The 57,671-nt window shown below is 36.3% G+C and carries 58 protein-coding genes, 3 tRNA genes and 2 pseudogenes; 28 read left to right on the forward strand and 35 right to left on the reverse strand.

The genetic code is table 11. The annotated features are described in order from the left end of the window. Nucleotides 1–356: transposase (locus WBW42_RS04530; protein WP_498478424.1), on the forward strand; the 356-nt coding region annotated here is incomplete at its 5' end. 262 nt (nt 357–618) lie between these two features. On the opposite strand, the pseudogene WBW42_RS04535 reads toward WBW42_RS04530, so the two are convergent. After that, nucleotides 619–837 (reverse strand): annotated as a pseudogene (locus tag WBW42_RS04535) (DUF6500 family protein). Between the two features lie 27 nt (nt 838–864). Continuing rightward, nucleotides 865–1,200: a winged helix-turn-helix transcriptional regulator gene (locus tag WBW42_RS04540; RefSeq protein WP_032057199.1), complete on the reverse strand. Its 336-nt coding sequence runs from the start codon at nt 1,198–1,200 to the stop codon at nt 865–867. 116 nt (nt 1,201–1,316) lie between these two features. Between WBW42_RS04540 and WBW42_RS04545 the strand changes: the two genes are divergently transcribed. After that, nucleotides 1,317–1,874 carry an NAD(P)H-dependent oxidoreductase gene (locus WBW42_RS04545; RefSeq protein ID WP_032057200.1) on the forward strand — a complete coding sequence of 186 codons (558 nt, stop codon included), beginning with the start codon at nt 1,317–1,319 and terminating at the stop codon, nt 1,872–1,874. A gap of 150 nt (nt 1,875–2,024) precedes the next feature. Then, nucleotides 2,025–2,366, forward strand: coding sequence for a DHCW motif cupin fold protein (locus tag WBW42_RS04550; RefSeq protein WP_001017481.1), 342 nt, complete (start codon nt 2,025–2,027; stop codon nt 2,364–2,366). A gap of 380 nt (nt 2,367–2,746) precedes the next feature. On the opposite strand, the gene WBW42_RS04555 is transcribed toward WBW42_RS04550, so the two are convergent. From WBW42_RS04555 to WBW42_RS04575, 5 genes are all read right to left on the reverse strand, one after another. After that, complete coding sequence (locus WBW42_RS04555) at nt 2,747–7,012, reverse strand: AMP-binding protein (protein ID WP_032057202.1); 4,266 nt, start codon at nt 7,010–7,012, stop codon at nt 2,747–2,749. An 86-nt stretch (nt 7,013–7,098) separates the two neighbouring features. Next, the gene (locus tag WBW42_RS04560; protein WP_017481767.1) at nt 7,099–7,635 is read right to left on the reverse strand and encodes a YbhB/YbcL family Raf kinase inhibitor-like protein; all 537 of its coding nucleotides are present in this window, start codon (nt 7,633–7,635) and stop codon (nt 7,099–7,101) included. Between the two features lie 106 nt (nt 7,636–7,741). Next, nucleotides 7,742–8,479 (reverse strand): 4'-phosphopantetheinyl transferase family protein, encoded by a 738-nt coding sequence (locus WBW42_RS04565; RefSeq protein ID WP_228130718.1) that lies wholly within the window; start codon nt 8,477–8,479, stop codon nt 7,742–7,744. Nucleotides 8,480–8,534: 55 nt separating this feature from the next. After that, nucleotides 8,535–9,197 (reverse strand): isoprenoid biosynthesis glyoxalase ElbB, encoded by a 663-nt coding sequence (gene elbB / locus WBW42_RS04570; RefSeq protein WP_017481765.1) that lies wholly within the window; start codon nt 9,195–9,197, stop codon nt 8,535–8,537. A 91-nt stretch (nt 9,198–9,288) separates the two neighbouring features. Continuing rightward, nucleotides 9,289–10,101, reverse strand: coding sequence for a helix-turn-helix transcriptional regulator (locus WBW42_RS04575; protein ID WP_032057204.1), 813 nt, complete (start codon nt 10,099–10,101; stop codon nt 9,289–9,291). A gap of 638 nt (nt 10,102–10,739) precedes the next feature. Between WBW42_RS04575 and WBW42_RS04580 the strand changes: the two genes are divergently transcribed. The 3 genes from WBW42_RS04580 (at nt 10,740) to WBW42_RS04590 (ending at nt 13,829) form a co-directional block, all read left to right on the forward strand. After that, a complete protein-coding gene (locus WBW42_RS04580) occupies nt 10,740–12,209 on the forward strand; it encodes a hypothetical protein (protein ID WP_498478429.1) in 1,470 nt (489 codons plus the stop codon). A 375-nt stretch (nt 12,210–12,584) separates the two neighbouring features. After that, complete coding sequence (locus WBW42_RS04585) at nt 12,585–13,457, forward strand: YagK/YfjJ domain-containing protein (protein WP_498478431.1); 873 nt, start codon at nt 12,585–12,587, stop codon at nt 13,455–13,457. A 99-nt stretch (nt 13,458–13,556) separates the two neighbouring features. After that, a complete protein-coding gene (locus WBW42_RS04590; RefSeq protein ID WP_498478433.1) occupies nt 13,557–13,829 on the forward strand; it encodes a hypothetical protein in 273 nt (90 codons plus the stop codon). A 96-nt stretch (nt 13,830–13,925) separates the two neighbouring features. Here WBW42_RS04590 and WBW42_RS04595 read toward each other — a convergent pair whose 3' ends face one another. After that, nucleotides 13,926–14,660, reverse strand: a complete 735-nt coding sequence (locus tag WBW42_RS04595) for a hypothetical protein (protein WP_498478435.1) — start codon at nt 14,658–14,660, stop codon at nt 13,926–13,928. Between the two features lie 70 nt (nt 14,661–14,730). Then, a complete protein-coding gene (locus WBW42_RS04600; protein ID WP_498478437.1) occupies nt 14,731–15,375 on the reverse strand; it encodes a DUF805 domain-containing protein in 645 nt (214 codons plus the stop codon). Nucleotides 15,376–16,297: 922 nt separating this feature from the next. Here WBW42_RS04600 and WBW42_RS04605 point away from each other — a divergent pair. The 3 genes from WBW42_RS04605 (at nt 16,298) to WBW42_RS04615 (ending at nt 19,244) form a co-directional block, all read left to right on the forward strand. Further along, entirely contained in the window at nt 16,298–17,638 is a 1,341-nt protein-coding gene (locus WBW42_RS04605) for a hypothetical protein (protein WP_498478439.1), read from the forward strand. A 242-nt stretch (nt 17,639–17,880) separates the two neighbouring features. Continuing rightward, complete coding sequence (locus WBW42_RS04610; protein WP_498478441.1) at nt 17,881–18,918, forward strand: DUF932 domain-containing protein; 1,038 nt, start codon at nt 17,881–17,883, stop codon at nt 18,916–18,918. A 92-nt stretch (nt 18,919–19,010) separates the two neighbouring features. Then, nucleotides 19,011–19,244, forward strand: a complete 234-nt coding sequence (locus WBW42_RS04615; protein ID WP_498478443.1) for a helix-turn-helix transcriptional regulator — start codon at nt 19,011–19,013, stop codon at nt 19,242–19,244. Between the two features lie 228 nt (nt 19,245–19,472). Here the strand turns inward: WBW42_RS04615 and acpS are convergent, their stop codons facing one another. The 6 genes from acpS to WBW42_RS04645 all read right to left on the reverse strand — a co-directional run bounded on the left by acpS (nt 19,473) and on the right by WBW42_RS04645 (nt 23,380). Then, complete coding sequence (gene acpS, locus WBW42_RS04620) at nt 19,473–19,862, reverse strand: holo-ACP synthase (protein ID WP_032000881.1); 390 nt, start codon at nt 19,860–19,862, stop codon at nt 19,473–19,475. Between the two features lie 29 nt (nt 19,863–19,891). After that, nucleotides 19,892–20,929, reverse strand: a complete 1,038-nt coding sequence (locus WBW42_RS04625) for a nucleotide kinase domain-containing protein (RefSeq protein WP_209796560.1) — start codon at nt 20,927–20,929, stop codon at nt 19,892–19,894. Between the two features lie 123 nt (nt 20,930–21,052). Then, the gene (locus WBW42_RS04630; protein ID WP_209796550.1) at nt 21,053–21,838 is read right to left on the reverse strand and encodes a thymidylate synthase family protein; all 786 of its coding nucleotides are present in this window, start codon (nt 21,836–21,838) and stop codon (nt 21,053–21,055) included. After that, nucleotides 21,831–22,667, reverse strand: coding sequence for an ImmA/IrrE family metallo-endopeptidase (locus tag WBW42_RS04635; RefSeq protein ID WP_498478446.1), 837 nt, complete (start codon nt 22,665–22,667; stop codon nt 21,831–21,833). Before WBW42_RS04635 ends, WBW42_RS04630 begins: the two co-directional genes overlap by 8 nt. A gap of 51 nt (nt 22,668–22,718) precedes the next feature. Then, complete coding sequence (locus tag WBW42_RS04640) at nt 22,719–23,069, reverse strand: helix-turn-helix domain-containing protein (protein ID WP_032001047.1); 351 nt, start codon at nt 23,067–23,069, stop codon at nt 22,719–22,721. Next, nucleotides 23,066–23,380 carry a hypothetical protein gene (locus WBW42_RS04645; protein ID WP_209796546.1) on the reverse strand — a complete coding sequence of 105 codons (315 nt, stop codon included), beginning with the start codon at nt 23,378–23,380 and terminating at the stop codon, nt 23,066–23,068. The genes WBW42_RS04640 and WBW42_RS04645 overlap by 4 nt, the downstream gene beginning before the upstream one ends. A gap of 194 nt (nt 23,381–23,574) precedes the next feature. On the opposite strand from WBW42_RS04645, the gene WBW42_RS04650 reads away from it, so the two are divergent. Both WBW42_RS04650 and WBW42_RS04655 read left to right on the forward strand, forming a co-directional pair. Then, nucleotides 23,575–24,894: a hypothetical protein gene (locus WBW42_RS04650; protein ID WP_465086456.1), complete on the forward strand. Its 1,320-nt coding sequence runs from the start codon at nt 23,575–23,577 to the stop codon at nt 24,892–24,894. Beyond that, nucleotides 24,894–25,604, forward strand: coding sequence for a dCTP deaminase domain-containing protein (locus WBW42_RS04655; protein ID WP_050675323.1), 711 nt, complete (start codon nt 24,894–24,896; stop codon nt 25,602–25,604). The genes WBW42_RS04650 and WBW42_RS04655 overlap by 1 nt, the downstream gene beginning before the upstream one ends. A 9-nt stretch (nt 25,605–25,613) precedes the next feature. Here the strand turns inward: WBW42_RS04655 and WBW42_RS04660 are convergent, their stop codons facing one another. After that, a complete protein-coding gene (locus tag WBW42_RS04660; protein WP_498478450.1) occupies nt 25,614–26,231 on the reverse strand; it encodes an Nmad2 family putative nucleotide modification protein in 618 nt (205 codons plus the stop codon). Nucleotides 26,232–26,234: 3 nt separating this feature from the next. Beyond that, nucleotides 26,235–26,687 carry a TIR domain-containing protein gene (locus tag WBW42_RS04665; protein ID WP_032000905.1) on the reverse strand — a complete coding sequence of 151 codons (453 nt, stop codon included), beginning with the start codon at nt 26,685–26,687 and terminating at the stop codon, nt 26,235–26,237. Between the two features lie 168 nt (nt 26,688–26,855). Here WBW42_RS04665 and WBW42_RS04670 point away from each other — a divergent pair, with 168 nt between their 5' ends. Beyond that, nucleotides 26,856–27,473 carry a TIR domain-containing protein gene (locus WBW42_RS04670; protein ID WP_498478452.1) on the forward strand — a complete coding sequence of 206 codons (618 nt, stop codon included), beginning with the start codon at nt 26,856–26,858 and terminating at the stop codon, nt 27,471–27,473. Nucleotides 27,474–27,508: 35 nt separating this feature from the next. Continuing rightward, nucleotides 27,509–29,536 carry a TIR domain-containing protein gene (locus tag WBW42_RS04675; protein ID WP_498478454.1) on the forward strand — a complete coding sequence of 676 codons (2,028 nt, stop codon included), beginning with the start codon at nt 27,509–27,511 and terminating at the stop codon, nt 29,534–29,536. A gap of 34 nt (nt 29,537–29,570) precedes the next feature. On the opposite strand, the gene WBW42_RS04680 is transcribed toward WBW42_RS04675, so the two are convergent. Continuing rightward, on the reverse strand, nt 29,571–30,746 hold the full coding sequence (locus WBW42_RS04680; protein WP_498478532.1) for a tyrosine-type recombinase/integrase: 1,176 nt from the start codon (nt 30,744–30,746) through the stop codon (nt 29,571–29,573). A gap of 183 nt (nt 30,747–30,929) precedes the next feature. Beyond that, nucleotides 30,930–31,019: transfer RNA gene (locus tag WBW42_RS04685), tRNA-Ser, on the reverse strand. A 118-nt stretch (nt 31,020–31,137) separates the two neighbouring features. On the opposite strand from WBW42_RS04685, the gene WBW42_RS04690 reads away from it, so the two are divergent. Then, nucleotides 31,138–33,015, forward strand: coding sequence for a potassium transporter Kup (locus tag WBW42_RS04690; RefSeq protein ID WP_002117080.1), 1,878 nt, complete (start codon nt 31,138–31,140; stop codon nt 33,013–33,015). 55 nt (nt 33,016–33,070) lie between these two features. Here WBW42_RS04690 and WBW42_RS04695 read toward each other — a convergent pair whose 3' ends face one another. Beyond that, the gene (locus tag WBW42_RS04695; protein WP_032057205.1) at nt 33,071–33,514 is read right to left on the reverse strand and encodes a hypothetical protein; all 444 of its coding nucleotides are present in this window, start codon (nt 33,512–33,514) and stop codon (nt 33,071–33,073) included. A 255-nt stretch (nt 33,515–33,769) separates the two neighbouring features. On the opposite strand from WBW42_RS04695, the gene WBW42_RS04700 reads away from it, so the two are divergent. The 3 genes from WBW42_RS04700 to WBW42_RS04710 all read left to right on the forward strand — a co-directional run bounded on the left by WBW42_RS04700 (nt 33,770) and on the right by WBW42_RS04710 (nt 35,834). Then, on the forward strand, nt 33,770–34,849 hold the full coding sequence (locus WBW42_RS04700) for a DNA/RNA non-specific endonuclease (protein WP_032057206.1): 1,080 nt from the start codon (nt 33,770–33,772) through the stop codon (nt 34,847–34,849). A gap of 97 nt (nt 34,850–34,946) precedes the next feature. Further along, the gene (locus WBW42_RS04705) at nt 34,947–35,546 is read left to right on the forward strand and encodes a LysE family translocator (RefSeq protein ID WP_032057207.1); all 600 of its coding nucleotides are present in this window, start codon (nt 34,947–34,949) and stop codon (nt 35,544–35,546) included. Nucleotides 35,547–35,591: 45 nt separating this feature from the next. Next, entirely contained in the window at nt 35,592–35,834 is a 243-nt protein-coding gene (locus WBW42_RS04710) for a hypothetical protein (RefSeq protein ID WP_032057209.1), read from the forward strand. A gap of 10 nt (nt 35,835–35,844) precedes the next feature. On the opposite strand, the pseudogene WBW42_RS04715 reads toward WBW42_RS04710, so the two are convergent. The 3 genes and pseudogenes from WBW42_RS04715 to WBW42_RS04725 form a co-directional block, all read right to left on the reverse strand. Next, nucleotides 35,845–36,010, reverse strand: a pseudogene (locus WBW42_RS04715) (hypothetical protein). Nucleotides 36,011–36,051: 41 nt separating this feature from the next. Further along, nucleotides 36,052–36,741 (reverse strand): aquaporin Z, encoded by a 690-nt coding sequence (gene aqpZ, locus WBW42_RS04720; RefSeq protein WP_032057210.1) that lies wholly within the window; start codon nt 36,739–36,741, stop codon nt 36,052–36,054. 132 nt (nt 36,742–36,873) lie between these two features. Continuing rightward, nucleotides 36,874–37,878: an AraC family transcriptional regulator gene (locus tag WBW42_RS04725; protein ID WP_005804497.1), complete on the reverse strand. Its 1,005-nt coding sequence runs from the start codon at nt 37,876–37,878 to the stop codon at nt 36,874–36,876. A gap of 109 nt (nt 37,879–37,987) precedes the next feature. Here WBW42_RS04725 and WBW42_RS04730 point away from each other — a divergent pair, with 109 nt between their 5' ends. Further along, entirely contained in the window at nt 37,988–38,626 is a 639-nt protein-coding gene (locus WBW42_RS04730; protein ID WP_032057212.1) for a hypothetical protein, read from the forward strand. 40 nt (nt 38,627–38,666) lie between these two features. Here WBW42_RS04730 and hisF read toward each other — a convergent pair whose 3' ends face one another. Continuing rightward, the gene (gene hisF / locus WBW42_RS04735; protein WP_032057213.1) at nt 38,667–39,425 is read right to left on the reverse strand and encodes an imidazole glycerol phosphate synthase subunit HisF; all 759 of its coding nucleotides are present in this window, start codon (nt 39,423–39,425) and stop codon (nt 38,667–38,669) included. Nucleotides 39,426–39,537: 112 nt separating this feature from the next. Between hisF and WBW42_RS04740 the strand changes: the two genes are divergently transcribed. From WBW42_RS04740 to WBW42_RS04755, 4 genes are read left to right on the forward strand one after another with little or no spacing between them, the layout of a single operon-like run. Continuing rightward, complete coding sequence (locus WBW42_RS04740; RefSeq protein ID WP_017400526.1) at nt 39,538–40,488, forward strand: homoserine kinase; 951 nt, start codon at nt 39,538–39,540, stop codon at nt 40,486–40,488. 12 nt (nt 40,489–40,500) lie between these two features. Continuing rightward, the gene (locus WBW42_RS04745) at nt 40,501–41,130 is read left to right on the forward strand and encodes a DUF1294 domain-containing protein (RefSeq protein ID WP_032057214.1); all 630 of its coding nucleotides are present in this window, start codon (nt 40,501–40,503) and stop codon (nt 41,128–41,130) included. Between the two features lie 36 nt (nt 41,131–41,166). After that, nucleotides 41,167–41,559 carry a DUF4870 family protein gene (locus tag WBW42_RS04750; protein ID WP_005300857.1) on the forward strand — a complete coding sequence of 131 codons (393 nt, stop codon included), beginning with the start codon at nt 41,167–41,169 and terminating at the stop codon, nt 41,557–41,559. A 3-nt stretch (nt 41,560–41,562) separates the two neighbouring features. Beyond that, nucleotides 41,563–41,868 carry an antibiotic biosynthesis monooxygenase family protein gene (locus tag WBW42_RS04755; protein WP_005078526.1) on the forward strand — a complete coding sequence of 102 codons (306 nt, stop codon included), beginning with the start codon at nt 41,563–41,565 and terminating at the stop codon, nt 41,866–41,868. A gap of 36 nt (nt 41,869–41,904) precedes the next feature. Here WBW42_RS04755 and WBW42_RS04760 read toward each other — a convergent pair whose 3' ends face one another. Beyond that, entirely contained in the window at nt 41,905–42,807 is a 903-nt protein-coding gene (locus tag WBW42_RS04760; RefSeq protein WP_032057215.1) for a DMT family transporter, read from the reverse strand. A 97-nt stretch (nt 42,808–42,904) separates the two neighbouring features. Here WBW42_RS04760 and WBW42_RS04765 point away from each other — a divergent pair, with 97 nt between their 5' ends. Next, on the forward strand, nt 42,905–43,456 hold the full coding sequence (locus tag WBW42_RS04765; RefSeq protein WP_032057217.1) for a helix-turn-helix domain-containing protein: 552 nt from the start codon (nt 42,905–42,907) through the stop codon (nt 43,454–43,456). Between the two features lie 206 nt (nt 43,457–43,662). Further along, complete coding sequence (locus WBW42_RS04770) at nt 43,663–45,354, forward strand: ATP-binding cassette domain-containing protein (RefSeq protein WP_032057218.1); 1,692 nt, start codon at nt 43,663–43,665, stop codon at nt 45,352–45,354. Nucleotides 45,355–45,408: 54 nt separating this feature from the next. Here WBW42_RS04770 and hisA read toward each other — a convergent pair whose 3' ends face one another. The 5 genes from hisA to hisB form a co-directional block, all read right to left on the reverse strand. Next, nucleotides 45,409–46,140, reverse strand: coding sequence for a 1-(5-phosphoribosyl)-5-[(5-phosphoribosylamino)methylideneamino]imidazole-4-carboxamide isomerase (gene hisA / locus WBW42_RS04775; RefSeq protein ID WP_000905538.1), 732 nt, complete (start codon nt 46,138–46,140; stop codon nt 45,409–45,411). A 94-nt stretch (nt 46,141–46,234) separates the two neighbouring features. After that, entirely contained in the window at nt 46,235–46,876 is a 642-nt protein-coding gene (locus WBW42_RS04780; protein WP_032057219.1) for a 3'-5' exonuclease, read from the reverse strand. An 86-nt stretch (nt 46,877–46,962) separates the two neighbouring features. Then, nucleotides 46,963–47,511: a DUF805 domain-containing protein gene (locus WBW42_RS04785; protein ID WP_032057221.1), complete on the reverse strand. Its 549-nt coding sequence runs from the start codon at nt 47,509–47,511 to the stop codon at nt 46,963–46,965. 150 nt (nt 47,512–47,661) lie between these two features. Continuing rightward, nucleotides 47,662–48,279 (reverse strand): imidazole glycerol phosphate synthase subunit HisH, encoded by a 618-nt coding sequence (hisH, locus tag WBW42_RS04790; protein WP_032057222.1) that lies wholly within the window; start codon nt 48,277–48,279, stop codon nt 47,662–47,664. Beyond that, nucleotides 48,279–48,872 carry an imidazoleglycerol-phosphate dehydratase HisB gene (gene hisB, locus WBW42_RS04795; protein WP_002116767.1) on the reverse strand — a complete coding sequence of 198 codons (594 nt, stop codon included), beginning with the start codon at nt 48,870–48,872 and terminating at the stop codon, nt 48,279–48,281. The genes hisH and hisB overlap by 1 nt, the downstream gene beginning before the upstream one ends. Before the next feature lie 102 nt (nt 48,873–48,974). Here hisB and WBW42_RS04800 point away from each other — a divergent pair, with 102 nt between their 5' ends. From WBW42_RS04800 to WBW42_RS04810, 3 genes are all read left to right on the forward strand, one after another. Further along, the gene (locus WBW42_RS04800) at nt 48,975–49,358 is read left to right on the forward strand and encodes a GNAT family N-acetyltransferase (RefSeq protein ID WP_002116928.1); all 384 of its coding nucleotides are present in this window, start codon (nt 48,975–48,977) and stop codon (nt 49,356–49,358) included. A gap of 106 nt (nt 49,359–49,464) precedes the next feature. Next, nucleotides 49,465–49,540, forward strand: a tRNA-Phe gene (locus tag WBW42_RS04805). Between the two features lie 126 nt (nt 49,541–49,666). Continuing rightward, nucleotides 49,667–49,742: transfer RNA gene (locus WBW42_RS04810), tRNA-Phe, on the forward strand. Between the two features lie 169 nt (nt 49,743–49,911). Here the strand turns inward: WBW42_RS04810 and WBW42_RS04815 are convergent. From WBW42_RS04815 to ompR, 5 genes are all read right to left on the reverse strand, one after another. Continuing rightward, nucleotides 49,912–50,343 (reverse strand): GNAT family acetyltransferase, encoded by a 432-nt coding sequence (locus tag WBW42_RS04815; protein WP_002116887.1) that lies wholly within the window; start codon nt 50,341–50,343, stop codon nt 49,912–49,914. Between the two features lie 130 nt (nt 50,344–50,473). Continuing rightward, a complete protein-coding gene (gene scpC / locus WBW42_RS04820) occupies nt 50,474–51,988 on the reverse strand; it encodes a succinyl-CoA:acetate CoA-transferase ScpC (RefSeq protein WP_002116671.1) in 1,515 nt (504 codons plus the stop codon). A gap of 35 nt (nt 51,989–52,023) precedes the next feature. Continuing rightward, on the reverse strand, nt 52,024–52,146 hold the full coding sequence (locus WBW42_RS04825) for a hypothetical protein (protein ID WP_078210314.1): 123 nt from the start codon (nt 52,144–52,146) through the stop codon (nt 52,024–52,026). 33 nt (nt 52,147–52,179) lie between these two features. Further along, nucleotides 52,180–53,637 carry an ATP-binding protein gene (locus WBW42_RS04830; RefSeq protein ID WP_002117035.1) on the reverse strand — a complete coding sequence of 486 codons (1,458 nt, stop codon included), beginning with the start codon at nt 53,635–53,637 and terminating at the stop codon, nt 52,180–52,182. Between the two features lie 17 nt (nt 53,638–53,654). Next, on the reverse strand, nt 53,655–54,419 hold the full coding sequence (gene ompR, locus WBW42_RS04835; RefSeq protein ID WP_000060753.1) for an osmolarity response regulator transcription factor OmpR: 765 nt from the start codon (nt 54,417–54,419) through the stop codon (nt 53,655–53,657). A gap of 657 nt (nt 54,420–55,076) precedes the next feature. Between ompR and WBW42_RS04840 the strand changes: the two genes are divergently transcribed. Further along, complete coding sequence (locus tag WBW42_RS04840) at nt 55,077–57,425, forward strand: Tex family protein (protein ID WP_032057223.1); 2,349 nt, start codon at nt 55,077–55,079, stop codon at nt 57,423–57,425. Nucleotides 57,426–57,671 lie beyond the last annotated feature (246 nt).

Genomic DNA, 57,671 nt, shown 5'->3' on the forward strand with positions numbered 1-57,671 from the left:
TAGAAACATTAAATGAAGCTATTGAAAAATATGGTCGACCTGAAATATTTAATACAGACCAAGGCAGTCAGTTTACCAGTGATGCATTTATTGATGTATTGAAATCAAATGGCATTCAAATCAGTATGGATGGTAAAGGTCGATGGGTTGATAATGTGATGGTTGAACGATTATGGCGGAGCGTTAAATATGAAGAGGTGTATCTCAAAGCCTACAGCAATGTTTTGGATGCGAAGAAGCAATTAAACGCATATTTTGAATTTTATAATTTGAAACGACCTCATTCGAGTCTGGACAAAATGACTCCAGATGAGTTTTACTATGACCAGCTACCACAACAAAATAAGGTAGCTTAACTAGAGCAGAGTATCACTTATAAATAAGCTTTTAGTTGTTCAAACATGTGGGACCACCTCTAAGTAAAACTATTAAAAATATATAGGTTAAAAATTTCATATTTATTAATATCATAAAGTTAATATCTTATAGTTTATCAGAGATGATTGAATTATTTTATATTTAAGCTTTTAATTCAGATATTCTATTTTTTATCGAAACTAAGACGATTTATAACGAATGAAAGACTGTTCCCTTTTTAACAGCCTTTCATTCTAATTTCTATCGTTCACTCAAAACCAACTGCTTAATCTTAACAGCCTTCTCGAAGTGATCTAGCTTATGCAACATAATCCACCAATGGGCTGCTTCCATCAGTAACTCAGGGTTATCATTCTTATTTTAAAAAAAAGCATAAAAAGACAGACCAACATTGCCTCCCTTCTTTTCAATTTTATCGTCGCATCCCTTAATAAAAATTTCTCTTAATTCATTTCTCATAATTAGTATCACTTCAAGTCTATAAAACTAAGACGACTTATTACGTTCGCCCCAATCGCACATCATGTCTAATAAAGGAATCAAAGACTGTCCTCTTTCTGAAAGGCGATACTCAACTTTTGGGGGAATTTGAGGATATTCCTTACGAATAATAAGCTGGTCTCTTTCTAACTCTTTAAGTGTATTGCTCAGTGTTCTAAACGAAATATTGCCAATACAGCGTTGCATCTCATTAAAACGCATGACATTTTTTTCATACAGCCAATACATAATAATCATTTTATATTTGCCATTAATTAAAGAAAGGGTGTAGCCGAAACCTGTCTCTTCTAATGGCGTATGTGATGGAACGCATTCAGTCATTTTTAAAATCTACACTATCTTTTAGTATAGTATATAACATAAATTACCGTACTTATATTTAGGAAAGTACACTTCTATAATCGATTTATCAACTTTTCGATAAGAGTGTTTTCATAATGAAAAAGACATTAGTCATTGTTACCCATCCTCACATAGACCAGTCTGTTGTAAATAAAAGATGGGTAGAGGAACTAGAAAAACATCCAGACCAATTTATGGTTCACCAGATTTATCAAGCCTACCCAGATGGAATGATTGATGTTGCCAAAGAACAAGCACTTGTAGAAGAACACGAAAATTTAGTATTTCAATTTCCAGTGTATTGGTTTAATTGCCCACCGCTTTTGAAACAATGGCTTGATGAAGTTTTGACCTATGGCTGGGCATATGGTTCAACAGGCGACAAACTTAAAAATAAGAAATTTATGTTGGCTGTGTCTGCTGGTGTGAAAGAAAAGGTCTATTCAGAGTATGGTGAATATAAGCTTTCTTTAGAGCAGATTTTTACTCCATTTAAGCTAACAGCTTTATATGTTGGCGCGGACTACCAACCGCTTCATGCATTCTATGGTTTAGATACAAACCCTTCTGAAGACGACGATGTTCCGACTCATCAAGACATCGAAAATAATGCGATTGAGTATGTTCAGAAGTTATTAGCGTTGTCTGAGTAAGTTTAAAGAGGGGAAGGCCTGAACGTGAGGTTTGGGTCTTTTCAAAGTGGAAAATAGTTTTGTTATCTTTCTGATTTTTTAATAAACAGTTTGCAAAAATCAAATTTGTCTATAAGTTGAAAAATACAATAATACGTCTTTGGAAAAATTATGAATATCGCGCCTTTTCCATTTCAAATTACAAACTGGGAAGAAATTGAAGTCACTGAATATAGCGGTGAAACAGGAAAAGCTTATTGGAAAACTCAATTTTTTGGTGAAGAAACAAATAAAATTAGAGTAAGACTTGTTGAGTACTCAGCAAATTACTTAGCTGACCATTGGTGTGAAAAAGGGCACATATTATTTTGCCTAGAAGGCGAGTTAGAAAGTAGATTGAAAGACGGAAGAACATTTACCTTAACGTCAGGTATGAGTTATCAAGTCGGGGATAACTCCGAACCACACCAGTCTTTTAGCCTGAATGGTGCGAAGTTACTTATCGTTGATTAGATTTATTTTTTAAATTAGTTGCTTATATTAAAAAATTAGTTAAGGCTGGCTGAGCTAGATAAAAGATTAAAAATCTTCTGTCTATTAAGATATATCGAGGATTGAATATTTTAAACATCATTCATCTAACAGTCTTATACTTTAATTCAAAAAAATTATCTGAATTGATAGATTTAGCTCAGATAGAATTTATTAGAATCATTGATCCAGAACTAGCTATCTACTTATAACAGAAGATATCGCTACAAAAGGTCAAGTTTAAAGATAGGAAACCTAAACGAGGGTGGTAATAAGATTATTTAATATTTATGCCTAATAAAAGGAGATCTAAAAACTTTAGATCTCCTTTTGTCATAGAAACAACTTTTCAGACAATTAATCTAAATTGTATTTTGTTTATAAGCAATTTCTATCAATTCAGATTCCTCTTCTTCATTGAGCTTTCTTTGAATTAATTCAATAATTTCATTCAAATCTTGAGCTGCTATAACTTCTGAAACTGAAAGAGACAAGTTGTAATTAAATGAAGAAAACTCAGTTTCAAGCGCACTAATAAATCTAACAGTACCAAGGGAGGCCAAGCCATTATCATTTAAACCAAGATCTCTGCTAACTTCCAAGCCAGCTATATTAGTAGCCGTTTTTAATACGATATTAGCAATATCTAAGGCAGGTTGTTCCTTTAGTTTTTGTTTTCTGGCTATTCCCAAAAGTTTCGAATAAATGTTATGAAGTAAGCTATCAAATGGTTGAACTAACTTTGCAAAGAGAACAACTAAACCTACAAGATAGAAGTACTCATACCATTCTACAGGAACCGGTTCTGGGCTAAACCAATAGAAACTCTTACGATGTTCCCACCAGTTCCACCAATGTCCATGACGTGTAATCGCATAGTACCATTGCCCCACCATTTGATGAAATAGAAAACAAGCATAAGCTGTAGGAGCAAGAAATTGAGATAAAGGGCGTGCTCTTAAAATTCTAGCTGTTAGACCTTTTCCTGTACTAATTGCAAAAATCCATAGGAGAGTTAGAGGTGCAAATGAACGACTATAAATTTCGTCCCAAATTCGATTCGTAATTCCTGGATCAGCATAACTATTTGCCTCTTCAGGTCTCATGAAATAAAAGTCTACAGGAACTTTTGTAATTTCAGGGGTTAAATGAAAATAACCCTGCGAAACATGAGCAGCCGCAACACAAAGAATAATTATAGTAATACTATCTGCAATATAACCCCAAATTTGAGAACGTTTTTGTTCAGTTGGTCTAATTGCATCATATAAAAAAGCGGCTCCGATCCCTAATAAGAAATATATCATCCAGAAAGGCGCGAACAAGTAAAACCCTAGTCCAACAGCATTATCTTTACCAGCTTCTAGTATTTGAGATGCGGAAGGCGTTGTCTTAATTCCCGTAATAGTGTCAAAAGGTCCATATCCCACAAAATCAATAGCATACCCATACCAGAAACCCCATAGGATAATCATATTGATAATTAGTCCAACACCTATGTAAAGTAATATTTTATTTATATTACCTCTATTCTTGTAGAGTGCATTATAGGCCAGTGGAAAAACAACTAGGCACTGGAAATACATGGAGATAAACCATAAATAGAATCCTATAAACCAGCTTGCTCCCCAGAGTGGTGTTGCTTGAAGTCCAGTTAAATAAATTATTAATGATGAAATTACATTACCAGTCCATGAACTTTCTATTAATGGTGTACCTTGACAATATGGAGCCGTGCTATGTAAAGATGCCCAAGAAAAATTAGAAATGAAAGTTGAAGGTTCACAACTAACGAAGAGATTCGCCATTGCAAATATAATTGCCAATACATATAAAGGATACATTACAGCAATTTTTGATTTCACAAACGCGAATTTCTTTTGGATTAAACTAGGCATTAATATAGCTAAGGAAAAACCAGCTAATATAAAGAAACTGTTAACATGCCATTGGAATTGACGTAAATTATTAAAAGCATCCCATGAATTATTAGACCCAAAATGCATGAACATAACATAACATGCGAGAATGAATCTAAATCCTGCTATTGAGTCCCAATCTACCTTAGGTTTATCCGGTGAAATATTTTTAGTTAATATTTCTTTATTTGTATTTAAGCTGGAATTGGCTGGGGATTGGGTTGTAGTAATCTGAAGTGCTTGTGCCATGGAGTTGCGTTTGTATTTCTTGCTATTGGTCATTGGCAAATCTGTTTTGTTTGCGGTAGTCCATATAGAAGGAATTTTATGAATAGCAACTCCCTGTTCAATTAAAAATTTTCTTAATTGACCTGCCCATGTTTTTAAATTTTCCTTATCAAATTTGGGGTCGGAAGAAACAATTACGCAGCCAACTTCTTCTCCATAAATCTCAGAAGGAACGGGGAAGCAGATTGCAAGATCAATACCCGCGTAACCGATTAATTTATCTTCTATTTCACTTGGAGAGATTTGTTCTCCACCTCGTTTAATTAATTCTTTGGAACGACCCTTTAATGTCAAGTTACCGAGATTATCTATTTGTCCCAAATCTCCCGTTAAAAACCAAACCTGTTCTTTAATTGCATTTGGTAACTTCATTAAAAATCTAGAATTTTGATTAGCTTCTAAATTATCCTTGTATCCTGAAAAAACTGTATCTCCTGAAATAGCAATTTCACCAGTAACTCCGTATGGTTGTGGGAGTAGAGTTTCTGAATTAACAATTATTAAAGAAGCGATTAGTGGTACACCAACAGAACCTTCTTGAATATCCCAACTCATTTCGGTTTGGATAGGCTGCGAAATTGGCATTAATTCTGACATGCTATATGTAGGTAGGACAGGACAGTCATAAGTGCGCATTAGTGCAATTCGATCTTCTTCCCTAAGAGCTGCAGCGCCTGAACGTATTAGCCTTAAATTATGTTCAGTCCATATTCCATCTTCATTCAAATACTTTTCATTATTTTGCTTAAGATATTGTAAGGTAGCAACATGAATGGTGGGTACGCTAGAATACCATGTAGGTTGAGGGCTTGATTCTTTTAAAGCTTCAACCATTAATTGTGGATTGTATAGACCGTCACATGTAATTGCAGCACCAACTGATAAACTAGCTAGAATTGAAGCTGATATTCCTCCGATATGATCTAATGGCATCACGCTATAAGTAATATCAAACTCATTAATTCCAATACTATTCGCTAAGATCGTGCTATTTAGAACTAAATCCTTTTGTTTTAGAGGAACAATTTTTGGAGTAGAGGTAGTTCCAGAAGTTCGTAATAATAAACAGTCATTTTCTGCAGATGACAATAAAGGAGGTAAAGATTCAAAATCTTTTAATGAGTTTTTAAATCTAAATAGGCCAGGAGCCTCATTACCTAGTATTTGAACATAGTGGAGTTGTTTACTAAGTTCAGCACAATATTTCTCACAAGCAGTAATCACACTTTTGGCATTTACATTTTCAAAAATTACAATGTGATCTACTTGGAGTTGTTTTAAGGCTTCTAGTGTCTCGTTTTCTGTCATCGTTACAGAAAGAGGGACTGCACATGCCTGAGCTGCTATTGTAAGAAAAGTAACAGCACTTTCAGCACTACCACCTGGAGGGGCTACATAAGCTATAATTTCGTTGTCTTTAACCCCTATTCTTCGAAGATCACCTTCACCCTTTGGGCTAAGAAATGCTAGCATCTGACCATATGTAGTACATAAACTTTGATCATTATTACGTGCATGCCTAAATAATGGCGCAGTAGATGTCCTTTTAAATAGTAAATCTACAATAGTATGTGGCTGATCTTTAGTACTAATATATACTTGAGTTGCTTGGTACTCATCGAAAACTTCTAAAGAGCTAAAGGTGCAAGATGGTCTCAGCATACTGTTCGAACTGTTTTTTGGTACTTTATTTTCAAGCGACTCTTTTATACTTTTTTTAATATGATCCGGTACATTACTATTAATTTCATGTCCACCATCTAAATATATTACTTGACTTATAATACTGCTATTTTCTAGAACAAAATTTTCAGAATAACTTTTTTGAACATCATGTTTTCCGATTAAATAAATAATACTTTGTGTTTTAAAATCATCTTTTCTTTTCGATAGACCTGCTAATCTACGAAGCTCTGAGATTGAGAGAGTAGAACCAACACATGCATAAATTAAATTTTTAAAAGGAAGTTGTGTAGAAATATCAAAAGACAACTCTCTTCCTAAATGACTTTTTACTGCTTCAAGCAAAATGGGATCATTCGGTAGATTGTTGATTAAATCAATAATATAACCGCCTTGACTAAAACCATAACCTATATCAAATGGGCCATATTTTTCAATAACTACTAAAACTTTTATAATAGCTTCACAAATATTTTTTAAAAGAATTTCGCTATTAACTTCATGCCATTGAGCTTTAGGTGGTAACCAAGAATACCATTCTTCATTAATAATATTTGTTAATTCGGATAAACTAACTTCTGGTGTATCCACAGAAATAACACCATTAATATAGGTTATACTATAATTTTCATTAACAATTCCTAAATTTTGAAGTTGAAGCTCCGTAACTAATTTATTACTCCCCATTCCATGAAGAGCTAAAACTTTTTGTTGCACCGGTATTTCTTTATCAAACATTGTAGTTTCCGTTTTTAAAGAGATTTTTATAAAAACAAAAAATTTATAGTTTCATGGGGAAGAAAATCCCCATGAAACTATTATTCTTACTTTTGATAAAGAGCAACGATAGTGCTAGATGCCAAAGAGTGAGCTTTTACCATATAGCCTGTTAATGCTGCTGAAGCATTAGGTGGTAAATCTAGTTTTTCCGAAAGTGCATAAACAGTAAATTGATAGTGATGGATACCATGACCTTTAGGTGGGCAAGCACCACCAAAACCTGTTTGGCCATAATCATTTTTAATTTCAATTACATCTTTATTATTAAAATGTCCTGTACCAGAAGAAACAGAAGTGACTTCTAAAGGGATATTTACTGCCTGCCAGTGCCACCAGCCACTACCTGAAGGAGCATCTGGATCATAAGCCATAATTGCGTAGGCCTTAGTACCACTTGGTGCTCCACTCCATGATAATTGAGGAGATTTATTGCCTCCTTCACAACCAAAACCTTGAAACTCTTGGTCCTTTTTCATAAATTTATTAGCTGTAATATCACTACTTTTGAGCTGAAATTCTGCAGCCGATAAATGTGTGCATGTAATTAAAGGTAAAAGAAAAGCTAGAGCAATTTTATTCATGAGAATCTTGACTCAAAAAAAGGTAAAAAATTCTAATATTTATTATTATTTAATTTTATCTACAATAAATCACTTTTTAGCTTAAATTAATCAAAATCGCTATTTGTTAGTTAATTAGACAAGTTATAACGTGTTTTTTATAAATTTTTGCTTTAACAAGGACTTCTCTTCTAAATGTACTATACTCTTTTTCTAAGCGGAATTTCATTATGATTGTATTGCCTCTAGTGTATGCCTTGTATAATTTAAAATTATTAAAATCGATCTTATTCTGTAAATAGTAAAAGAATGCCTTGAATATAGTTTCTTTTGCAGAAAATATACATGTTGCTGCTAAAAGATAATCAATCCCTGAGTTTTTAATTATTTTTAACTCTTGATAAGTATAAATTTTATCGTGTAATGCGAAAAAATCTAATTTACTAATGATAGGTTCTATATCAATCCCTAAGAAATTTACATTTTTTGATTGAGTAGCTATACATATTGCAATATTTTCACTGTGTGTTATTGAACCTATTATATTTAATGGGAAAATTGGTTCTTTGAATTTTCCTATTTCGACTTTTTGATAGAAGTAATCTTTCCTTATGGCAGATAATACTAACTGTGAAGCATAACGTCCTGCTAAAAATTCACTTTTTCTTTTTACTGTACATGGACTTAAACTATCAGGAAAAAAAATTGACATTTGATTAAACATTTGAATGTCAAATTCTTTAAATTCAAACTCACAATAGCCCATATATAAATTTAAATTCTGATTATAAAAAACCTTGTGTTTTTTTATAAAATAATTGGGAAGCGAACGATTACTATAGAAATTTAAGAAATTATTTAACACTATAAAATCATATCTTTATATTAAGTTTAGGGATAGCTGACCTATCCCTAAAATATTAATGTGCTAGGTCCTTTATTTCTTTAACTAACTTTGTAATACCTTGATATATATCTTTTAAGCTAGCTTTATCATCCATATAGGCAGGAGTAGTAACAAATAAATTTTGTTTATCTACTACACAGTCTGAGGTTTGACAGACATGGTGAATCGAGCCTGTTTTTTCAATTTCTTTAGCAATATTATCGTCAGAACCTAACGTAATATTTGGGTGTAAGTCTCCAAATGTAAGCGCCAAGAGCGCAGGAGAAATACATACTGCTCCGATAGGTTTCTTACTTTGGTGGAACGCTTTTAAAATTGAATTAATTTCAGAGTGTACACTTGCCTCTGCCCCTTTAAAGGCAAAAGTTGATAAATTTTTTGCGACTCCAAACCCACCCGGAAGTAAAAGACCGTCAAATTCACTTTTATCAAGTTTATCGAGTGATGAAATTTCACCACGGGCAATTCTTGCCGCTTCTTGTAAAATATTTCTGCTTTCAGCAGTATTTACTTCACCCTTTACATGATTCACAACATGAAACAAAGGTTCATCGGGTGCAAAAATTTGATATTCAATATTTGCTGCATCTAAAGCTAAGAGGGTTAAAACAGATTCTCTAATTTCAGAACCATCTAAATAACCACAACCCGATAAAATTACTGCTACTTTTTTCATCTACTTTCTTAAGAACCTTTTTTTAAGTGTGCAAAAGATCTTAAGTTTTCTTCCTGAAAAATTTTATACGCAGAATTGCCATAAATTCGCCTTAAGTGAGCATTTTGGTTTTACGTAGCTCACGAGGGGTAAGCCCAAACAAACTTTTAAATTGTTCTGTAAATCTAGATTGAGATTGATAGCCACATTGAAATGCAATGTCTCCAATACTTGTATTAGAGGTTTGAATTAGATGTAGGCCATATCCTAACCTCACTCTATTTCGGATGGCTTGAATACTATTTCCTTCGTTTTTAAGTTTTCTTCTTAGAGTGGAAGAGCTCATAAAAAGCTGAGAGGCAATGAATTCAACTGTTAATTCTGTAGATAAATGATCAGAAATTAATGACTGAACCTTCTCAGTTAAACTTGTATTTTTATTCATATTGGAAATATCCGTATAACCTGAATAATAAATAAGTTCTAAAAGCTCTCTTTTTCTAAACTTAAATGCAGAAGATGGGGCAATTGATGAGAAGTCTATAAATTGATGTAAAGCACTTTCTAAAAGAGGATTAAGTTGACCTTGAACATAATTTTTAGGGTTTCCTGAAGTCTTAGGAAGTTCATTAAAGTCTTCAAATTCAAAATCTATGAGAAGAGCATAATATTCCTCTTGATTTGGAATATTACGCATATCAATGCTTGAGCTATTAGAAAGAAATATAAAAGAACCTGAAAAACATTCTATATCACCTCTACTACCAAGTTCTTTTACACCCTTTAAAATCACTATAAGTAAAGGTTTTGCAATAGGAACATTTTTAATTCTTTGTTCTTGATAAGCAGAATAAATGGAAAAAGGTAATTTTACATAAGAATGATAGTTAATAGCTTTCTTAGTTGATGAAATCAGGTTATCCATAATAAATTATATACGCATTAAACATAATTTGTAGACAGATAAGCAGGGGGATAGAAAATGTTCTTATAATTATAATATATTTTATTTTAATATGAAACTAATAGATGAGGTAAAATAAAATTATTGTATATAAAAAAGCCTAAACCCATTAGGTTTAAGCCTCTTTAAATTTCAATTCTGGCGGTGAGAGAGGGAAATAACTTTTAGCATTAAAATTTTGATAATTAATAAGTAAATGAAATAGAATTTTGTGTTTTACCCCCAGTTATACCCCCAACTGATAGGAGGTAGGTGCGTGTTAACCGAGCTGTTAGGTTGTAGTTTAACATAAGTCATGTAAGAACTTATTTGCTTTTATTAGAATCATTATTTTTCTAATGAATGATCATTGCACTGTATGAATAGAATAAATTTACTATACTTTTGTTTAGATAAGCACATTCTTTAAGAACACCCTAATAGGGTGTTTTTTATGCTGTTCTTTTAGATTATATATAATTTGATAGCTTATATATCTTGGAATAAGTAAGAAAAAACCATGGAATAAGTATAAAAAACCTTAGGAATTAGTGTCTTAAATATATGGAATAAGTATACTAAAAATTAGTAATATTATAGTTAGTAATAAGGAGTTTCACTTGGAGAAGGGTAGGGTGTATGGCGAAAAACAGTCTCAAGAATCTGAATTAAACTGGCAGAATATTAAACAGGAAGCTTCTCATGAAGAGTTAGCTAATTTGATCGTTGCAAAGTTATTAAGTAATGAAAGTATAAAGCACTTAACTTCTCTTACTAAGAAAGAAAAACATCAAATAGGCCGTGAAACCTCTAATAATTCGAACTCTGTTGAGCGCAGCAATAAGCGATTAAGTTTTTTATCTAAAGTCTCAGATGAAAAGCATTTAGTTATTTTTGAAAAAAAATTCACATTTATCCAAAGCTATTTGGATGGAGTGGAGATAGCAAATCAAGAGCTTTATGAGGATTTTCAGTTATATGGCTTTCCTGAAAAGCGAATAATAAAAGAAGATCAAGTTGATTTAGCTCAAAAAGTTCTTGATAGTTATAAAATAAGTTTGCTTAATCGTATAGAAAAATTCATGTTGGTACTAGCTTTAAAACCACTACCTGCATTTATTGAGGAAAATATAGATGAGCAGAGAGTATTGCAAGGGTTTGATAGAAGTATTACTTCTATCGGGAAAGAGTTCATTTATTTATTATCAAAATACGAAACGATTAGTAGATTTGATCATGAATATTTGACTGTTAGTGTTAAAATTTTTGTCTCTTTTATTATAAATAGATTAAATCCAAAAAGTAGAAACTGTGAATTTTATTTGGATACAGATATCTCTAAAGAATCTATTTATGAACTAAATAATTTACTCTTTATGCTAAGAAAAGCTTTTATTCAAGGCCGTTATGATAGTGTTTCAGTCGGTGCTCTGAAAGGATTTTATAGGAATGGAATGGGGCCGCAATTTCGTAACTACGCGGAGCTTTATAAAAATCTTCAAAATTTAGAAATTAAAGCAGAAAAGATGAGGCTAAGATTAAAACCTCACAAAACGAAGGATGTTGCAGTCTATAGATTTCAGCTAGAAATTTTCGAAAATAGCGAATCCGTTCGACATAATTTCTTTGGTGTTTTTCTTACCTCGTTAATTAAAAAAGCAAAACAGCCAAATGGTTTGATAGGATTGATTGACCATATCTACTTATGGAAAGAATTGGAGTCCTCAACATTACAATTGGACATTATTTTATTTTTTGATGCAAATGCACTGGCAGTTCATAAAGATGAATCTTATTTATTCGGCTCGATAAAAAATAATTTTGAAAAACTAATAGGCACTCTTCTTGATAAGAAAAATAGTGGTCAAGAAGCTAATGATCATATTAAGCATAATTTTAGTGTTACCCAGATTCCTATTCTGTACAAATTTTTACCAGAAAAAGTCTTATTACTGGAAAGTCGGAATCCAAGATGGAAAGAAATCGAAGGTAAGCTTATTCCCTATTTCCTTATTATGGCTGGCGTTTATGAACGAAGTTTTAAGGATAAAATTACAAATCGAATTGGTGGAGGCAGAAATATAACATAAGCTATTTTAGGCTAGAGAGAAGCATTTCCACTGCATCTTAAAAAGTTTGTAGCATCGGATAACTGAACAAGCTTTAATTACTATTTTATAAGCTCGATTTGCTGATATATTGAATCTGAGCTTATAAAAAACTTCATTATCAATAGAGATGTTCTTCCAGAAGGAGTTATCACAATGGTGTAATGACTTAGTTAATACATACCAACATATTCAATATCGAATCTCTAAATCAAAGCCTATATCTATAACCCTATTATCTATCTACTTAAAACCTATTACATAATCACATTACTTCACCATGATCTTAAAACCTTTAGGTAATTAATAACACCATAGCCACTTCATGTAGTCCTAAACAACTACAGGTAAGTGAACATGAATCTAAACCAAAATGAAATCAACGAAGCAGCCTTACTGATCGCAATTGAAAGCTTTGTCCTAACCACTCTTGACGCTTCAAAACAGCCAAGATCATTTTATAAAACCTTCACAGACCTTCTCGTAGACTTTGATCAAGTTTATAACCCTGACTTTAGTTATACCTGCTTAATCGATCTCTTTTGCAGTTTGCTCCATGACTACGATCTGCAATATGAAACCTCATTATCACTTTACAATCGCTTGAAACGAACAACCTTTAAAGACTGGCAAGCTTATTTCAATCAAGCTAGAGCCGATCACCTGAATGAATTACGCCAACATCGTCATAACGAAAAATTAAATGCTGCCAAGCTTGATAAGCGCCTTGAAGAAATATTGAAAAGCTATTCTGCCGTGCTGGTGGTACGGGTTGATTTAGCCTATGTGGTTAGTCCAGATATTGAACAGGTGGATAATGATTTAGAAATACTTAGAAGAAAGATCAAGCGTTCTGAATATGGAAAGGATGTATTGCTACTGGTATGGGCATTAGAGCATGGGGAGAAGAAAGGATACCATTGCCATATTGCATTGATCTTTAATGAGCGTAAGCGCACGAGTGCATGGAATATTGCTAAGGCTGTGGGGGAGTTATGGGAAGATGTTACAAGGGATGAAGGGAGTTACTTTAATTGCCATGATCGTAGGTACTTAAAGCAATACGAAGAGCAAGGTACTTTAGGGGTTGGCATTATCTATAGCGAGGTTGATTATCAGGTGCGAAGAATGCGTTCAACGCTATCTTATTTAGCACGGCCTGAAAAAGAACAATTCCTTCGAGTAAAAACAACGGGGAAGATGCGTACCTTTGGCATGTCACAGCATTAATTGGAATCATACACAGATATGTACCATCTAGATGAGAAACATCTTCTCTTTATTGGCTTATCGCATCGTTAAGCCTTTTCTATTTCAGAGGTATATCTTATGAACATTACTTGCCCAAACTGCCATTCAGAACATGTCATCCGTGTAGTACAAAATAACGCTTCACAGGCAGGGAATCAAAGTCTGGCATCATCAGCTTCGTTTGCTACGATGGGTGCAGCATTATCCAAGAGCATGCCTATTTCACCTATACTGGGGGGAATCGCAGGAGCCGTAGTTGGTGGTTTATTAGGTTCAATATTTGGTTCTGGTTCTACTGCATCAATGCAATCTCATTTTCAATGTCAGGGTTGTGGGTTTACTTTTTATTAAAGAAGAGAAAATGAATTAAGGGAGGATAAACCTCCCTAAACTTTACATTAAGGAATGTTCGTTAAAGAAGACTTAAGTGTTTAAAGCAATCCGCTTTTATGAACCGAACTTCCAATCTCCTTGATCAGTGGAAACGACTATTTCAATAATCTTTGCACGACCACAATTGTTCGTATCTACGGACATTGTTTGCCCGAAGCCTAGTCGTCTTGGCGTAGTTATTTTTTGGTATAAAGGGCAATTACCACGGTTGACCGTGACATTTGAAACAGAGACATCATCTACAAGAGATTGAACCTTAATGATTGACATGAATGAGTGATGTGGATTTTCTTCTACTACAACTTTTACGGGTGAGCTTTCTGGTAAATTGGAAGCTGTCTCATTTTGATTTTGAGAATGATTGCCACGCTCAATGATGTTAAAGCACTCGTCATTTAACGTAGATTCAATACCTTTGGTTTTCTTGTTCCATGAAAGTTGCTGGTTGTCACACCCATAAACATCATCTGAGTGATTGTCTAAGAATCGAATGTTCCATGTGTAAAGAAAAAGATCAGGAGATTGCTGGCGCAAGAATCTGACATTATCTACCGTAAAGGCTGTATAACTGTCAGGGTATTTTTGATCAAGTAGGTGCTGTAAAGTTTCTTTGCCATAAGTGGCAATGTCATTTTTGCCCTGTTCAATGAACTGTTGTGAATCAGTCGTATTGGTTTTAACTGCTTCAGTTTGAGCAGTATTTGAAGAAGTCTTCTCTGTCGATTCATTTTTAGTGCAAGCTTGCATTAAGCAACTTACAAGCAAAGTAATAATGATTTTATTATTCATAGTGTTTCCTAAAGCGCGTACTTCCATTAAATGCAGAAGTGATGGTTGTTATTGGGATGTCATTGAGTAATTATGCTTTGGGTGATTCGCCATATTGATTTGCTGATGGATTACCTTCTTGTGTTGCCCAAAACAGCAGCAGTAGAACCCCTACAATTGGTACTAAGGCAATTAACATCCACCAACCTGAACGATCAATGTCATGTAGCCGTCTTACATTGACAGCAATATTCGGAATCAATGTAATCAGCATAGCGAGTGTGGCTAAGTCTTCATTCATGAAGCTTAAAAGTAGGCTTAATAGCACACAGAATAATTCGAAATACCAGAACTCACGTCGTCTTGCACGGCCTTTGAAATCTGCAAATTTTTTAAAGCAAGTAAGAATGGCTTTTTGATAGTTGTCTTCACCTTGTTCCCATTTTCTAAAAGCCTCCTTAGCTTTATGTGAACTTTCCTGACCAGCAGGAGTAATATATGAAGAGTTATTTTGAATTGGTGTATTCACTATGGCAGGAATTGGGTTGGCTGTTATTTCAAGATAAACCCCTGTTGCTTGGCCCTCAGCATTTATCTCAAAATCAACTTCATAGCCACGGACAGGTGCTTGAGTTTCTTTCCACTCACTGCCTACAAAGCTATAGCGTTTGTGATCTTCGCCTGTAATGATCCCAGTATTACTCTGGATTGAAAAATCAAGAATTCTACCTTTCATTGTTATGTCCTTGTTTTAGGTATTGGATAAATTGATACCGAAGTGAGAGGTGTATTCACCTAAATTGGTTTAACCATCACTTCATGCCACAACACCAAACAGCTTTTATTTCCTGTCCAAGCTCTACAAGGGAATTACTCTTACCCCACAAAATAAGAAGGCTGGTAAACTTCACAAGCTGTTAAACCCCAACTCCTATAAGGTATACAGAACATTTTCACAGGGCGTATTTATCCCTACTTCTTGAAGCATAAGCAGAATAAAAGTTGATTGTGTTGGTGTATAAAGATTTTGTTATTAGCCGAATGGCTTATCTTTCAAGAGACAGGAGTATAAAGGCATTCTGCCATCGAATAGATCGACGAAAGCAACGAACGATGTCTTAAAACAGGAATTGAAATTAGTCATGGTAACCACTCCTATATAGATAAGAAGTTCTACCAGACATGATTTAATGATTAATGGTGGCAGAACGAAAGAGGGTTGACAGACTGATAGTAAAGAACCAGCACGCACAAGGCGTCCCTCTTCCGTCCTACCGCAACAAAAAAGAGGGACGGGTGTATATACATCGAAAAACAAGTTTTCAATGCACTTTACTATTCGGCCTGTCAAAGCCGACTGGCAATGTAGGCCAGTAGAGGAATGATAATCTGTGAAAAGGAAGGAGTCAATTTAGGTCAGGACTTCTCTTTAGAGAAAATAAAAAAAACATTTCTGGAGCTTTTAATATCTGAATATACATAATTCTTTGTAGAAAATCTTTAATAGACGTTATTAGGTTCAGAGCTAATTTATAATAGAGAAAATTATTTGTTATTAGGCCCATAAGGCTAAAAGCTTGTTTTTTTGTTTTATTAAATAATAATTAATTATGATATAAAATTAATTAACAATTACCAAGAATTAAGATTGAGAGCTTATGACTGAACTAATAGATAAGAATCATTCTCGTAATAAAGTAGCAGAGTTAAACTTTAATTCAGTCGAGTCAGTAGATTTGGAAAATAAAATAAAAGTAGATTCGAAAAGCTTACCTCTGTTCAATCAGCTTCTTCAATTTGCTCCTGATATTGCTATAGCAAAAGAAATTTCTACTAATACATATATGCGAGTAATAGCTAATGGAAATTTAATCAATGCAAAAGATGGTAGTGGAAAACTTGGATTGGTATTAGGTGATAAGGGAATAACCTCGCATGCAAGACTACTTGATCCTGAGCATTTGAAAAATCTGTTCACTACTGGAGTTGCTTTTAAAGCAGTATCAATGGCAGTTGGTCAAGCGCATTTAGCAGAGATATCCTCTCAACTAAAAAAAATGAATACTAAAGTTGCTGAAATTAAGCAATTTTTAGATGATGAGCGCGCTAGTAAAATTGCAGCAATAGATCATTATTTCGATGAATATTTTCTTTCAGCTAATAATTCATTTAACTTGTCATCTGTGCGTAGAGTTCAAATAGAGCAGGATAGTAGAGAAATTGATGCGATTTTATTGCATTTAACAAAAGAAATTAAGCATTCAATCAATGCGTTGGAAAATCTAATTGATGATTCAATATTTGGTAGCGATAAATATTTCGAGACCCTATCAAATAAGCTGGATTCGCATTTATCCATTCTCGGACAATGGTTTATGGTTGCTAGGGTCAAAGCAAAAGCGATACAAACTTTATTGCTTAGTAATGAATTTGATCTATTTAGCCAAAGAAAGAATGATTTTGTAAATCAAATTAATAATCTTAATAAGTGTGAAATAGCAGAATTGAGAGAAATTTGGATTAAGCGAATAAACTCTTTTGATGCAAAGTTAAGTTCCGACAAACACTTAGCCTTAAAAAGAAACAAACTTAGAGCTAAACTAACTCTATTCTTAGAAAATATTAATGACTTCATTTCTTATATAAACTTAACAATAAATGACATGGATGGTAATTATGATCAAGGTGAAATTCTATTAGAAATAATTCAGGGTGAACTGGTTAATGCTTATTTACCTGAACCTAATTTAGAGTTGATGGCACAATTCAAAAATAGCTTTTTAAAGAATCTTGGTAAAAGGGATGATCAATTTGAGCTAGTTCCAGCTTCATTCAGTGATGATATTTTGGTCGAGAAAAAGGCAATTGAAGATTTAAAAGATGAACAAAGAAAAGAAGCAATAAAGAACTCTGTATCTGAGTCTTTAGAATCAACGAAAGAAATAGTAAATGATGTTGGTAATAAAATCGGTGGAGTATTAAAGAAGTTCAAATGGTAAATTGAGAAATGATTCATGAAACCTTTGAAAAGCTAAAATCTTTCATCAGTATTTAAATAGAATTTTTTAAGAAAATTTGATAGATCTAAATAAATTTCAGTTATGTAACATCTATTTGAATCACTGTATTCGAAAGCAAATTAATATTTTTCTCACATCGGCCTGCTACTACAGCAGGCCTTTTTTTATGCACGAAATCTGAATTGAAAATATTCAAAATTATTCTCTATAAGGAAAACTGTATGGCACATCAAATAGAAACCATGGCATTTGTTGGCGACACCCCGTGGCATGGATTAGGCAATCCACTCAGTCCAAATCAGCCGATAGAAGTATGGGCACAACAAGCAGGCATGGACTGGCGTATAGAGTCATCTAATGTCAGCTATATGGCAAAGAATGAGCGTGGGCAAAATATCCTTATGCCGTATGAGGAACAGCGTGTTTTATATCGTTCAGATACCCATGCACCACTATCCGTTGTAAGTCAACGTTTTCAGGAAGTACAACCTAAAGAGATTTTAGAATTTTACCGTGATTTGACGGAACAATCTGGTTTTGAGTTGGAAACAGCGGGTGTACTGAAAGGTGGGCGTAAATTTTGGGCGTTGGCTCGTACTGGGCAATCGGCAGCCTTGAAAGGCAAGGATGTGAGTAATGGCTATATTTTGTTAGCAACAGCATGTGACGGCACACTTGCAACCACGGCTCAATTTACATCTATACGTGTCGTATGTAACAACACTTTGGCAATTGCTTTGAAAGGACAGAACTCCAATGCAGGAGTCGTGAAAGTTCCACATAGTACCAAGTTTGATGCTGAGAGGGTTAAGCAACAACTTGGTATTTCAGTGCGTGCATGGGATGAACACATTTATGAAATGAAGCAACTCAGCCAGCGTAAAGTAACCCAGAGTGAAGCTGCTGCTTACTTCGATGCGGTGTTTAATAACACGACGATGAGTGCTACAGATCAGGAGGAAAGTATTATTCAGTATTATCTTAAAGCAGCATCTATGGATAAAAAATCAAACTCTAAATCTGAACCGAATGGACGAGCAATGTCTAAAGTTATGGAAATGTTTAACGGACAAGGGCGAGGAGCTGAGTTAGCTTCAGCTAAAGATACGGCTTATGGACTGCTTTGTTCAATAACCGAATTTGTAGATCATGAACGCCGTGCAATGAGTATTGACCACAGAATTGATTCTGCATGGTTCGGTGCAGGTGCAATGATGAAGCAACGTGGCTTAGAGCAAGTTTTACGATTGATCGTTTGAGATATTTCGCCTAAGTGGAAAGTGGTTTTTTACAGGAATGACCTATTGTTTGAGCGAAATGCGCTCGCTTCAATGAGTAGGAGAAAAACATCATGAATGCGTTCACAGGTCAAACTTTTCAGATGATCCAAATCATTAATATTAAGCATGTGGTTGAATTTACAGCTCTTAGTAAGTCAAAAATTTATGAGATGATTAATAAAGAATCGAAGTACTACGATCCTACATTTCCTAAACCTGTACGGTTAACAGAAATGCGTATTGGTTGGTCTGCTTGGGAAATTCATCAGTGGATTGAGGCTAAGTTAGAACAACGAGAGGAATAGGGGGCTTTGGCTCCCTTATTTTCTTGGTTAAATTCCAAATATCACCTAAACTATATCTAAATTTTTACGTATTACATTGTAATTTTTGTCTTTTTGAAAATTGAAAGGAGTTTAATTTTGGGCTTTTTCCTAAATTTATTGTTAACCGAAAATTATATATCCTTTTAAATTTATTACTAAAACTAGAAGTCATAATTATAAAAAACTATTATAGTGAACAATGTTAATTCATACTGAGGTTCCAATTACACTCGCAATTACCGTAGTGCGAGAATGACTAGTACTTACACACCAAGATTTAATACCTCTTTCCATTTGTATTTCCTTTAATTTCCTATGTAATTCAATCGATAATGATCCAGATGGTTCAGTGATAACTTCGATATCAGTAAAGGCTACCCCATTTCCCCAGCCAACTTTTAATGCTTTCATTACGGCTTCTTTGACGGCAAAACGTGAGGAAAACTTTTCCACCTTATTGATATTATCTTTTACTAGTGATTGCTCTTTTTTAGTAAAGTAGACATTTCTAAACTGGTTAGGAAAGTTATTAAATATTTTAGAAAAATCTTCTAAATCTAAAAGATCAATTCCATGACAAATAATGTATTGGCTCATCAAAACTATCTCATTTACCATATAGAATCTTAGTCTATAAAGATCTTGGGTTTTATTTCGTTACTTCTTAAATAATCATCAATCTTCTCGTTGATATTCCATTTGGGAGGAAACCAAGGAGGGGATAGAGGTCCGGTTGAAATATATTTTTGCTTGATCCGTGTTCTTCCAGAGATGCCTAGAATCTCCGGATGAGCAAGTCGTGAATATTTGTCAACTTCACAAAATAAATTTTGGCAATCAATTAATTGTAAAGGACGTCCCCATAAAGAGTTAAATTTTAGATTTAATCTATCAAACTCTTCTTCTTGATGGATTGCCATATACTTTATTAATTCAGGTTCACTTAACCCTGCATGATGTTTAAAACATTTTTTTAATCCATCCCGTGCACCGGGGCCTGGAATAACAAAATCCATTTCAGAAAAGTCTGTTATTTCACTATAATTAATATCTGTAATAAATTGATAAGCTAAAAAATCCCCTATCGTTGGATAGCTTTTAATTAGTTCAAAGGCACTTTGCATTTTTTTTAACTTTGCAATTTTTTCTCCTACTTTATCCGCCATCATTACTTCTAGTAATTTTAAATGGTTTTGATGTTTTTGAGCATATCCGTAAGCTATCTTTCCAGGAGGCATGATGTAGGCTGCTGAATAGATTCTTTTACCTTTCAACATTGCTTTTTTTAGAATAGAGTCATACTTATCAAAATTATAATCTTTAAATGTAACTGTCTCTAATGAGTTTTCAAGGAGCTGCCAAGTTTCTATTTTATTAAAAAACTTAAATAGCATAATTCTAAAAAAAACCTCCTCATTTGAGGTTGGTAAATCTTCTCGATAAATTACATTTTTAATTAAATACTGACTAACTCTATCCGCTGCTCTATAGGCATTAGTAAATTTATGAACTTGTATTATAGGATCAGATGTCCATGGAGCATTCTGCTTATTAAGTCTGTCAAAATAAATTTTTTGCCGTTCAGCAGCAAACCTCCAGTAAGTATCATATACAGGTGATACTTGGAGAGGTAATAAGTGAGAATGTGATTTATCCGTAATCATGATTTTTTTCTCTGTCCATTCGCCCTTATTACTAATTTCAGGATTAAAGTATGTATTAAGGGGAGAATTCACAGTAGACTCTGGCCGCTAAGATATGGGATAAATAATTTATCCAGATAAGGATCAATTTTTCAATTGCGCTAACGCAACTAAATTTTTTAATTGTACATCATTCTTTGGTATTTTTTCTAATTTTGCTATGCCTACGAATACATTAACTTTATACAGAGGCATGTTTATCTCATGTGCTATGAAAGCTCCTAATTGAGATATACCTAAATAGTTCCCATAAGCTTTTATAAAAAGCTGTTGAGTGGCATAAAAAGCATTAACTACTAACCCTTCTTCGGTCGGCTCGAAACTCATGTGCTGCATACATGGAAATTGTAATTGTGCTGTAGCTACATGGTCCTTGTAAGGATCAAAGATACTAGCCTGTAGCATTGAACGGCGAACCCCTTTTCTTGAGTTTTGTTGAGAGATAATCCATTCTAATTGATTTATTCTATTGACATCATTTCCATAGTTAATTAGACGTTCAAAGTAAGAACCTCTATTGTTCTCGCGAGGATTATAATTTTTATAACTTTCAAATACTTTTAAGTACCTAATATAAAGTTTGTGTCTATCACTCCCACAAGTTTGCCATAATATTTTAGGAAATATAGTATTTGCAACGTCTTCAATTTTTCGAAATTTTCTTTGAGTTAATAAATTATTTAGCTCTTCTGAAAATCCTTCAATTTCATTAGGTTGCCCATTAATATCAAAACCTGTTAATGATAAAATTAATGGAGTAATTTCATTTTGAGGGTGTTCTTGTATGTGTAGAATGATTTTTGCCCATGCTCTTGACAGATTATCATCAACTATATGAACTGAACCCAGTTGACTAGAGTACTTACTCATCAAGATCCTCCTCCAAGTGCCTAAATTTTGCTAACCCTAAGTATTTAGGAGGTGCAATTCTCACAATCGTAGCCCACGATGTGCCAGGAATAGCAATACGAGTTATGCCACATTTTATTGCACGATAAACTTTCCCAAATTTATTTTCACTATGTAGTGATAACATATTTACATCTACAAAAGTACCATGAGGTATAAGAACAAGGGCTCCTTTCTCCATGTCCAAGACTTCATTATTCCAGTATATATCTGTGAATATCAGAGGTTCAGACACTTCAATACCTAATACTTGTGTCCTTATCATTTTAGGCGTAATTTTTCCGAGTTTATCTCGATGAGCTTTTGTTATTAAATTTATACCATATGCTAAGTGATTTACTAAAGTAGATTGCCCAACTCCAAAATTACAAGCTATGGCATACATGTCTAATGCTGTTGCTTGATTTACTGATATTTTTCTTTTTGCAAATGCCTCTTTGATACCTAATGTTGGCATTAGAATATTTGATGCAAATGCATCAGCAAGAATTTCATTAGGATGTTGCTGAATATTGTTGATCTGTGACTGGAGTTCATCAATTGTTGAGCCATGTCCAAATAAATGATGCCCTAGCTCATGGGCGCATGTGAAAGCTCTCCTTCCCAAAGGCCTTAATGCTGATAAATGTATTCTAGGTTTAGGCTTGCGATCGTACATTCCTTCCATGTTAATATCATTAAAACGTACAATTACATTTTCTATTTCACATAATTTATAGATACAAATAGGTGACTTGACATCGAAGCCTGCTTTAATTCTTGTTTTTAAAGCAAGGTGCATTCCTTGCATAAACAATTCTTGTCTATTGAATGAGATTGTATTCATTAACAGCCTATTAGTTTATTTAGAAGAATCACGCATTGAGGCAAGTAGTCGTAATAGTCGCTCCAAATCATCATCGTTTAACTTGCTTAATTCTCTAGCAGCTAACTGAAGTCTTGGATCATCAATGTTTAAGGACTCTTCAGTTTCGCCAACAAGCCAACTTACAGTTACATCATATATGTCAGCAAAAACTTTTAACTCATCCGAGGTAACTCGTCGATTTCCTGCTTCAATCTCTGAAATTGTAGGTCGATGTAAGTTAACCATTTTTGCAACATGCCCTTGTGTAAGTCCAGCTGCTTTTCGCGCTTCTTTCAATCGAGAAGCAAGTTTTAAGCGAGTATCATCTCTGTTTTCAACATTCATTGAAGATAAACCTTCTTAGTTTCAATTTCGATTGTGTTCTCTACCAAAGAGAGAACTTTATTGACAATTTCAGAGATATCTAATGAATCACAACTATCTTCCTTTTTAAAAATATTCACATCATTAGGAAGGTCAATACCTAACTTTTCACCAATTAAACATACGGCAATAGGCCATACTTTGCTGTCGAATTGAGGTAGATCCGCTAAAGGGGTAGTGTTCTTTGTTAAGGGTGGACACTCTAATCCACTAACTAGTTGAATTTCCTGTAATGTACTTATTAATGCAGCTTCAATATCTTTTTTGGTCATCTGAGCCTCACATTTCTTTTGGTAAGATAATCTTACATCCTTTATGTAAGATTATCTTACCAAAAGTAAGAATACAAGATCTATGTTTAAAAAATATACTTGTGATGTCTGAGCTTTTTAATTAATTTATATATAGAAAATTAAGTTATTGATTTGTTAGAATTATAAAAATTATTAGTATATGAAAAATTCAAATGAACTGGACTGAAAGTATAGTTTTCTTAATCAACTTTATTTTTTTATTTCCAATAATTATATATGTATTTTGTACATTTAATTTACTGATATTGAAGTATAATATTGGTGGTTTAGATAAATATCTCAACTTAGGAGAGCAGAGTAAACTTATAAAAACCTATAGTGAAAAGTATCTCGATATAAAAAAAGATCGCGAAAAACTGCTTCGCGAAGTATATGCACAGCAGTTGACAACTCATCCTAATGTAAGTGCTAGGTTTGTCTCATATTGTATTCGGAGAGAGATTCCTAATCTGAACTTTATCTTTTATTTATTTAATCTCTGTCATTCATCTGTCTATTTAATAGATAGTAAAGGAGAGCATTCCTTACGTTTGAAATGTAAAAGAAGCGATATGTATATTGCTTTTATACTCGGCAATATAGGTTTGTTAAGTTATGCAGTTATATTTGTATACTTTTTATCTTCAAGTTTGACATCAACAGGAGGGTGGATTCTTAATGTGATGATAAGTATAGGGATAACTTTTCTATCGATTAAAAATTATAAAACTTTTTGCCTCATTTTTCTAGTAAATCAACTCGATGATGTGGTCTATGGGGGCTTATCTAAATTTGAAAAAACATGCTATATTTCGTGGTGTAGTCGTCTATTTGATACTATATGTTGTAGAAATAGGAAACAAAATATGTCAGCCTTTGAAAGTCTTAAAAATCTAGAATATAAGCAATTACAGCATGATGATCGTTACCATAAAGATATTTGGGTGCTTAGTACACAGGGTAAAGTAAGGCATATGGCTGCTCATATTGGTAAATATAGTAGCCAAGTTCTCAGTGCTGTTCGAAATGGTCAAGATGAAGAAAAAATTAAAAATAAAGTAATAGATTCACTAATTATAAACCTTTCTTATGCAAACATTTTCTTATGTTTAATAAGTGAGCATTTGGAGAAAAAAAATACAAGTGATCAAGCCACACTAGATGAGTTGATTCATTCTATTGGGCAGCTTTACATTGAGCAAAAACGTTATGAGGGGAGGAGTGATTGTGGTTTAGAATTGGCTATGGATTTTTGTGTTCTTTCAGGTGAAATATTAAAAACAGTAGAGTCAATGGATCATATGGAAATACATCCATATAGAGAGAGTTTTAATGAATATTCTTTATCTATATTTAAAATACTATCGGGGTTATGTAAAAAATATGAAATTAATGATATCGCAATGAAGATTGAAACTAGGTTGCTTGCGGTAGAAAAAAGAAACCCTTATTTTTCTCGTTTAGGGAATCATAAAGAAGGATATTTACAGTAATGTTTTGGAGTGGGTATAAACTAAAAAAGAATATAGAAATTCTTTTACCCGATTATAAGGGCATTGATAATATTGATTGTGCTTCTATAGCTTTGACGATCGGTAGAGAGGTTTATATTACACCTAGTTCGGATGCAGATACTAAAGTCAAGAAAATACTTACAGATGAGGATCCACAGTTTGTAATTCCTAAAGGACAATTTGCATTACTTATTACGGAAGAGATTGTACAGGTCCCTATAGAAGCAATAGCTTTTATCTCTTTTAAAGCTAAATATAAGTATAAAGGCTTAATTAATGTTTCTGGATTTCATGTTGATCCTGGTTGGAGTGGACGTTTAACTTTTTCTGTTTATAATGCGGGCCCTAGTGATGTTGTTCTTGAGAAAGGTAACCCTTTTGCCTTAATTTGGTATGCAGACTTAGATAGGGCTGGGGCAAATCAAGCAGAATATAAAGACTATTTCAAGGATGAGCCGCCTGTTCTAACAATTACTAGTAATAAGGTCTCAGATATGTCTGGTGATATCTTTTCACCTTTTAAGTTAAAGAAAGAAATTGATGACATAAAGGAAAAATACAATAAAGAAATTATTGATCTAAAAAAAGAGGTCAATGCTATTGAAGGTAAATTACTACTCCGCACTGGTTTATTGATTTTCACATTTATATCACTGATCTTAGTTGTAATTAAGCAGACAAGTCATTAAGTTACTACTTTAAAATGTAAGAGTTAGCTGCTTGTTTTTTAAACTTAAAAATTCCCATAAAAGAGGGGTGCCATGAATTCCTGGAGTATATTCTTTCAATAAATTAAGTAATTGCTGATGTAATTCTGTATTTACATATTTATGACCTTGTCTTTTCTTTATAATTTGTTCTAATTCTAATGGAATGGGAATACAATTGTTGCCAAAATAATAATAATGATCACTAATTAATACGTGTTCGGATTTAGTGTCTTTTTTTAGATTTAATAAGTTTAGAGTACCATCCTCTTCAGTATGATGAGAAGGTAGTTGAAACCACTCTTCATTTTCCTGATAATAAATATTATCTCCGTATTGATATTTGCGAGAACCAAAGAGAAATGGTTTTTTATTTGCAAATCTTGGGTCGTTCCAATATTCATTAAAAGTCATTTTCTCAGTAACTTTCATTGCAAAAATTATATGCCTTGGCTTATTTATGGTAGTAGAACTTGTACCAATGACCCAATCTTCAACCTCTGCAAATTTACGTATATCTGGTTTACATGTGGCTAAGGTGCAAAAATCAAAAAAAGGGTTAGGTGCGAAACCTATATCTCGATCTACGACGTACGAAAAAATTTTCATAAATTAACCACATAGATGTCGAGCAACATAAGGAGCTTTGTAGTGCTCAAATGTTGGTGCTTCTGTTATTGCTTTTACGAGACAATCGCTATTCCAGCCTACAATTGCATCTGCAAAATTGTCTAATGATTCTGGAATATCACAACCTTGATGACCATGCGCCCATACACCCACAATTCGAATTCCTAGCTTTTGTGCATATTCGATTTCCCAGTTAACCCAATAACTATCTTTTGTTTGAGGAGTGATATAAACCATTAAGACTGAGCATTGCTTAATTCTAGGGGCTAAGATTTGATATTTAATATAATCCTCTGCTTTTGCATTATTGGGTTTATTTGCATTTATAGAAAAATCTCTAATGTCAAATCCTTTACTTTTAACAAGGTCCTTAGTTTTTTGAAGACCATCATCATCTACATGGGCATGACTAATAAAAATATTTTTTTTTTGCATTTCGCTTAGATGATCCATTACTGTAATATAAATTATTAAATAGTGGCTTCTACAAGAAATACAAGTCTACTTAAGAAATAAAAATATTAATTATTTCTTAATTAATATTTAATCTTTTCTAAAAAAAGCGCTAATTTTTATTTATTTAAAGGGGGAGTAATGCTTTCTATGCATAAGACATTTATAAGTTATCATCATGACAAAGAACAAGATTTAAAAAATGAAATCATAGCAACTTTTGGTGGTGATCATTTTATTGATAAGTCTGTAAATGATGGGGATATCAATACAGAAATAAGTGATGAAAGCATTATGAGGAAAATACGCCAAGATTACATTGCGGACTCTACTGTAACACTGGTATTAATTGGTGAAGAAACTTATAGTCGTCCATTTATAAATTCTGAAATACAAGCTTCTTTATGGGGGGATAATCCTTCAGGTTTGCTTGGAGTTATTCGTGATGAATTATACGACCGAATTTTCGGGAAAAGCTCTTGCACGCATGCTGATTGTAACTGCGGGATAAGCACTAGAAATAAATTGGATGGTTACTATAACCTCCTACCATATCTTATTAGAGAAAATCATAGATATTCAGGGGGATATCATTATTATGATACTGAAGTTTATTGTTCATTAGTGAAATATTCTACTTTTATTAGTAATTGTGAATTTTATATAAATGAATCATTTAATAAAAGAGGAAAGGTGGATATTGCAGCTAAAAGAAATGCTGAGAGTGTTCAAGTGATTAGGAAAAATAATATTTTTAAAAGTATTTAAATTTAATTGATTTTTAATGTTTTTTTATTGGAGATATGATGTTGAGTAATTATATTAATCCACCTTTAGCAGCTCATTTTATTTGGCATCAGAAAGATAATGATCAATTTGATGATATTTGTGGCATATTTAGAAAATATTTAACTCGTGATATTGATCGTCCATTTTCTCGTGAGTTAAATATTCCAACTTTCTTTTATAGCTCATTAGATTTCCCTCCTAATGATATTCCTATATCTATTGCAAAAAGAAATATTATTTTTATATGTTTGAGTAGGAATACTCTAATTTGCTCTAAGTGGAGAAAATATTTAAATAGTCTATCTAATAGTGAGCCTAATTATCTTGTTCCAATCGCTTTAGATAGCTATGCTTTAAAGCATTCAGGAGAGGAAGGTGCATTAAATGGTTTACATTTTATTAGAGCTTACGAGTTTGATAAACAAATTAAAAATCAGCTATCTATTTTGTCACTTTCACATGAGTTATTCAGGTATGGATTCAGTGATTTACAAAGTTCGAGCATAGGAGTTGATTCATCTATTCAACTTTTTTTAAGTCATGCTAAAAAGGGTGGCACAGGTGAAGTTTATGCTCGAGCAATAAAGAAGTATATTGATGGCACGAATATGAATAATTTTTTCGATGCATCTGAAATTACTGTAGGCTATAAATTTAACGAAGAAATAATAAATCATATTAAAAAATCAACACTAATTTCAATTACAACTGATGAATATTCATCACGTTATTGGTGTCAAAGAGAGATATTAGAAGCAAAGAAGCATGACAGACCAATTATTTCTGTGAACTGTCTTCAGGTATATGAGGATAGAATATTCCCACCCTCTGGCAACGTTCCATGTGTACATATAGCGCCAAATGAAATTCCGCTAGAAGATGAAGTCTTAAATATTTTAATAGCAGCATTAATGGAAACTATCAGATTTTGTTATTCACAACTATTGTTAGAATATTATAAAGATCAGGGATGGATAGATAAATCCGCTATAGTATTGTCAAGGCCACCTGAAATTCAACAGATAGTATATTTAAAAGAGAAAATGCAAGTTGATGAGTTGACTATTTGTTATCCTGAACCCCCTATTTATGCAGAGGAAATGGATTGGGTTAACTATCTGAAAGTCAATGTATTTACTCCATTATGGTCTAACACACAAAAACAGGAACAAAATTTCAGAGTAGGTATTTCTATTTCTGATTATGGAGAAATAGATTTTAATCAATTACATATTCACCCAGATGAACTTAAAAGGTTGTCTCAAGAACTTGCTAGGCACTTATTAGTAAATAAAAATATTCTTATTTATGGAGGAGATTTGAGAACAAATGGTTTTACAGAATTCATTTTAGAAGAAGCTAGTATCCTAAAGAATAGGCTTCCCAAAAAATCATTCAGTGTTGAAAATCATTTAGCCTGGCCTTTACACCTATTACCAGAGTCATTGGATTATCAGGCAGATTATTATGAAGTATTAAATCAAATAACTTATGATTTACCTAATGAGTTTAGTAAAGAAATCGATTCAAGCTCATGGTTAGAGGTCAAAACCCTTAAAGACAGATATATCATTGCTAAGTGTTTAAGTGCGATGAGGATGGAATCTATCAATAGCTCTGATATTAGGATCTTTGCAGGGGGGAAACTACAAAAATATAAAGGATTCATACCAGGTGTCTTAGAGGAATTCTATATTGCAGCTAAGCTCGGGAAGCCTATTTTTTTGATTGGTGGCTTTGGAGGAGTAGTAAAATATATTTGTGATTCAATTGCTTCAAATAGAATTTCAGAAGTTTTAACGCAAGAGTGGCAAGAAGAAAATGATTCTGATTATAAGGATTTTATGACTTATGTTTATGCAGAATCAGATGAGTTTAATTATGCTGAATTATATCAAGTTATCCAAGGTGTAACAATTGAGAAGTTAGCTAATAAAAGTGGTTTAACTGTAGATGAATACTATAGGCTTGTTAATAGTCAGTTTATTGATGAAATTATTTATTTAATCTTAAAAGGGTTAAATAATTTAGGTAAGAACTAATAACTGTAGATGCTTAGCCCTTTTCTACTTGGTATTAGTTAAGAGTGAAGCATCTCAAACTATCAATAAAATCAGACCATTCTTGCATCATTTTAACCCGATAATTTAAATGCTGTGCATGGTTGTAGGCTTGTGATACACCATTTCCAATTCTATGAGCTAATTGGATTTCAATCGCATCATGCATATAACCTTGCTCATGCAGGGTAGTGGATGCAAGTCCACGGAATCCATGTCCTGTCATTTTACCGTTGTAGCCCATTGTACGAATTGCACATAAAAGAGCATTGCTACTAATTGGCTTAGCTGTACTGTAATTATAGAAAACATAAGGTTTTATGCCTGTGATTGGTTGAATCTTTTTCAGAATTTCTAAAGCCTGTTTTGATAATGGCACAATATGAGGCATAGCCATCTTCATTTTATGCGCTGGAATTCTCCATAAATGATTCTCATAATCAATCTCTTTCCATTCCATCATTCTAAGTTCTGCTGTTCTGACAAAAGTGAGAGTCATCAATTGTAATGCTGATCGAATGATTAGATTTCCATGGTAACGATCCATACGTTCAAGAAAAGTAGGAAATTCGCAAATATCCAGTCGAGCCATATTTTTTACTTTGCGTGGCTTAAGAGCCTCACCTAAGTGTGGGGTGGGATCATTCTCAATAATGCCTTTTCGAATCGCAAAGCGAAAAATACGGCCAGCTAAAGGAATAGAGCGTTTTGCCATTTCCAATGCTCCACGCTCTTCAATTTTCTTAGCGCAAGCGAGTACGTCTTTCCCTTTAATTTGATCAATTGGCATATTGCCTAAAGTAGGAAATAGGTCTTTTTCAAAAACAGACAAATCACGTAGGTAGGTAGCCTCTTTAATGACTGCTTTACGATCTTGCATCCATTCCATTGCAAGAGCTTTAAAAAGTATACTTTCATTTATCTGTAATTTTTTTTGTTTCTTTACTTCGTTCGGATTAATACCATTTTTTAAATTTAAGCGTGCTTCATCACGGATTCTTCTTGCCTGGGCAAGTGTGGTGTCTGGATATGTACCGATACTGAAAATATTTTCTTTGCGATGAAAGCGAAATTTCATACGCCAATGCATTCCACCTGATGGTGTAACTTCCAGATACATGCCTTTTTCATCAGAATACTTTGCTTTCTTTTCTAATGGTTTGATCTTTCTGACCTGGGCATCTGTAAGCATTGCGGCAGTTTCCATGAAAATTTGGGGGTACAAAAATGGGGGTGATTTATTATACCCCCAGTTATACCCCCAACCAATCCGGGATTCAATAGTCATTATCGGAAAACATAAGACAATAAAAAAAGCCTAAATCCTTTAGATTTAAGCTTTTTGGAATCTATGAGATATCATAGAAATTAAATTTGGCGGTGAGAGAGGGATTCGAACCCTCGATACGCGCAAACGTATACACACTTTCCAGGCGTGCTCCTTAAGCCACTCGGACACCTCACCAAGGCGTGCGATAGTAACTAAAAAAACGAGTCCTGCCAAGATTTAAGACGAGCATTACAGAAAAAAAATAATAGAGGTGATAAGATTGCGCTAAAAATCATATTGGTTTAATTACACAATGCAAAATACGGCCAAAAAAGCGACCTTGCCTGCCACGGCTTTGGCAGCTCTTGGAGTGGTCTTTGGAGATATCGGAACAAGTCCGCTCTATGCCTTGAAAGAGTCCTTCCATGCAGCGCATGGGTTGGGAATTCAGCCTGAAAACGTATTAGGAATTTTATCTATTATTTTTTGGTGCTTAATGCTGATCATCAGCATCAAGTATGTCGCGATTGTCATGCGTGCAGACAACAATGGCGAAGGCGGGATCATGGCCTTACTCGCATTGAACTTACGTAAAGCCAAAATTGCCGACAACAAAAAAATCTACATGATTGCCATTGGATTTATCGGTGCATCGCTGTTTTTTGGTGACGGTATTATTACCCCAGCCATTTCGGTATTGTCAGCTGTTGAAGGCCTGTCTATTGCAACCGATGTGTTTGACCCATTCATCATGCCGATTGCGATTACCATTATCATCTCTTTGTTTTTAGTGCAAAAACACGGTACGGCCTTTGTCGGTAAGTTTTTTGGCCCGATCACGATGGTATGGTTCTTATCTTTAGGATTATTAGGTCTTCATAGCGTCATTCAGACCCCTGTGGTGTTAGGCATGTTTAGTCCGCACTGGGCCATTCAGTTTATCTATCACCATCCAATCATGACATTCTTTGTGATGGGTGCTGTAGTGTTAACGGTAACTGGTGGTGAAGCACTTTATGCCGATATGGGCCATTTCGGACCAGTGCCGATTCGTATGGCTTGGTTCTTTGTAGTGTTGCCGTGTTTGGTTTTAAACTACGCAGGACAGGGCGCATTATTACTCAGAGACCCAGCGGCAATTGAAAACCCGTTCTATTTATTGGTTCCGCAATGGGCACTTTACCCAATGATTATTATGGCGACCATGGCAACGGTAATTGCCTCTCAAGCTGTAATTTCTGGGGTGTTTTCTCTTGCACGCCAAGCGATTCAATTGGGTTATTTACCACGTTTAAGTATTAAACATACTTCTGAATCTGAAGAAGGCCAGATTTATATTCCTTTCTTAAACTGGTTACTTTTAATCGCAATTATTATCCTAATTTTGATCTTCAAAAGCAGTTCGAACCTTGCAAGTGCGTATGGTTTAGCTGTGACCTTGACCATGCTCTGTGACACGATTTTGGTTGCCGTATTTATCTACTCGGCTTGGAAGTGGAGCTTGCCAAAAGTGCTGCTCCTGATTATTCCGTTCTTTGTTTTAGAGTCGGTATTGGTCGGTGCAACTTCACTTAAAATCTTGTCAGGCGGTTGGGTGCCGTTACTCATTGGTGCGATTGCTGTGACCATCTTAATGACATGGAAACGTGGTCGTGAGCTTACTTTTGCTAAGCTTGAACATGACACTTTGGCTCTAGATTTGTTTGTGAAAAGTATTGGTAATAGCGTGCACTGGGTGCCGGGTGATGCAGTCTTTATGACAGGTACACCGAACGTTGTGCCACATGCCATGCTGCATAACATCAAGCACAACAAGGTACTGCATCAGCGTAATATCTTGGTCACTGTAGTGATTGAAGATGTACCATTTGTTGCGCCAGAAGAGCGTATTACGACAGAAACTTTAGCTGAACATTTCTTCCGTATTAAAATCTTCTACGGTTTTAAAGATGAAATGAATGTACCAAAAGCACTGATGCAAGCCTATGAGCAGCTCGGTCTTGAATATGACTTGATGCACATCAGCTTCTTTATTTCCCGTGATCGTATTGTTCATTCGGTGGGCGATGGTATGTCTCCATGGAGAGAAAAACTGTTTATCTCTATGCAGCGTAATACCAGTCCGGTGAGTGACTTCTACCAGATTCCAACCAACCGTGTGGTTGAGTTAGGTAGTCAAATCGAAATATAAAAATTGATGTAATAAAAAAACCAAGACATCAGTCTTGGTTTTTTTATGGCTCGGATTATTGAGCTTGTTGCATAGGTGCATCTGCTGGTAAAGCACCGTCTTTTGCCATCGGGTCTGCCGACTGACTTGGATCTGCCGGAGGCGGTGGAGTATTCGGAGCTTGTGGCGCTGGAGGCGCTTGGTTCGGTGCAGGTGGTACTGCATCAGTTGGTGCTGCTGGTGGCGCCATTTCACCGCCTGCTGGAGGCGCTGGTGGAACGTCCGCAGGAATAGGAGCACCTGTAGGCGCTGCATTTGTTGGTGCAGCAGAAACTTGCTGTACTTGTCCGCTATTGACTAAATCGCTAATAGAGCCTGGTTGGCCATTTACGGTTGTGGTTACTTTTACTTTAGACAAACTTTCTAAAGTATCTCCTGGCTGGACTGCTGGCTCAGCCAAAGCGGCCATACTACATAATCCCGTGATTACGCCAATACCAATAATCTTTGAATGGATCATTAAGTGGACTCCGATTATATTTTTATCCAAATTTGTGGAGCTAACCATGTCATAAGCAATCAGTGTTTTTCAACGAAAGATACGCAATTGGCGCAATTCAATAGCCAAAGGCTCTCATAATTCCAACAGATTGTTACGTAATGGGTAATGGAGTTACAAAAAAGATGACCATGTTTTAACCATTTGAAAGATAAGAGATATACTTAAAAAAGCAGGATTGTTAAGCTGCGTGTGGACAGTGGTATTGATAGAAACATGGCAAGTAAAAAACGTAGTAAAGGTACAAACTCATTCTTTATAAGTCAGCATTTTGGCAAGATTATTCTTGCTTGTATTGCTGCGGGAAGTTTTGCGATTGCTTTTGGTAGTGAAAAGATTTCGCAGTGGTTTTCACCTTTAACAACTAACTCGACTTGTCTTAATCAGTTCTATCGTGAAGTTCCACCTGCTTTAAATAAAGACAGCCTAAAAAAAGACAGTTATCCACTGTGCTTTAATGGCTTTAACGTTTTGTATTCAGGTATTTCTAAAACGCCGTTATGGTCGGCAGAGCATTTAAATGCAGAACGTTTAAGTGTCAAAATTAAGCGTGAAGATAACTTCCATGAAGAAACCCGCGTTGATCAAAAACATCGGGCACTATTAAGTGACTATCGCGGTTCAGGCTATGACCGTGGGCATATGGCGCCAAATGGTGATATGCCAAATAAAGAATCCCAATCTGATAGTTTCTCGCTCAGTAACATGGTGCCGCAAGCGCCTAAAAATAACCAAGAAGTCTGGCGTAAGCTCGAAGAAGCCACCCGTGCCATTGCCACTAAACAAAAACAAGATATTTATGTGGTGACAGGTCCTGTTTTTGAAGGCAAACGTCTTAAGACGATTGGGCAGGGTGTAATTGTTCCAACCGCAGTTTATAAAGCGGTGTATATGCCAAAAACTGGGGCGATCGGCGCTTATTACGCACCTAATAATAACTCTCTACAAGTGAAGGTTGTGAGTGTTTGCTACCTTGAGGAGCGTTTAGGCGTCAACCTGTTCCCGCAGTTAACTGAGCAACAAAAGCGTAATGTCTATCGCCTACCTTTAACAGCGAGCCAAGTTAAACCAAATCAAAAGCTCGACTATTTGCATTGGGATGGTGAAAGCCAGTGTGAACAAGACCTAAGCGCTGACCAAATTCAAGCGCTACAAGATCAGTTTAAAAAGCAAAAAACTGGTTCTTCGGAGCCAATGGAAGCAAAAGTTCCAACAATTGATGAAGAAACCAGAAAGGCGATTGTGAAACAACTGGTAGAAGCCTTAGTGAACTATTTCTTGCAAATAATGGAATAAGCAGCTTTTTTGATTGTTGTTGCAATACTCTAATTGTTTAAAATAGAATCTATAGACAGATCTGTCTATAGATTCTATTTTAATAAGGACAATAACAATGTTTGCCTCGATGTTTCTTTTTTCATTTGCAATGTCTATTACCCCAGGCCCAGTCAATACTGTCATTTTATCGACCAGTTTAAATCACGGTTTAAAAAGATCTCTTCCCTATATTTCAGGGGCCACAATTGGTTTTACCTTGCTTTTAATTTTTATGGCATTTGGTCTTCAGAGTTTATTAACTCAGTTTCCTGTTGTATTAAAAATTCTTGCAGTTTGTGGAACGCTATTTGTTTGTTATATCGGGATTAAAATTATTCTTTCTGCTGCAAATATTTCTATTTCCAGTGTTCCTGTTGAACAGATGATTGTTCCCAATTTTAAAGATGGGTTCTTGTTACAGTGGCTGAATCCCAAAGCTTGGTTGGCTTGTGTGTCAGGCATTACCATGTTTACCAGCATTGAAAACCCGCAGTCGTTGCCGATCTTTATCGTTATTTACTTTTTTACTTGCTATGCGTGTTTGTTCTTTTGGGGGTTCTGTGGTGATAAATTTTCAGTGGTGCTCAATCAGGGCAATCGTTTGAAATATTTTAATATCTTGATGGGCGCTTTTTTAATTTTATCTGCTCTTTTAATTTTGATCGATTTTTTTTAAATTGACCGTATTACACTGTGACGATATAACAACGAGACAACACCTATGTTTAAGCCATTTGAAAAGGGTACAGAGTCTTCTTCAATTGAAGATTTAACATTAGAAAATGATGTTGATTGCGTCAGTATTTATGGCAACTTGCAAATTACCAAAGACAAAGTTGGGTTAGAACAGGCAAAGGCATTGCAGAGCTTTTTAAACGAAGTGGTTACGGCTTTGGAAAAAGAAGAATTACCTGAGAAAATTGAACGTCTAGCTGAACAAGAAATTAATAATCCGTTTTTGTAATTTATGCATGCTATGCGTAATATTTAACATGGGCGTGCTGCCATACAGTCTTTAGTATCACGTTACGTCTTATTGAGTGTGTATAGACATTTCTTACTTTTGAAAGACCAAAAGTAAGCAAAAGTCTTTTGTTGATCAGAGGGTACTTCCGTGTACCCCTGCTCAACAGGTGACATCCATGTCACCCACCGCGATAGTAGATTGAGTCTAAGAAGAGTTAATCCTTATCCCCAGCAACTACCTTATAAATAATTGCCCCAATCACAGCCCCTAGAATCGGTGCCACCCAGAACAACCACAATTGACTTAACGCAGCAGTTTCAGCAAAGAACGCAACGCCTGTACTACGTGCAGGGTTTACCGAAGTGTTCGTCACTGGAATACTGATTAAGTGAATGAGTGTTAAGCCCAAACCAATCGCGATAGGAGCGAAGCCAGCAGGTGCACGACCATGTGTTGATCCTAAAATAATGATTAAGAAGAAAGCAGTAAGAACGACTTCAATAATGAAAGCAGAACCTAAGCCAAACTTGTTTGGTGATAAATCTCCGAAACCATTTGAAGCAAAACTACCAACACCGCTAAAGCCCGCTTGGCCTTGAGCAATAATATAGAGAACAAATGCAGCAGCAGTCGCACCGACCACTTGAGCAACGATATAGGGAATTAAATCTTTAACATCGAAGCGGCCACCGACCCAAAGGCCAACACTTACCGCGGGATTAAAATGTCCGCCTGAGATATGCCCTAGAGCATAAGCACCTGTGAGTACGGTTAAACCAAAGGCAAGGGCTACACCTGCAAAGCCAATACCAAGTTCAGGGAAAGCTGCGGCTAATACTGCGCTACCACAACCACCAAAGACTAGCCAAAACGTACCTAGGAATTCAGCAAAATATTTATTCATTGTGATTACTCATCTATTGATGTATTTTTTAATTAGTGTGAAATATGTCACAAAAAATTAAGCATGTGACTATATGAAATTTTTGTTTTCAGTGTTGTTTTAATCAAGAAAAGATTTGTAAGTTTTGGTTGGTTATTCTTTGTCTAAAAATTGATCCCTCCATTGCTGGGGTGTTTGATTGGTCCAATGTTTAAATGCTCTTTGAAACGCACTTTGTTCTGAATAACAAAGTAAAAGTGCGATCTCTTGTAAGCTTAAATGCGGATCTTTTAAATATTCGGTTGCAAGCATAAAGCGCACTTGCTGAACGCGTTCCTGAAAGGTGGTGTCTTGTTGTTGTAAGTGTCGTTGGAGTTGTCGAACTGATAGGCCTAATTGAGCAGCAATATGTTCAATTTGATATTGATTCTTTTGTAGCCCAGTCAAAATTGAATGCTGTAAACGCTGATCAAGTTGGGTCGAATTTGGTAATTGCTCTAAAAGCGCTTGTGCTTGCTGAACCAATAGTTGCTGTAAGGTATGGTCGGCGCTACTAAGCGGCTTATGAATTTCTGTAATTGGAATGAGTAACTCTGTACGTGGTTGGCTAAAACGAACGGGACATTGAAAGTATTGTTCGTAGACTCTAATATTTTTAGGGGCAGCATTTAAGAAACGTACTTCATGTAAATGCACGTCTTCATGAGACATAAAAAGACGTAAGAACTGAATCACCAACGCAATCGCGATTTCATCGGTAAGCTGGGTAGGGTGTAGCTCAGTCGCTTCCCAGCGAATAGAACCATATCTCCCTTGTAGCTCAACCACTAATGGGCTCCCGTCATAAATCAGACGGTGAAAATCATGATAGCGAATTAAGGCTTCACCTAAGTTGTCGCAAGAGAGCGCGAGGTAAGCAATAATCCCTAAGTGTTTGGGTTGCACATATTTGGCAATTTCTAGCCCTAAACCCGGCTTCGGGTCTAGTTTATAAATCACTTCTAATAGATCACGCCAAACGACGTAGTCAAAGCGTTCCAGATTTTGAATTTGTTCTAATTGTTCAGGAATAGCTAATTGATTGGCTTCGCAATAAGCTTTTAATAGATGTCCCAGCCCTCCATACACTGAGCCTGTATAATTCTTTAGTTGTGGCATCCCTAACCACCTCTTTCTTGTCGTGATTTGTCAATGAAACCATAAATTCTGGTCAATACCTAGCATAACGAATTTTATATGCTGAATAAAAAGAAAAAGGAGTTAGGTGATGTTAAAAGGGTTTATTGCCGGAATTGCGGTTGCGAATGCATTTGAATGGGTGGCGCATAAATATATTTTGCATGGTGTACACCGTGTGGGACAACCGCGCTATAGCCCAGTACCAAAAAGCATGGAATCTCATTGGGCACACCATCGTGAAGTCCGTAAACAACAATTTCATGATGATTGCTATGTTGAGGGCGTAAGAAACTGGCGAACTAAAAATGAGTTAATTTCGCTTGCTGTGGTGGCAACCGTTTCAAGCGCAATTTTCTATCCATTTTCAAAAGGCATGGCACTCGCAGCTTGGTACAGTGCTGGAAATTATTATTATATTCATCGCCGTGCACATTTAGAGCCTGAATGGGCAAAGCGTAAAATTCCATGGCATTACGACCACCACATGAACTCTAATCAAGACGCCAATTGGTGTGTGACCAAGCCTTGGTTTGATTATGTGATGGGAACACGAGTGGTGTCTTCGGCAGATTTAAAAGAACAAAACCCTTCGGGTATTCGGTTGCCTACTTTATTTGCTAAACCGTTAACTCAAGCTGTAGAAAAAATCTTTCCAGCAAAATGGGTCGAGAAAAAAGAAAAACTAGAACTTCCTAGTGAAGTGAAAGAAATAGATGGTGCGGCATAAAAAATAAAGGGGCATATCGCCCCTTTAATTATGATTAAGCTTACAAGCGCATTTCGATGCCTTGTTCAGCCAAATATAGTTTAGCTTCCGGAATCGTATATTGACCAAAGTGGAAAATACTTGCTGCCAATACTGCATCGGCACCACCTTGTAAAATACCATCTGCAAGGTGTTGTAAGTTACCTACACCGCCTGAGGCAATGGTTGGAATGGTAACGCGGTCATTAATAGCACGCATTAAAGCAATATCGTAACCCGCTTTAGTACCGTCGGCGTCCATACTAGTAATCAGCAACTCACCCGCACCGTAGTCAGCCATTTTTACAGCCCATTCAATGGCATCAATACCAGTTGGTTTACGGCCACCATGAGTAAAGATTTCCCATTTGTTGTCGCCAGTTTTTTTGGCATCAATCGCAACTACAATACATTGCGCGCCAAAGTGCTGTGAAGCTTCTTGAACAAATTCCGGATTAAATACGGCAGCCGAGTTAATACTCACTTTATCTGCACCGGCATTTAATAACGCACGAATATCTTCAACCTTACGTACACCACCACCGACAGTTAATGGCACAAATACAGTCTCGGCCATACGCTCAACAGTACGGTAAGTGGTATCGCGTCCATGATGTGTAGCGGTAATGTCTAAGAAAGTAATTTCGTCTGCACCTTGTTCGTTATAGCGACGTGCCACTTCAACAGGGTCGCCAGCATCACGAATATCGAGGAATTGAACGCCTTTAACTACGCGTCCGTTATCAACGTCTAGGCAAGGAATAATACGTTTAGCAAGCATAGCTTTTTCCAAAAATAATCGCCGTTGGTGAAAGTTCCTACACAGGCGCTACACCTTCATGGAGGGAAGAGGTATTCTATCAAACTTCACAGATGTTTTTTGCAGGTTTTCCATGTCGGTTTATACCCCGTTGAGTTTAGATGAAGTTCGCACCTTTGCTGCACCTTATGGATTAGAGGTGTTGGAGCTGAACCCAATTCAGGGAGGTATTCAAAACACCAATTATTTTTTGGTTGATGTAAACCGCAAACAATATGTACTCACCGTGTTTGAAGAGTTAGATGCACAAGGGGCGGGCGAACTTATTCCTGTACTTGAGCAATTAGGGACACATGATGTACCCGTTGCAGTGCCGTTAAAACATAGCGGTCAAGCGGTTCATGTTATTGCAGACAAGCCTGCACAAATTGCACCACGTTTAATGGGCCACCATCCCATGCAAACCACAGTAGCGCAAGTTGCAGCGATTGCAGATGCACAGGCGAAACTGCATGTGGCTTTACAAGATTTTCCACTTGAACGTGAATATCGACGTGATCATCAATACTGGACAGGTGTTGCAGAACAGCTGAAACCAAGCATGACTCAAGATGACCAAACTTTACTTGAGCAGGTCTATCAAGCTTTTAATGCGAAAACAGCGCAGTATTCAAATCGACCAACAGGTTTTATTCACTCTGATTTGTTCCGCGACAATACTTTGTTTGAAGGTGAGCAATTACAAGGTATTCTAGATTTTTACGAGTTAAATCAAGATGAGTTGCTGTTTGATATTGCGATTACCATTAATGATTTTTGTACCGAATATCCGGCAGCGCATTTAAACTCAGACAAAGTCGACGCTTATTTAGCGGCATACCAAAAAGTTCGTGCGCTGACTTCAGATGAACTTGCATGTTTAGATGTATTCTTGGCAATGGCAGCGTGCCGTTTTTGGTCAATGCGTTTGCAAGTTGCTCAAAAAAATAAAGAAGAAGGACGTACCGGCGATGACATTTTGCAAAAAGACCCGCAAGAAATGCGAGCAATGATGCAAGACCGTTTAAGTCATGTAAAAGCATAAAAGGGAATAAACATGCGAGATCAGGGGCGTTTAGTCGAATGGTTCGACGAAAAAGGTTATGGCTTTATTCAGCCGGATGATGCTGAAAAAGAGCGAGTCTTTTTGCATATCAAAGATTTTGCACGCCCCGGACCTCGGCCAATTATTGGATGTGCACTGGAATATCGGGTGATTCTCGATGAACGAGGCCGTTTTCGTGCTCAGCAGGTCACCTATTTAAAAGCATCTCAAACCCGAAAAGCGTCAAAGCCTGCAAAAGCAGAATCTTCCTTTCAAGCTAACCCTTGGTCTGCAATGCAAATGGGGATCGTGTTTTATTTCGTTTTAATGGGAATTATGAGTTTTATCCATATTTTACCCGCCTATACCTTATTGTTTATTTTAATGATGAATGCTTTAAGTTATTGGCTCTATTCTCAAGATAAAGAAGCCGCACAATTGGGTAATCGCCGTGTACCTGAACAAACATTGCACATTGTTAGCTTTTTAGGAGGTTGGCCAGCTGCATGGTGGGCACAACAAAAACTGAGACATAAAACACAAAAACAACCCTTTCGTAAGATTTATTTTTGTACCATATTCTTTCATTTACTTTTGATTTTGTGGCTAATTTCTCCCTTAAACGTATTGCGGGGCTCATAAAAGTAAATCGTTTTAATAAACTTGAGAGGTATAAAAATGAATAGTTCTATCGACCAAGATCCAAATCGTACTTTAACACTTATTTTATATGTACTTTATATTGTTGCCATTTTTACAGGCGGCTTACTTGCGGTTATTGCTTTAATTATTAACTACGTAAAACGTTCTGATGTACAAGGCTCGATTTTTGCGAGCCACTTTACATGGCAAATCAGAACATTCTGGTGGTATCTCGCTTGGAATATTATTGCCTTTTTGCCGTTTATTTTCTTGTTCTTTACAGGTGAAAATACCGACTTGTTTGCAGGAGTTGCAATCTCATCGACCGTATTCTGTGTGGGCGTAATTGGTGCTGCGTGGATCTGGATTGTATATCGTGCAATTCGTGGTTTGATTGCGCTAAATGATAACCGTCCGATGTATCAATAAATTATGATTATTGAACATGTACATTTGAGTATAAAGTCTGGGCAAAGTGAAGCATTTCTTGAAGCATTCGAGCAGGCTAAACATATTGTTTATCCAATGGAAGGCTTTAATGCGGTCCAACTGATTAAGCATGCAACTGACCCACATCATTATATTTTAATGATTTTCTGGGATGAAATTGAAAACCATACAGAAGGGTTTAGAAAGTCTGAGGCTTATCAAGAATGGAAAACTTTGCTCCATCCATTTTATGACCCAATGCCGACGGTTGAGTACTACCAACCGTGTAGGTTATTGAAGAAAAAATGATAGATAGTAAAAAAGAGAGCGTTAAGCTCTCTTTTTTTATTCTCGAATTCTTTTAGCTTTTTTAATTGGTAACTTAATTTTTAACTCACTGACTAAAACGCCTAAGACTACTAAAGCACCGCCAAAAAGGGCAATCATTGGCAAACGCTCACCTGCAATTCGGCCAATAATGCCCGCCCAAACAGGTTCGCCTGCATAAATAATTGCAGCACGTGAAGGATCAACCACACGTTGAGCCCAGTTCATAACAAATTGAATGAGTGCACTCGCTAAACCTAACGCAATAGCAATCAGTACTAGGGGCCATGAAAATGCTGGAATCGTATGTTCACCCACCACAGGCATGATAGCGAAAGAAAGTAGAGAAGCGACACCAAGTTGAATGATTGTGACGCGGCGTAAATTTACCTTTCCAGCAAAGTAGCTAATAAAAATAATTTCTAAAGCAATCGCAAAGGCACCCAGGATTGTTAAAAGCTGACCAAAACTTAAGGAAATTTGTTCAAAACCATTGCCCGTCAATAAAACAAGGCCAGCAAAGGCAAGAGCGGCTCCCACCCAAGTCATGATATGGGGAGTTTTTCTAAAGATGAGCCACATTAAAATAGGAACAAGCGGAACGTATAGCGCCGTTAAAAAAGCGGATTCACTACTCGGAATGGTTTGTAGGCCAATGGTCTGGGTGCCGTAGCCTGCCGCAATCACAAGACCAATCGCGCTACCAGCGCCTAAATCTTTTAAAGTAACACCTTTCATACTTTTTAATGAGATAAGAAGCAAAGTAAGAGCTGCTACAGCAAAACGACAGCCTACAAAAAACATAGGTGATGCAAAATTCAGCGCATACTGCACAGTAAGGAATGTTCCTCCCCAAATGATCGTAATCAAAATGAGGGCTAACTGTGGGGCTTTGCTTGAACTCAGAGAAATTGGTGACATACTCAAGTTAAATTAAATTGTGCAATATACTGCACATATTGCGCTATTCTTGTATTTTGTGCAATATATTGCTCAAATTTTCTTACTAATCCATTCTATGAGCCAGTCGAGTACCGTTTTACAGCACGTAGGCACAAATATTCGTTCATTAAGAGATGAGCGAGATTTGAGTCAACAAGATTTGGCAGATCAGGCAGGTGTGAGTAGACGAACCATTGCTGCTTTGGAAACTGGACAGGTCAATATTAGTTTGGCCAAACTCGATGCGATTGCAGCAGTGTTGGGTGTGGATTTTAAAACGATTGTGAGTGCACCTGAGCATAAAGAACATGCTGTAGTAAATGCACTCGCTTGGCAGGGTAAAGATGAAGAAAGTAAAGCAACCTTGCTCGCTTCAGTTCCATCTCGTTCCCAAGTTGAGCTTTGGATATGGTCTTTGGCAGTGGGAGAGTCTTACGTGGCGGAAGCAGATGCAGACGGATGGCAGGAAATTATTTACGTATTAGAAGGTGAGTTGACCATACAATTTACTGACAGCAAAAAAATAATACCAGCTGGTTCATCTTTTATTTTTGAAAGTTCTGTTACTTATACCTATATCAATAGTGGTAACCAAGTGCTTAAATTTACTCGTAATGTGGTGTATTGATTTGGAATTTAAGCTTTTTAATAAAATATATGTTTTTAAAATTTATGCAGTTTATTGAAGGCATATATGATGTATATGACCTATCTTAAAAACCTGTGAATTCAATTTAAACAAAAAATACGAATAAGAATAAATAAGGCAAGTTATGATATTTCGTGTGTAATGAAATTATTTTTAACTCGTTTTAATAGAAAAAAGATACAGAAATGAAGTTCTTATTAAGTTCACAAGATATTCAAAACTATAAATTTTTATGGCAGGTTTCTAAAGAAAATTATAAGAAGCAGAAAGGTAGTATGTTTCTCATGTTTTTATTAGTAATGTTTACAGCATTCTTTACGACATTATTGCCATACCTATTAAAAATTATTATTGATTACTCTGCACAGGCATATAACTTTCCACTAGATATTCGACTTCCATTTAATTTCTTATATCTAATCGTACTCGCTTATGCTGCAGCATGGTTAGCAAATGAGTTATGTAATTGGACGAAAAATATTTTTAGTGCTTATTTGATGGTTGATTTCAAAGGAGCATTAATTTTTGCGGGGTTAAAAAATTATTTAAATCTTAAAAAAGATGAGCAAGATCAAATTGAAGCTGGAACAGTCATCAGTGATCTTGCAAGAGGAAGTTCTGCTTTTGGTGAGATAAATCTAACGTTGCTGCTTCATTTGGGGCCAATCATTTTTCAATTGGTTATGATCTTTGCAGTTTTATTTACAACTATTAGCTTACTTTTTAGTATCAGTTTTTTATTGGTAGCTATCGTTATTTTTTTAGTTTCCTTTCATATAAATAAAAGAAGTAGTTCTTTATTTGATTCGATGTATCAACAAGATAATCAGGTAAATAGCGATTTGATACATCAGATCTCAAATTCATATGAAATTAAAGTAAAAAATGCAGTACCGTTTCAATTGTCAAAATTTAATACCACATTAGACTCATTCATCAAAACAGCTAAAGATAGGAATAAAAAAATAGGGCTATTGATGATTTCTCAATTGTTCCTGATCTTTTTGTTTTTACTCTTTTTTATGTTATTTACAGTCTTTCTTTCAACTGAAAAGCAGCTTACACCGGGTGCTTTCGTATTGATAAGTACTTATATTATTCAACTCACCAATCCATTTTTAGCGGTTTCTCAAAGCTTGATGCGTTTAAATGGTAACTTTGTCGCCTTAGCAAAATATCGAAAATACTTTAATCTCAATAAAGAAAATTATACGCATTCTATCGTTCAAGACTCCAACGTTCTCTTTCAATTTATAAATGCTAAATTTTTACTTGGGAAAAGAGCCGTAGATCATTTTAATTTAACAATATTAGCCAATAAAACGTATGTCGTGATTGGGCCAACTGGCTTGGGAAAGACTTCTCTAATGAATTATTTAATGGGTGTCTATCAGATTCAATCAGGGCAGCTTTGCTATAAGAATATTGATATTAGCCAAAATTTCTCTAAACATATTTTTGATGAGGTTGTTTACGTTGCACAGCAACCAGTTATTTTCCCTTATTCCCTTAGAGATAATTTAGTTTATAACTCCTCGCACATATATGAAGATTCTTACTTACTTCAGATGCTTGATCAATTTAATCTATTACATATTTTGAAAAAACATCGACTAACGCTCGATGATGATTTAACTGAAATTTATAAGAATTTTTCAGGAGGAGAAAAGCAAAGAATTTGCATTCTTCGAGGTCTTTTAGCTCGCCCGCAGCTCATCATCCTAGACGAACCGACTGCCGCCTTGGATGTAGATACTGCAAAAAATATACTTGAATATATTCAGCAGGTTGTTCCATCCGTAATCATGATTACACATTCGCCCTATGCAATGGAAATTGCGGATGAGGTAATCGATTTAGAAAAGTTATTAAACTAAAGATAATCAAAAATAAAAAAGAGCCTAAAGCGGCTCTTTTTTACATCTTAAAAATTAAAGACGGTTTTCATCTAACAAAAGCTGAGCTTCACGAAGGTTTAAAGTACCTTCATAAATTGCGCGGCCTGTAATCGCACCTAAAATACCCGGTTGACCTTTTAAGTTACGAACGTCATCAAGGTTGGTTACACCACCAGAAGCAATTACTGGTAAGCCTGAGTATTGAGCCAAGTTTACAGTTTGCTCAACGTTTACACCTTGCATCATGCCGTCACGAGCAATGTCTGTATAAACAATGCTAGACACGCCTGCATCAGCAAAGCGTTTCGCTAAATCAGTTGCTTTCACATCAGTAACGTTTGCCCAGCCGTCAGTTGCAACCATACCATTCATGGCATCAATACCAACAATGATGTGGCCTGCGAAACGTTTACAAGCTTCTTCTACAAATTCAGGCTCTTGAACGGCTTTAGTACCGATAATGACAAACGTCACGCCAGCTTCTAAATAGTGTTCAATGGTTTCTAATGAGCGAATACCACCACCAATTTGAATTGGTAATTCTGGCTGAGCTTTAGCAATCGCTTCAACAACAGGCTTATGAATAGGCGTACCTGCGAAAGCACCATTCAAATCAACCAAATGCAAACGGCGCGCACCTTCATTTACCCAATGCTGGGCAGTTGCAACCGGATCGTCAGAGAAAACGGTATCGTCTTCCATACGCCCTTGTTTTAAACGCACACATTTACCATCTTTCAGGTCAATTGCTGGAATGATTAGCATGCTTCCGCTCCTTGCTTCATCATGATTATGAAATTGTGCACATCTTAGCAAAGTATTGATCAATCGCTAAGCCTTAGAAAAGACTTTTATTACTTTACGCTTGAAGTGCGGTTTGAATAGTTTGTGAAATGTGAGCGGGTAATAGTTTTTGGTTTCTGAGCTCTTCAAATACGAGTAATGCAGCATAAGCATCAGCGGCGGCATAATTTATTTGCTGAGATGTAAGTGGCTTTCGTGCCCAGTTTGAAGTTCCGACTTTTTTCGACTTTGCGAGATATTGTCCAAATAACAGTGCTACCGCTTTTTGTAAGCCCATTTGCTGTTTAAAACCAAAGTGACTAAACCCTTTGGCAAGGTCCACACCACTTTCTAGCTCTATACCTTTTTTATGAAAAATGTGCTTATCATTTTTAAGGCCAAAACCGACTTTAATTTGCTTCTGGTTAGATAAAATGGGCTGCAAGAATTTTAAAGTCGATGAATTGACATGAAATAAATAGGCTTTTTGTGCTGTAGCAAGTTGAATCAAGTGTGGACCAGTTGAGATTTCACCCACTTTAAATGTAGGTTTAGATTCAGAATCAAATCCCAAAATTGCAGCGTTTTTTAATTCTTCTTCAATACTTTTGCATTGCTCAATATTTTCAATCACCACAATATTATGGTGGTTAAGATTTTTAAAAGGAGGAAGCTGCTGAATAGAGGCTTTATCAAGGAGGGCAACGGCTTCGGACATATTTAACAGCGTACAAATGAATTGGGCTATTCACTTTATATATGAATAAAGCCTAGAGGACTAGGCTTTATGAATGTCTTTAAAAATTACTGAGACTGAGAAGGTGTACCAATGACCACACTTTCACTTTTCTCGACATAGCCTTCATAGGTCGGAGACATGATTGTGGCAACGACAGCAAAAACCAAAGCAAGTGGAATTAGGACAATATAAATCCAGCCTAAAACGCGTTCCCAACCAGGAGTAGGGCGCTGTGGGCCATAATCATTATTGCCTTCTGTACCTTTTGCCGCAAAGAGATAGATCATAAAAATGAGGTTTACGGCAGGGATCAGCATCAGTAATGATAGCCATCCTGTATTATTGCGGTCGTGCAAGCGGCGGATGGTAAATACAAAGCTTACATAGAGGCAAACAATATAGAGAATGGCGATAACAATCATGCCTGCCGTAGAAAGACCGGTTAGTTCCTGACTAGATGTAAACCCAAAAGTAAAAGCGATGATGACAACGGCGATACCGATGACGAATGAAAATAAGAATGTCCAAGCAGCATAAGAGAGTCGCCCAAAACGACCACTAGCTTTAAAGGGGGAATCTTGTTGAAGTGGCTGATTTTCAAAAGGTGAATTCATTTTGTTTTCCTGATCATTTGGTTTTATTTAGAAGTATAAATATTCAATATTTTGTTGAATAAAACATCATTCTATAAATGATTAGTTATTATTGTAAATAAAAAAAAGATCAGGCCATCTCGACCTGATCTTTTTCAGTTTTAAATCAGATTAAATATTCCATTCCACAAAGTTTTTAAGTAACTGCAAACCAGCAGTATGACTTTTCTCTGGGTGGAATTGAGTCGCGAATAAATTATCTTTGTGGATGGCTGTGCAGAAGTTCACACCATACTCACAAGTCGCAGCCACAACGCTTTCATCTTTTGGTTCGACATAGTAACTATGTACAAAGTAGAAGCGAGCATCTTGTTCGATGTTGTTCCACATTGGATGGTTTGAGTCCATTTGGTGAACTTGGTTCCAGCCCATGTGCGGTACTTTTAAACCTTCCATTTGAGGGAAATGTTTTACTACGCCATCAAAAATACCTAATGCATCTACACCGCCATTTTCTTCAGAACTTTGTAGCAATGCTTGCATACCTACGCAAATCGCAAGAACAGGTTTATTAAAAGCAGCTTTACGTACGACTTCATCAATACCTGCTTCACGCATACCCTGCATACAGTCACGCATTGCACCAACACCTGGAAAAACAATTTTGTCGGCTTGTGCAATTAACTTTGGATCATTGGTCACATCGACTGTAGCGCCCACGTGCTCAAGTGCTTTAGCCGCTGAGTGTAGATTGCCCATGCCATAATCAAGTAACGCGATACGTGTCATTAGAGGCTACCTTTTGTCGATGCAATCGTATTTTCTGCACGTGGATCAACTTCACATGCCATACGTAAAGCACGAGCAAGTGCTTTGAACACACTTTCAATTTGATGGTGGCTATTTTTACCTTTCAAATTATCGATGTGTAAGGTCATAAGCGCATGGTTTACGAAGCCTTGGAAAAACTCAGAAAATAAATCGACATCAAATGTACCGATGCGCGCACGAGTAAATGGAATATCCATGAATAAACCCGGACGACCAGATAAATCGACAACAACGCGAGATAAAGCTTCGTCTAATGGTGCATAAAAATGACCATAGCGTTTTAAACCTTTTTTATCGCCCAAAGCTTGTGCAAAAGCTTGTCCAAGCGTGATACCACAGTCTTCTACGGTGTGGTGATCATCAATCTCGAGGTCTCCATCACAATGAATATCGATATCAAATAAGCCATGTCGCTTGATTTGATCAATCATATGGTCTAAAAATGGAACTCCAGTGTTTAGTGTGCCTTGACCAGTACCGTCGAGATTTAAACGAACTCGAATTTTGGTTTCATTGGTATTTCTAACCACTTCACTGATACGTTGCGTCATGGACACGTTCCTCAAAAAACGTCAAAAATGATTGGATGTTAACGACAATTTCGCTGTGACGAATTCGTGACAGCATCATAGTTTGCTCAGGAGGGTTAATCAATGCCTATTACCGTACATGCTTATAGTTCTCTAGATAATTCAGAGATCCGCGATCAGCTTGAGCGACTGTATGATACAAGTCCGGAGTTTGGTGACGGGCACGATGCGATTGAACAACTTGAACAAGATTTACAACAGTATACCACGCTATACACTGCCGAATTTAACACCAAAATTATAGGTGCAATTTGGTCTTCAGGACAAGGCGAAAGCAAGGTTCTTGAATATATTGTTGTGCACCCTGCGAACCGTGGTCGTGGGGTAGCTGAGCGCTTAGTCGAAGAAGCTTGCCGTATAGAAGAGTCAAAAGGTGTTAAAACTTTTGAACCAGGCTGTGGCGCGATTCATCGCTGTTTGGCTCACATTGGTAAACTACATCACTAAAAGCTTCTATTATTTTGTGATTGTGATTTAAAAATAATCACTTGTTACAAAAAAAACGGAAGTTGCTTGACGTCTTCTTATAAACATTGTTTAATACGCCCACTTCGGCGTGATAGCTCAGTAGGTAGAGCAACGGATTGAAAATCCGTGTGTCCCCAGTTCGATCCTGGGTCTCGCCACCATTATTTGTGTTTTCAATCCCTGATCCCATCAGGGATTTTTTTTAAGTATAAAAAATACTCATTTAAATCAGAAACTCAGGATAATTGTTGACTATTGTTCTGAGATACGGCTTAATACAGGCCATCGGCGTGATAGCTCAGTAGGTAGAGCAACGGATTGAAAATCCGTGTGTCCCCAGTTCGATCCTGGGTCTCGCCACCATATTCGAAAAAGCCCCATACATAATGTATGGGGCTTTTTTCATGCCTGTTTATTTAATAAAAATATTAAGACCTTACCTGTGTATAAATCTCATTTTATCCACAAGCAAAGAGGGTTATCCCCAATATTGCCTTAACTTTCTAAAAATGGCTCAACTGAAAACTTGTCTCTAATCATGAGAACTATCACGAATAAGTCGTTTTCCTAAGCATACGGCTTCTACCTCGTCATAGCCAAGCTGTTCGTAAAAGTTCAACACATTCAAATTGTCTTTACGGACTAATAATTGAAGTTTTGGGCAGCCGCGAGCAATGAGGCGCTTCTCAAGCTGCTGAACGAGCGCTGTAGCGATTCCTAAGCGTTGTTGGTGGGGGTGAACAGCCAGATAGTTAATCCAGCCTCTATGGCCGTCGTAGCCGCCCATAAGCGTACCAATCAGTTGCTCATCTTTAATAGCAACTAAAAACAAATCATCCTGTTGCGAGACTTTCCTGAAAATATCGGTTTCAGGATTATTCCAAGGACGAGTCAGACCACAGCTTTCCCATAAAATAACGACATCATCCAGATCTGCATTTGTAAATTGACGAATAATAAACATATGGATTTCTACTTTTTGTTTTGATGTGCTGAAAAGATAAAATAAAAATTCGGGCTTGAGCAGTGTTTTATTAATAATTTAAACAAATAAAAAAGCACTCCCGAAAGAGTGCTTGAATTAAACCAGTGATTTAAGCTGATTTTGCAACTGGTGCTGCTTGAAGCATTTGACCTGTTTCTTCGAAGTTTGCATGCCAAGACAACGCTTCACGAAGTAAGTGAGGAGTATGTCCACCTTTAGCGCATGCACGGTCAAAGTAGTCATTTAATGCATCACGATAAAGTGGGTGTACACAATTATCGATAATAGCGCGAGCGCGTTCACGAGGCGCTAAACCGCGTAAGTCTGCTAAACCTTGCTCTGTCACTAAAATATCAACGTCGTGTTCACTGTGATCAACGTGGCTTACCATTGGCACGATAGAAGAGATATCACCGCCTTTAGCAATTGATTTGGTTACAAAGATCGCCAAGTGAGCGTTACGAGCGAAGTCACCTGAACCACCAATACCGTTCATCATTTTAGTACCACACACGTGAGTTGAGTTCACGTTACCGTAAATATCAAACTCAAGCGCAGTGTTAATACCGATAATCCCTAAACGACGAACCAATTCAGGATGGTTAGAAATTTCTTGTGGACGAAGCACTAATTTGTCTTTGTAAGCTTCGATATTGCCAAAAACTTTTTCACCACATTTTGCAGAAAGGGTAATTGAGCTACCAGAAGCAAATTTCATTTTGCCTGCATCAATGAGTTCAAAAGTACAGTCTTGTAGTACTTCTGAGTACATGATGAGGTCTTCAAAATCAGAATCTTTTAAACCTGTTAGTACAGCGTTGGCAATAGAGCCAATCCCTGCTTGTAATGGACCAAGGTTTTTCGGTAAACGACCTTCTGCAACTTCTTTATTAAAGAAAGCAATTAGATGGTTTGCAATGCCTTGAGTCTCATCATCTGGAGGAGTTACTGTTGATGGTGAGTCATGTGTATCGTTAAATACAATACCTACAATTTTTGCAGGATCGATTTGGATTGCGGTTGTACCAATACGCTCATCCACTTTTGTTAATGGAATTGGCGTACGTGTTGGACGGTAAGTCGGAATATAGATGTCGTGCAAACCTTCAAAGCTTTCGCTTAGAGAGGTGTTGATTTCAACAATAACTTTTTCGGCAAAAATAGCAAAGCTTGCAGAGTTACCCACAGAAGTTGTTGGAATAATGCCGCCATCTTCAGTAATCGCAATTGCTTCAATCACCGCAACGTCTGGACGTTTAAGTTGCTGGTTACGCATTTGCTCAACAGTTTCTGATAAATGTTGATCAATAAACATAACTTCGCCGTTGTTAATCGCACGACGTAAAGTGTTGTCTACCTGAAATGGCATACGACGAGATAAAACACCTGCTTCCGTGAGTTGTTTGTCTAAGTCATTACCTAAGCTAGCACCCGTAATTAACGTGATTTTTAACGGATTTTTCTTTGCATGCTCTACAAGTGCTTGTGGAACAGCTTTAGCTTCACCGGCACGAGTAAAACCACTCATACCAACGGTCATTCCATTTTCGATGAATTGCGCAGCTTGTTCAGCACTGATGACCTTGTCATGAAGAGAAGCTAGGCGAATACGACTTAAAGACATTGGACATCCTCAATATTGTCAAAACATACGGGATTTTAGCTATGAAAAATTGAAAAGTGCATAGGTGTTAGGCTAAGGTCTAATTTTGTAAATAAATGACGGTATAAATTATATTTATGGTTTTTATTTAATTGATTTTTATTGCTTTTATTTATCATTAAAACAAGGCTTTTAATTGCTGATTGATCAAATTAAAAGCGCTCACTTAATGTTTGTTTTATTTTTTCCAAAGGATTCGTCGTGGTATTTTCTTCGGTACTCGGTTTTGGGATTGGTAAAGAAATAATAACTTCTAAACCACCTTGTTCACGATTATGAATTTGAATCTCACCATGATGAATATCGACAATACGTTTAACAATAGCCAGCCCAAGACCACTACCTTGAATGGTTCTTGCTGAGTCTCCGCGAACAAAAGGTTGCATTAACTCTTCAATTTGATCTGCCGGAATGCCTTCACCATGATCAGCAACGGTAATTAAAATAGATTCATTTTCAACTTTTGCACTGAGCTCTATCGGTTCAGCACCATAGCGTTTTGCATTATTAATCAAGTTGGCAATCAATCTTTTTAAAGAAAGACTACGTGCCGGAATAATAGGTACATCCTGCATCTCGAATTGAATATCGAGAGGTTTAAATTGTACAACAAGTTCTTGCAAAAGCATGTTGATATTGGTGTCTTTCAACTCCTCATCTGAGCCATCGCGCATGTACGAAATGAACTGATTAAGAATTGCATCCATATCATCTACGTCATAAACCAAACCTTCACGCAAAAACTCATCAGGCAGCATCTCTGCTGTTAAACGTATGCGTGTAAGAGGAGTGCGTAGATCATGTGAAATACCTGCCAACATAATACGTCGTTCACGCTCAGTCTGATCGAGTGTGTAGACCATACGATTAAAGGCTTGGTTTACTTGACGAATTTCTAGGGGGCCGTGGTTGGTATCAAGGTACGGCGCTGTTCCAGATTTACTGTATTCGTTGGCAGCATTCTGCAAACGACGCAGAGGGCGGTTCATCTGTCGAACCAAAATTAAAATAATGATAGCCGACAGTAATGGAACACCCACGACCCAACCCACTAAAAGCTCAGGACTGTAGTTGGCATAGGTTTTTAAAGGCTCGCGAACCCAGTTGCCATGCATTTCAGGAGTTTGAATCCAAATGCGTGGGCTCGGTTTAAACTGAAAGTAAACGGTAACGTCTTTAGTCCCAATCTCATTTGCCAGCTTTTTTTCGACATGATTGGTAAAAAACTCGGCAATGACCTTTTCTCGGACACTTGGATATTCTTTGGGGTTGGTAACGTATTCAATACCGACTCGATTACGCAACCACGCATCAATATCTACTTCATTTTCACGATGAAAAATTCGTATATCAGGATTGTTGACGAGCTCAAGCTCAACCGCAAGGTAACGGGCGTGTTGTTGAATTTCAGGTAAATAAAGAGTGCGCCAAAAGAACCATAACGACATAAATAAGCTAAAGAACACCACCAGCAGTACCAGAATAGTGGTACGCATGGCAGCAGAACGTGGCTTTATTTTGTCGAGAAAACGTTCCCATCGAGTCCGTTTACGCTCTGAGTAGGTCACGTAATCGGTAAAGTTCTGTGGGGCGATTGGTTCTAAACTCACTCTATCTTATCTCAAGCTTATTCAGCACCATCTGGAACGAATACATAGCCGACACCCCATACAGTTTGGATGTAACGTGCACGTGCAGGGTTATCTTCAATTAAACGACGTAAACGAGAAACTTGAACGTCAATTGAACGTTCCATTGCACCCCATTCACGGCCACGCGCTAAGTTCATCAATTTATCGCGTGTTAATGGTTCACGTGGGTGTTGTACTAATGCTTTTAATACAGCAAATTCGCCAGTTGTTAGGGTAACGATTTGTCCTTCGCGTGTCAGTGTGCGGGTAGACAAGTCTAAAGACCATGGGCCAAAGCTAACCACTTCAACTTGTTGGCTTGGTGCACCCGGAACTTCACGAACTTGGCGACGTAGTACTGCACGGATACGTGCTAAAAGCTCATTTGGGTTAAATGGTTTTGGCAAGTAGTCATCTGCACCAGCTTCAAGACCGGCAATACGGTCTGAATCGCTACCACGTGCTGTTAACATGATGATTGGCGTATCAATATTTGATTGGCGTAAACGACGGCAAATACTTAAACCATCTTCAACCGGTAACATAAAGTCGAGTACGATAAGTGAAAATAACTCACGTTGTAATAAACGGTCCATTTGCGAAGCATCGTGGGCAGTTTTTACAACAAAGCCTTTATCTTCCAAAAAACGTTGCAAGAGGGTACGTAAACGCACATCGTCATCGACCACTAAAATACGTTCGACACGATCCGTTTCGTTGTGTACGGTTTCAGGATGTTCAGCAGGTACAACTAAACTCATGATGTACTCCCTTTTAAAGTCATAATTTATATATTATTGGGTCGGATAGGCTTATTGCCAACAAGCCCTCAGTATAATGCCGATGTTCTTGTTTAGACTATGTATCAATTTGCTCAAAATTACAATTTTCAAGGTGGTTTGAAACCAAAAAACAACATCTTAAGCCCATAATTTAGCAAAGACCGCCCTAAAACGACAAATAGTTAAATTTTCAATAAATTTATAATAATTCAATAGTAATAACTAATTGTTTCAAATCAGTTATTTGAAATAAATATAATAAACTTTTGATTGCTGAATTAAGATAAAAAACTGAGTAGATAAGAAATTAGAAGAATAAAGTAGTGCTCAACCTTAATATTTTTGTCTTTTGGGCTATGTATCAATATGATCAATTTCTCATAAATTATATTAATTTTTTGTCATGTTCATGACATAAGTCATACGTTTATATTTTATAAAGATTAAAAGGTAGGGTTCAGTCTTAACTTTTTCATACTTAAACCACTGTTTTTACGTGCTCTAGTAGTCGTAAAAAGTATAAATATTCAGAGTCAATACAAAAAAACGTTTTGAATACGCAAACAAGTGTGGATTTTATGGGCTTGGTCTTTATAATCAGTGCTTTTAAACTTTATCCTTGTGGGATCAAACACGATGACTGACTTAGTTCAGCAGTTGGCAAGTGAGCTTGCCGTACGTCCAAACCAAGTAGAAGCTGCCATCCGCTTAATTGACGAAGGTGCCAGTGTTCCATTCATTGCCCGTTACCGTAAAGAAGTAACACAAGGTTTAGATGATACGCAGTTACGCCAATTAGATACTCGTTTAGCGTATTTACGTGATTTATATGAGCGCCGTGAAAAGGTCATTCAGTCATTGCAAGAACAGAATAAATTGAATGATGACTTGTTGGCGCGGGTGAATGCAGCCGAAACAAAAAATGCTTTAGAAGAAATTTATGCACCGTATCGTCCTAAGCGTACAAGTAAGTCTTTTAAAGCAAAAGAAGCAGGTTTAGGACCGATTGCTGAAAAAATTATTGCAGAACAAGTTGACCCGACAGAAGCATTGGCTGGTTTTAGTCATGAAGACTATCCAGATGTTGAAAGTCAGTTAGATGCGATCCAGCATATTCTGATTGATGACTGGGCACAAAATATTGCGCTTACTACAGAATTAAAAGCAACTTTTGCGAAAACTGCGGTTTTAAAAAGTACAGTTGCTTCTGAAGAAAAGAAAGAAGTCGGTAAAAAATTCCGCGATTACTTTGAGTTTTCTGAAGGTTTAAACAAATTACCTTCACACCGTCTATTGGCGATGTTACGTGGTCGTCAAGAAAATGTCTTAGGTTTAAAAGTTGATGGTGAAGATGATGCACCATTAGCGCGTATTGAAACTGAATACAACCTTGAGCAAATTCAACCTCAAGCACGTCAAGATTTCTTAAAACAAACTGCAAAATTATTCTGGTTGGGTAAAGTTCGTCCTCAAATCGAGCATTCATTGCTAACAGAGAAACGACTTACTGCCGAAGCAGAAGCAATGCAGGTATTCGCTGAAAATCTTCGTCATTTATTATTATCAGCGCCAGCAGGTGGTCGAACTACTTTAGGTGTTGATCCTGGTATTCGTACTGGTGTGAAACTTGCAGTAGTAAGCGATGCAGGTGATGTACTTGCTCATAGCACGATTTATCCATTCGCGCCTAAAGAAGATAAAGAAGGTTCTATTGCTGAACTTGCGCGTCTATGCTGTGAATATAATGTAGAGCTCATTGCTATTGGTAATGGTACAGCTAGCCGTGAAACAGAAGCTGTAGTGGCTGAAATGATGGCTGCTAATACAGACCTCAAATTAACACGCGTGACTGTAAGTGAAGCGGGTGCATCTGTTTACTCTGCAAGTGAGCTTGCTGCTGCAGAACTTCCAGAGCTTGATGTTTCAATTCGTGGTGCAGTGTCGATTGCTCGCCGTTTACAAGATCCACTTGCTGAACTTGTTAAGATTGATCCGAAATCAATTGGTGTAGGTCAATATCAACACGATGTAAACCAAACTGGTTTGGCTAAAACGCTTGACGCTGTAGTCGAAGACTGTGTGAATGCTGTTGGTGTTGATGTAAATACGGCGTCACCAGCAATCTTGGCTTACATTGCGGGTTTAAACAAAGCGATTGCTCAGCAAATTGTTGAATACCGTAAAGAGCATGGTCGTTTTGATAACCGTCAAGCTTTAAAAAGTGTACCACGTTTAGGCGAGCGTACTTTTGAACAAGCGGCTGGTTTCTTACGTATCCAAAATGGTTCTGAACCTTTAGATGCTTCTGCTGTTCACCCTGAGAGTTATGGTCTTGTTGAGAAAATTGTTGCAGCAAAAGCGACAACTGTGAAAGACATCATTGGTAATACCGAAATCATTCGCCAAGTAAAAGCTGATGAATTTGTTGATGACAAATTTGGTTTGCCAACAGTACAAGATGTATTAGCTGAACTTGAAAAACCGGGTCGTGACCCGCGTCCAGAGTTCCGTACTGCTAAATTCCGCGAAGATATTACTGAAGTGGGCCAATTAACTGAAGGTATGCAACTTGAGGGTGTGATCACTAATGTCACAAACTTTGGTGCTTTCGTTGATATTGGTGTACATCAAGATGGTTTAGTTCATATTTCTGAGTTAGCGAATGAGTTCGTTTCTGATCCGCATAAAGTTGTAAAACCAGGTCAGATCGTACAAGTGCGTGTTATGCAGGTTGATGTTGAACGTAACCGCGTGAACTTAAGTATGCGTGCTGAAGGTTCTGCACCTGTAAAAGCGCAGCGCCCAACACGCCGTGAACAAAATACAGAACAGCGTTTTGAGCGTAAGCCTCAAGGTAAACGTCCTCAACCGCGTAAAGATCAAGCTGAACGTCCTCAGCGTAGCAAGCAAGACAAGCCACAAGAACAAAAGATTGGTGGTTTAGGTGCATTGTTATTACAAGCAGGAATTAAAGGTTCTAAATAAGAATTTTTAGTTTAAAAAAGGCCTCCAATTGGAGGCCTTTTTATGGGTTAAATATTATGTTTTAAATAATTATATAAAAGCAAAATAAGAAAAAAACAGTTGTAAAGATGAGGTGAATCTTAAGATCAACAAATCGTTGTTAAATACACAATTAAATACACAACGTTATAACATAACTAAACTTTAATGATATTCAGTTGTTAGACATCATCAACCCAGCCTTGAAGCATTTACTCACTTTCAGGC

It is taken from the genome of Acinetobacter sp. LT1, assembly GCF_059800965.1.

Bases quoted from the DNA above. Each gene is read 5' to 3' on its own strand.
- WBW42_RS04660 (WP_498478450.1), bottom strand. From the start codon at position 26,231: ATGAAAATTTTTTCGTACGTCGTAGATCGAGATATAGGTTTCGCACCT.
- WBW42_RS04825 (WP_078210314.1), bottom strand. From the start codon at position 52,146: ATGATAAATAAAAGCAATAAAAATCAATTAAATAAAAACCATAAATAT.
- WBW42_RS04545 (WP_032057200.1), top strand. From the start codon at position 1,317: ATGAAAAAGACATTAGTCATTGTTACCCATCCTCACATAGACCAGTCT.
- WBW42_RS04645 (WP_209796546.1), bottom strand. From the start codon at position 23,380: ATGACCAAAAAAGATATTGAAGCTGCATTAATAAGTACATTACAGGAA.
- WBW42_RS04755 (WP_005078526.1), top strand. From the start codon at position 41,563: ATGATTATTGAACATGTACATTTGAGTATAAAGTCTGGGCAAAGTGAA.
- WBW42_RS04765 (WP_032057217.1), top strand. From the start codon at position 42,905: ATGAGCCAGTCGAGTACCGTTTTACAGCACGTAGGCACAAATATTCGT.
- WBW42_RS04585 (WP_498478431.1), top strand. From the start codon at position 12,585: ATGAATCTAAACCAAAATGAAATCAACGAAGCAGCCTTACTGATCGCA.
- WBW42_RS04770 (WP_032057218.1), top strand. From the start codon at position 43,663: ATGAAGTTCTTATTAAGTTCACAAGATATTCAAAACTATAAATTTTTA.
- WBW42_RS04540 (WP_032057199.1), bottom strand. From the start codon at position 1,200: ATGACTGAATGCGTTCCATCACATACGCCATTAGAAGAGACAGGTTTC.
- WBW42_RS04655 (WP_050675323.1), top strand. From the start codon at position 24,894: ATGTTTTGGAGTGGGTATAAACTAAAAAAGAATATAGAAATTCTTTTA.
- aqpZ (WP_032057210.1), bottom strand. From the start codon at position 36,741: ATGAATAAATATTTTGCTGAATTCCTAGGTACGTTTTGGCTAGTCTTT.
- WBW42_RS04700 (WP_032057206.1), top strand. From the start codon at position 33,770: ATGGCAAGTAAAAAACGTAGTAAAGGTACAAACTCATTCTTTATAAGT.
- scpC (WP_002116671.1), bottom strand. From the start codon at position 51,988: ATGTCTTTAAGTCGTATTCGCCTAGCTTCTCTTCATGACAAGGTCATC.
- WBW42_RS04610 (WP_498478441.1), top strand. From the start codon at position 17,881: ATGGCACATCAAATAGAAACCATGGCATTTGTTGGCGACACCCCGTGG.
- WBW42_RS04630 (WP_209796550.1), bottom strand. From the start codon at position 21,838: ATGAGTAAGTACTCTAGTCAACTGGGTTCAGTTCATATAGTTGATGAT.
- WBW42_RS04605 (WP_498478439.1), top strand. From the start codon at position 16,298: ATGACTGAACTAATAGATAAGAATCATTCTCGTAATAAAGTAGCAGAG.
- hisB (WP_002116767.1), bottom strand. From the start codon at position 48,872: ATGACGCAACGTATCAGTGAAGTGGTTAGAAATACCAATGAAACCAAA.
- WBW42_RS04840 (WP_032057223.1), top strand. From the start codon at position 55,077: ATGACTGACTTAGTTCAGCAGTTGGCAAGTGAGCTTGCCGTACGTCCA.
- WBW42_RS04615 (WP_498478443.1), top strand. From the start codon at position 19,011: ATGAATGCGTTCACAGGTCAAACTTTTCAGATGATCCAAATCATTAAT.
- WBW42_RS04670 (WP_498478452.1), top strand. From the start codon at position 26,856: ATGCATAAGACATTTATAAGTTATCATCATGACAAAGAACAAGATTTA.
- hisF (WP_032057213.1), bottom strand. From the start codon at position 39,425: ATGCTTGCTAAACGTATTATTCCTTGCCTAGACGTTGATAACGGACGC.
- WBW42_RS04635 (WP_498478446.1), bottom strand. From the start codon at position 22,667: ATGCAAGGAATGCACCTTGCTTTAAAAACAAGAATTAAAGCAGGCTTC.
- hisA (WP_000905538.1), bottom strand. From the start codon at position 46,140: ATGCTAATCATTCCAGCAATTGACCTGAAAGATGGTAAATGTGTGCGT.
- WBW42_RS04575 (WP_032057204.1), bottom strand. From the start codon at position 10,101: ATGGATAACCTGATTTCATCAACTAAGAAAGCTATTAACTATCATTCT.
- WBW42_RS04595 (WP_498478435.1), bottom strand. From the start codon at position 14,660: ATGAATAATAAAATCATTATTACTTTGCTTGTAAGTTGCTTAATGCAA.
- WBW42_RS04710 (WP_032057209.1), top strand. From the start codon at position 35,592: ATGTTTAAGCCATTTGAAAAGGGTACAGAGTCTTCTTCAATTGAAGAT.
- WBW42_RS04695 (WP_032057205.1), bottom strand. From the start codon at position 33,514: ATGATCCATTCAAAGATTATTGGTATTGGCGTAATCACGGGATTATGT.
- WBW42_RS04550 (WP_001017481.1), top strand. From the start codon at position 2,025: ATGAATATCGCGCCTTTTCCATTTCAAATTACAAACTGGGAAGAAATT.
- WBW42_RS04560 (WP_017481767.1), bottom strand. From the start codon at position 7,635: ATGAATAAAATTGCTCTAGCTTTTCTTTTACCTTTAATTACATGCACA.
- WBW42_RS04705 (WP_032057207.1), top strand. From the start codon at position 34,947: ATGTTTGCCTCGATGTTTCTTTTTTCATTTGCAATGTCTATTACCCCA.
- WBW42_RS04780 (WP_032057219.1), bottom strand. From the start codon at position 46,876: ATGTCCGAAGCCGTTGCCCTCCTTGATAAAGCCTCTATTCAGCAGCTT.
- WBW42_RS04745 (WP_032057214.1), top strand. From the start codon at position 40,501: ATGCGAGATCAGGGGCGTTTAGTCGAATGGTTCGACGAAAAAGGTTAT.
- WBW42_RS04665 (WP_032000905.1), bottom strand. From the start codon at position 26,687: ATGCAAAAAAAAAATATTTTTATTAGTCATGCCCATGTAGATGATGAT.
- WBW42_RS04800 (WP_002116928.1), top strand. From the start codon at position 48,975: ATGCCTATTACCGTACATGCTTATAGTTCTCTAGATAATTCAGAGATC.
- WBW42_RS04600 (WP_498478437.1), bottom strand. From the start codon at position 15,375: ATGAAAGGTAGAATTCTTGATTTTTCAATCCAGAGTAATACTGGGATC.
- WBW42_RS04690 (WP_002117080.1), top strand. From the start codon at position 31,138: ATGCAAAATACGGCCAAAAAAGCGACCTTGCCTGCCACGGCTTTGGCA.
- WBW42_RS04680 (WP_498478532.1), bottom strand. From the start codon at position 30,746: ATGCTTACAGATGCCCAGGTCAGAAAGATCAAACCATTAGAAAAGAAA.
- hisH (WP_032057222.1), bottom strand. From the start codon at position 48,279: ATGACACGTATCGCGTTACTTGATTATGGCATGGGCAATCTACACTCA.
- WBW42_RS04760 (WP_032057215.1), bottom strand. From the start codon at position 42,807: ATGTCACCAATTTCTCTGAGTTCAAGCAAAGCCCCACAGTTAGCCCTC.
- acpS (WP_032000881.1), bottom strand. From the start codon at position 19,862: ATGAGCCAATACATTATTTGTCATGGAATTGATCTTTTAGATTTAGAA.
- WBW42_RS04625 (WP_209796560.1), bottom strand. From the start codon at position 20,929: ATGATTACGGATAAATCACATTCTCACTTATTACCTCTCCAAGTATCA.
- WBW42_RS04675 (WP_498478454.1), top strand. From the start codon at position 27,509: ATGATGTTGAGTAATTATATTAATCCACCTTTAGCAGCTCATTTTATT.
- WBW42_RS04555 (WP_032057202.1), bottom strand. From the start codon at position 7,012: ATGTTTGATAAAGAAATACCGGTGCAACAAAAAGTTTTAGCTCTTCAT.
- WBW42_RS04730 (WP_032057212.1), top strand. From the start codon at position 37,988: ATGTTAAAAGGGTTTATTGCCGGAATTGCGGTTGCGAATGCATTTGAA.
- elbB (WP_017481765.1), bottom strand. From the start codon at position 9,197: ATGAAAAAAGTAGCAGTAATTTTATCGGGTTGTGGTTATTTAGATGGT.
- WBW42_RS04590 (WP_498478433.1), top strand. From the start codon at position 13,557: ATGAACATTACTTGCCCAAACTGCCATTCAGAACATGTCATCCGTGTA.
- WBW42_RS04640 (WP_032001047.1), bottom strand. From the start codon at position 23,069: ATGAATGTTGAAAACAGAGATGATACTCGCTTAAAACTTGCTTCTCGA.
- WBW42_RS04815 (WP_002116887.1), bottom strand. From the start codon at position 50,343: ATGTTTATTATTCGTCAATTTACAAATGCAGATCTGGATGATGTCGTT.
- WBW42_RS04725 (WP_005804497.1), bottom strand. From the start codon at position 37,878: ATGCCACAACTAAAGAATTATACAGGCTCAGTGTATGGAGGGCTGGGA.
- ompR (WP_000060753.1), bottom strand. From the start codon at position 54,419: ATGAGTTTAGTTGTACCTGCTGAACATCCTGAAACCGTACACAACGAA.
- WBW42_RS04750 (WP_005300857.1), top strand. From the start codon at position 41,167: ATGAATAGTTCTATCGACCAAGATCCAAATCGTACTTTAACACTTATT.
- WBW42_RS04650 (WP_465086456.1), top strand. From the start codon at position 23,575: ATGAACTGGACTGAAAGTATAGTTTTCTTAATCAACTTTATTTTTTTA.
- WBW42_RS04785 (WP_032057221.1), bottom strand. From the start codon at position 47,511: ATGAATTCACCTTTTGAAAATCAGCCACTTCAACAAGATTCCCCCTTT.
- WBW42_RS04740 (WP_017400526.1), top strand. From the start codon at position 39,538: ATGTCGGTTTATACCCCGTTGAGTTTAGATGAAGTTCGCACCTTTGCT.